Raw genomic sequence first — 55734 nt, 5'->3', positions numbered from 1 at the left:
CATGGTGGTTCAGATCGGCGACATCGGACCGAGCGGCGCGGATCTGAGCTGGGTCATGGGGCTCACGAACCTCATGTGGATCGAGGCGAGCTCCGACTCCATCACCGACCTCTCGCCGCTCGTGGGCGTACCGCGCGTCCACACGCTGGATCTGTCGGACAACCTGATCGAGGACGCGTCCCTGCTGAACGACATCGAGTTCGACCGCTGCGCGCGGGTCTCGATCGCGGGGAACCCCGGAGAAAGCTCCTTCGGCGACGTGCTGGACGCGCTCTGCGCTAATAACATCGTGGTCACGGGCTACTGCCTGCCCGCCGCGTGCGATCCCTGCGAGCACGGGGCTCATTGCGGCGAATGAGCGCGCCCGCCGAGGAGCGCAGCGCCAGCGCGCTGAGCTCCTGGTCCCCGGCGCCGTTCGGCCGAGTGAGGACGTCCCGGCGGTCGCTACAGATGAGCTCGCAAGGCTCCACGTTGCGGCAGCGGTGGATTGTGGTGCCTCAGCCTGACCACGGTGTGGCAGCCCAGTCCCCGCCGCCGCGCCTTCATGCCGCTAGAGCTTTTCAGTGCCAGCGCGCCGCCGGCCCGCTATCCTTTCCTGGGCATGGCGGTGCTGCTGCAGAACGACTTCCTGACGGTCACGCTCGATCAGGAGCGCTCGATCGTCCGGAGCACCCGTTCCGAGCACACGTACGCGTCCCCCGACGAGTTCATCCGCATCCACACCGAGGCGCTCCAGGTCTACGAATCGCTCGATCGCCCGAGCCTCGGCCACCTCATCGACCTCCGCCGTCCCCCCATGAACAACGATCCGTCGTTCGAGGCCGCGACGATGCGCACCCGCAGCATGCTCGTCCAGGAGTTCGCCGCCGTCGCCATCGTCGTCCGGACCGCCGTGGGCGCCTTGCAGGTGAACCGGCTCCTGCGTGAGGAGAACAACGACAGCGTCGTCGTGCTCCACGACGAGGACGTCGCCCTGGGATACCTCGTCGAGGAGCTCCGCAAGGTGGTGCGCCGCTCCAGCACGCCGCCCGGCGGCCGAGACCGGAGCTCCCGCCCCTCGGCGCGCCCCCTCCGGGTGCGCTGAGCCCGCGGCGCCGCTTCTCGCGGGCGCGCCCTTCGCCTAGCATCGGGGCGATGCGCACGTGTCCGCGCTGCGGCCTCCTCATCAACGCCGAGGGGCGCTGCTATCCCGGGTGCACAGGCCCCCTCCTCGCCACCGTGCGCTGCGGCGGCTGCTACCAGCTGAACCTGCCCGACGCGGAGCGCTGCGACGGCTGCGGGCACGAGCTCGGCCTGGAGCCGATCGCAGAGCCCGACGCGCTCCTCTGCTCCGATTGCGGCGTGCCCTTCTCGGCGTTCCGCGCCGCCACAGGCCTCTTGCGCGACTGCGGCCGATGCGGCGGCCAGCTCGTCGACCACGCGCTCCTGCGCGACCTCCTGGAGCGCCGGGAGAGCTACGGCGCGGCCGCGCCGAGGCCGCCGCGGCGGCCGGAGCACGTGGACGTCCGCGTGCGCTACGTCCGCTGCCCGGCGTGCGGCCAGCCGATGAACCGCAAGAACTTCGCCGGAAAGAGCGGCATCATCGTGGACATCTGCAGGGAACACGGCACCTGGTTCGACCGGGGCGAGCTCCCGCAGCTCCTCGCCTTCGCCGAGGCCGGCGGCACCGCGAGGGCGCGCCAGCAGCAGATCGAGGACGAGGAGCGCTCCCGCCGGCAGGCGGAGATCGCCAGGGAGACGGCGAGGCGGGCGAGCGTCGTCACGATGGCCTCGTCCTGGGACGCGCGGAAAGCCCGGCTGGACGCGGTGAAGGAGCTGCTCGAGCTCCTGTGGAAGATCTCCCGCTGAACGGGGCCTACGGCGCCCGACGACAGACCGCCGGCGACCGACGGGGGATAGGATCACCGACGAGAGGCCCGCACACGCCCGGAGCGCCGCCGGCGCGGCGGTTACAACTCTTCTCCTGGTCATCACACTACTTAACAATCCAGCGCGCGTGTCGCGTGAGGCGCAACGCGAACGCCGCCAGCGATACGCGCGGCAGCTCGCCGTGATCGCGATGTCCGACAAGGCATCCTATTGAACTCTCTCCGTGCAGCGTGGCTGCAGAAGGCGCGAAATTCAATCAAAGTCTTGCCCGTCGATCGATGTGTGCTTTCTCTATCATCCTATGATGACTTCTCGGACCCGCTTCTCCTTGCTCGATGAGCGACTCCTCCTCTGCGCCGCGCCCGCGCTCCTCGCCGCCTGCAGCTCGGGAGAGCTCGCCGGAACGGAGCTGTCGGGACAGCTCGCGTCGGCCGTGGCCCAGACGGCGAGCCTCGTGCCGACGAGCGACGTCGCGCTCGACAAGATCTGGGGTGGGGGCGGCACGGCGCCCATCTTCCGGCTCGTCGACGACGGCACCTCGTTCGCGGCGAGCGACGGCGGCGGCACGTTCGCGCGGAGCGCGCCAGGCGCCGCCACGGCGTCGCTCACGCTCGGCTACGCGGGCGCCCCGGCGGGCGGCGCGCGCCAGGTCGTCGTCAACCTCCAGGCCTGGGCGATCAACGGCGGCGCGGGCACCGTGCGCGTCCACCTCTACGACGGCGACACCCTGCTCGGCTCCGGCCCGGCGCGCGCGCTCAGCGCGAGCCAGCAGAACCTGAGCGAGACGTTCGGCGGCCTCGCCGTGGCGAACGGCGACCGGCTGCGGACCGAGCTCGTCTTCCAGAACACCGCCGGCACAGGCTCGCTCGTCTCGTCGATCGTCTGGATCGACGTCACGACGCCGGACGACGACGGCGGCGGCACGCCCCCGGACGAGGAGCCCGTCGTGTCGGACAAGCTCGTGCCGAGGAACGGCGCCTGGTGGGGCGCGTACAACTCGTCGAGGAATCATGGCTGGGACTGGGGCCTCGCGATCAAGGACTTCGAGGCGAAGGCCGGCCGCAAGCTCGACATCGTGTATCGCTACCACGACTGGGGGACCACCGATAACGGCGTCTTCCCGGACAGGTTCGAGACGGCGCAGATGAACGAAGGCACCATCGTCCACCTGTCGTGGGAGTCGCGCCGCTACTCGGCGGGCCAGAACGTCACGTGGACCGAGATCGCGAACGGCTCGCAGGACGCCGTCATCCGGGCGGCCGCGGAGCGCGCCAAGAACGCGCCCGGAAAATTCATGATCGCCTTCGACCACGAGATGGACAACACCGACGTCCACAGCGCCGACGGCCCGGACGCCGACTACGTCGCCGCGTACCGGCGCATCGTCGACATGTTCCGCGCGGCGGGCGCGACCAACGTGGTGTGGGTCTGGACCCCGATGGGCTGGAGCGGCACCCGCGCCCGGCTCCCCGCGCTCTACCCCGGAGACACCTACGTCGACTGGATCGGATACGATCCGTACAACTTCTACGAGTGCAACGGAACGGGGTGGAAAGACCCCGCGACCACGTTCGGGAGTCACTACGACTGGATGCACGCGCCCGCGCAGATGGCCTGGCACGGCGAAAAACCGTACATCCTGAGCGAGTTCTCCAGCCACGAGGACCCGGCCGACCCGAACCGCAAGGGCCAGTGGATGCGCGGCATCGTCGACGCCCTGAAGAGGTATCCCGACATCAAGGCGGTGCAGTTCTACAACTCCAACGTGACCCACCGGAGCCCTTGCAAGCTGGCCGTCGACTCGAGCAGCCAGTCCGTGGCCGGCTATGCAGCGGCGGGGAGCGACCCGTACGTGAACCAGCCGCATCACTGATGCTGCGTGCAGGACGGTCGAGGGCGTCGTATGACGTGCCGCCACGACATGACGTCCCTCGACCAGCGCCTGTCGGCCCTCGAGCTGTCCATCCTGCCGACCTGGGTCTATGACCACGAGCGGTACCGCTTCCCCTGGGCCAACGCCAAGGCCGTCCAGTTCTGGCGCGCGGCGGATCGCGCCGAGCTGTACGCGCGCGATCTCTCGGACCTGTCGCCGGCCGTCCGCGCGCGGCTCGACGGCTACGTCCGCGTCGTCGCCGAGGGCGGCACCGTCGTGGAGGACTGGACGCTCTACCCGCGCGGGACGCCCGCCACGGTGACGCTCCACGGCCAGGCGATCCGCCTCGACGACGGGCGGCTCGCCGTCCTGTTCCAGGCGCTGCCGCAGTCGTCCGACGTCGACGCCTCCATGGTGCGCGGCGTGGAGGCGGTGCGGCACTCGTCGGTGCTGGTCAGCCTCGTCGACCGCGCGGGGAAGGCGCTCTTCCACAACCCCGCGGCCCTGCGCGCCCTCGGCGACGCGCCGCAGATCGACGCGGTGTTCCCGGACGAGGACGCGGGCGCGGCGATCCGTGGGGCGATCGACGCCGAGGCGCCCTGGTCGGGGGAGCTCAAGGTCCTCACGACCGAGGGCGAGCGGTGGCACCGGGTGGAGGCGCGCCCCACGACCGATCCCGTGACCGGCGGCCGCGCGGTGCTCGTCCAGCAGCTCGACGTCACGGCGCAGCGGCGCGCCGAGGGGCGGATCGAGCAGCAGGGCCGGCTCATCGACGAGCTGAACCGCTCGCTCGCCCTCGTCGAGGAGCAGCGGCGGCAGATCCTCACGCTCTCGGCGCCGATCCTCGACGTCGGCCGGGGCACGCTCGCCGTGCCGCTCATCGGGCGCCTCGACGCCGAGCGCGCCGGCGAGCTCGGCGAGCGGCTCCTGCCCGCCATCGTGGCGCAGCGGGCGTCGTACGTGGTCCTCGACGTCACCGGCGCCGACGCGCTGGATCCGGACGGCGCCGCCGCCCTGGAGCAGCTGGCGCGCGCGATCCAGCTGCTCGGCTCCCGGCCGATCCTGACCGGCGTTCGCCCGGAGGTCGCCCGCGCGCTCGCGGACGTCGACCTCGGCGAGGACCTGCTCGTCCTGCGCAGCCTCGGCCGCGGCCTGGAGGTCAGCCGCAGGCGCGCCGCGGCGCGGCGGCGGGCCTAGGCGCGGCGCGGCGGCGGGCCTAGGAGACGCGCATGCCCGCAGCCACCCAGATCGGCATCCCCACGCTGGTGCGCATCAAGCCCGGGGCGCTCCCGCGCAGCGGGCTCTACCTCGCGCGGGCGGGGCGCCGCCACGTCCTGCTGCTGGCGAGCGAAGGGACGCCGGCCGCCATCGAGGCGGCGATGCGCGAGAGCCTGGACGCGCAGGCGATCGAGGTCGTGGCGCGGCGCGAGGTCGGCTCCGCCAGCGTCGAGGAGGCCTCGGCGCTCCTGCCCGCGCTCCCCCCGCGGTGCGACGCGATCGTCGGGCTCGGCGGCGGCCGCGCCCTCGACACGGCCAAATACCTCGCGTCCCTCGCCCGCCTGCCGTTCCTCGCCGTGCCCACCTCGCTCTCGAACGACGGCTTCTGCAGCCCCTCGGCCAGCCTCACCGTGGGCGGCAGGCGCCGCTCGCTCCCTTGCGCGGTCCCGTTCGGCGTGGTGGTCGACACCGACGTCTGCCTGCGCGCGCCGGAGGTGCTGTGGCTCTCCGGCGTGGGCGATCTCGTGGCCAAGGTGACCGCGGTCCACGACTGGAAGCTCGCGTTCCACGCGCGCGGCGAGCCGGTCGACGACTTCGCCGCCCTGCTCTCGGACGCGACCGTGTTCCAGTTCATGGCGCGCCCCCGGCGCGACCTCGAGGGCATGCGCCTGCTCGCGACGGCGCTCATGCTGAACGGCATCTCCATGGAGATCGCCGGGTCGTCCCGGCCGGCGAGCGGCAGCGAGCACCTCATCTCCCACGCGCTCGACCAGACCTCCGGCCGGCCGCGGCTCCACGGCCTCCAGGTCGGCACGGCCGCCTACGTGGTCAGCCAGCTCCAGGGGCGGGAGACGGATCACCTCGCCGCCGTCCTCGACGCGACCGGCTTCTGGGACGCGATCCGGGCAGACCCGTTCTCGCTCGACGAGTGGCTCGAGGCGGTCCGCGTCGCGCCGGAGATCAAGCCCGGCTACTACACGGTCCTCTCGTCCCGCGACTGCGTGTCCGAGGTCGAGGCGATCCTCCGGACCGATCCGCGCCTGAAGGGGTGCTTCGCCTGATCCGCGGCCGCGCTCACTCCGCGCCGGCGAGGAGGGGCGCCGCCACGGGCGGCGGGAAGTCCGCCCGCGAGGGGGGCGGCGTGGGCGGGCCCTCGCCGGACGCGAGGATCGTCCGGAGCAGCGCGCCGGTGAGGCGACCGACCTCCGGGAGCTCCCGGGCGCGGGGCCGCGGCAGGTCGACGGCGACGCTCTCGGTGATGCGGCCCTCGTCGAACACGAGCACGCGGTCGCCGAGCAGGACCGCCTCCTGGACGTCGTGCGTCACCAGGATGGCGGTGAAGCCGTGCTGGGCCCACAGCGACTCGACGAGGCGCTGGGCGCCGATCCGCGTCAGGGCGTCGAGCGCCCCGAACGGCTCGTCGAGGAGCAGGACCTTGGGGTCGTGCACGAGCGCGCGCGCGAGGGCGACCCGCTGCCGCTGGCCGCCCGAGAGCACGCCGGGGTAGTCGTCCTGGCGGTCGAGCAGGCCGACCCGGGCGAGGACGTCGCGGGCGCGCTCGCGGCGCTCCTTCGGCAGGCCGATGCAGACGTTCTGGAGGACCGTGCGCCACGGCATCAGCCGCGGCTCCTGGAAGACGACGCGCACGGCCGCGCCGCCCGTGACGCCCCCCCGCGAAAGGACGCGCGCCGCGCCGCCCGTGGGCTGCTCGAGGCCGCACAGGATGCGGAGCAGGGTGCTCTTGCCCGAGCCGCTCCGCCCGACGATGGTCAGGAGCTCGCCTGGCTGGACGTCGAGCTCGATGCCCGAGAGGACAGGCTTGTCGTCGAACCGCTTCTCGAGCCGTTCGAGGAGGACCCGTGCGCCGCTGCGGTGATCCTTCGGCACGCTCATGTTCACCCCGCGTCCATCCGCTGCAATCGAGGCTGCCAGGGCAAGAGCCGGCGCTCGGCCCAGCGCGCCAGGGAGTCGGCCAGCTTGCCGAGGAGCGCCCAGAGCACGATCGTGAGCACGAGCAGGTCCATCTGCATGAACTCCCGCGCGTTCATCGCGACGTAGCCGAGGCCCTGCGTCGCGCCGATCGTCTCGGCGACGATCAGCACGAGCCACGAGAGCCCGAGCGCGAAGCGGAGGCCCACCAGGATCGACGGGAGCGCGCCGGGGAGGATGACCTCGCGGTAGAGCGCGAGCCCGCGGACGTCGTAGACGCGCGCCATCTCGATGATGTGCGGGTCCACGCTGCGGACGCCGTGGAAGGTGTTGAGGTAGACGGGGAAGAGCACCGTCACCGCGACGATGAAGAGCTTGGCGGTCTCGCCCAGCCCGAACCACAGGATGACGAGCGGCACGAGCGCCAGCGCGGGGATGGCGCGCAGCATCTGGATGGGCCCGTCGACCACGAGCTGGAGCGCGCGGGAGAGCCCCGTGGCCAGGCCCAGCACGAGCCCGATGCCGGCGCCGATCGCGAGCCCGCCGAGCGCGCGAAGCGCGCTGACGCCGAGGTGCGCCGGGAGGCCGCCGCTCCGCGTGGCGTGCACCGCGGCGAGCACCACCTCCGAGGGCGAGGGCAGCAGGCTCTTCGGGATGACCTGCAGACGGGACAGGGCCTCCCAGACGAGCACCAGCGCGAGCGGGGCGATCCAGGGGGCCAGGCTCCGGCCGAGCGCGCCGGGCGCGCGGCCGGCCGTCATCGAGCGGCTCCGTACGCGGCCGCTGACAGGAAGGCGTCCTCCACGCGGATCTCGCGCGGGATGACCGCGAGCTTGTGGAGCGTGTCGGCGATGTCCTGCTGCTTCTTCAGGATCTCGGGCGTGATCGGCAGGAGGCCGAACGAGCGCCGGCGCTCGGAGGTGAGGAACGCCTCGTAGGCGACGCCCGACGACTTCGCGAGGATCTGCGCGGCCTCCTCCGTGTGCTCGCGCTCCCACGCGCTCAGGGCCTGGTACTCCTCGAGCACGATCCGCAGGAGCTCCGGGTGCTGCTCGGCGAACTCCCGCCGGGCGACGTAGAAGAGGTGGTTGTCGACGAGCCCCTCGCCGCTCTGGAGGATGCGCGCGCCGGCGAGCTCCGCCGCGGCGAGGAACGGGTCCCAGATCACCCAGGCGTCGACCTGGCCGCTCTCGAACGCGCTGCGCGCGTCCGCCGGCGCGAGGAACGAGACCTGGAGATCGTCGAGCGTCAGACCGGCGCCCTCGACGGCCCGGACCAGGAGATAGTGCACGTTGGAGCCGCGGTTGACCGCGACGCGCTTGCCCTTGAGGCCCGCGACGCTGGTGATCGGGGAGCCCTTCGGCACGACGATCGCCTCGGCCTTCGGCGCCGGCGGGTCGGTGGCGACGTACACGAAGGGCACGCCGCCCGCCTGCGCGAAGACCGGGGGCGTCTCGCCGACGTGGCCGACGTCCACGGCGCCGGCGCGCATCGCCTCGAGCAGCGGAGGCCCGGCCGGGAACTCGACCCACTCGGCGCGGGCGTTCTTCGCCTCGAGCGCCTGCTTCAGGCGGTCGGCGCGGTCCTTGAGGAGGTAGGGGGTGCCGATCTTCTGATAACCGAGGCGGACGACCCCCGCCTCGCGCCGGTCCTGCGCCGGCGCCGGCGCGGCGGCGTCGGCCGCGAGCGTGGCGTCCGGCTCACCGCCGCCGCGATCGCAGCCGAGCAGGGCGAACGCCAGCGCAGCGCAGCCGAGCAGCCCGGAGCGGATCCTCGTGAAGGGGAAGTGCCTGATCATGGGAGTTCTTCCGGACGCCTTCCGGCGCGCCTGGGACAGCGCTGGCCGATTCCAGGTGCCGAGGCGCCGGCGAGACGATCGCACCGGGATGCAACCGCAGGCCCCTGGCAGCCGCCGTGCCACGCAGGAAATCGTTGTCTTTCGCGCGGTTACAGGCCCATCGCCCCGGCGGAGGCCGGCGGGCGCTGCTGCTCCAGCAGCACGCGATCAGCAAAGAATGCTGCTGGAGCATCACCGGAGGAGCGCCCGGCCGCGCGGCCGCGGCGCGATGCCCGGCCGCCGCGCTTTTGAGGTGCCGGGCGAGCTCGGCTCTGCCATAAGCCGCCGCCATGACGGTAGAAATTCGTGGAAAGTGGGCGCTGATCACCGGCGCGAGCCGGGGGATCGGGAAGCAGATCGCGCGGGGCCTGGCCGGCCTCGGCTGCAACCTCGTCCTGCACAGCCGCGACGCGGCGCACACGCGGGAGCTCGAGGGCGAGCTCGCCGGCAAGGGGATCCGGGTGAGCGCCGTCTCCGGGGAGCTGTCGGACCAGGCGGCGGTCGACCGGATGCTCGACGGCGCCATCGCCGCGTCGGGCGGGATCGACATCCTGTTCAACAACGCCGCCGTCATGACGCCTTTCCGCGTCTCGCCCACGGAGACGCCGGCGGAGGACTACCGGCTCAGCTTCGAGGTGAACGTCATCAGCCCGATCCGGATCACCTACCGGCTGCTGCCGACGATGCTGGAGCGCCGCTGGGGCCGCATCATCCAGGTGACCTCCGGGATCCAGGATCAGCCGGAGCTCATGGCCTATGCCGCGTCGAAGGCCGCGCTCGACAAGTTCGTGCGCGACACGGTCCCTTCGCTGCGCGGCACAGGCGTGCTGATGAACCTCCTCGACCCGGGCTGGCTGCGCACCGATCTCGGCGGGCCCAAGGCGCCGAACGACGTGGAGTCCGTCCTGCCCGGCGCGCTCGTGCCGGCGCTGGTCGACGGCGAGGTCCACGGCGTGCTGTTCCGTGCGCAGGACTACGCGCGTCCCGCCGCGCGCTGAGGCGCCTTGAGCGCCCCGGCGGCGCGTCTCCTTTGAGCCGCGCAGGAGGCGCGGACTCGACGTCACCCTCACGCTCTCCGCCTTCGGGCGCGCCGGCGAGCGCCCGCGGGACCGCAGCTCGACCCGGCGCTTCGTCTCGGGTTCGCGCCGGCGCGAAAGATTGTGTCGCGCTCGCGGTACGTGTGTTGCTAAAGTCGTCGGAGGTGAAAGCGATCTCGGAGCCTCGGGCGGAGACGAGACGTCGTGCGGCCGGTGAAGCGGGGAGAGCTTCTCTGGCGCGCATGGAGGTCGTCGACGCGTGTCCATCGCGGTGGCGACGCTGGGTTGCGCTCTTGCCGGTGCTGGTCTGCGGCTGCTCGCTGGAGGGGCTGTCGGCGGCGTGGGACACATCGTCGTCCTCCACCGGGGGCGGCGAGGGCGGCTACCCCAGGATCAGGGTCGAGGCCGAGGACGACCCGCCGTGCGAGCTCTCCGGCGGTTTCGAGCGCGTGGAAGATCCGCTGGCGAGCGGCGGGCAGTACGTCGCCGTCCCCGAGGTCGCGGGTTGCGGCGTCTCCCGGGTCGATTGCGAGTTCCCGATCAGCGAGGCCGGCACCTACCGGATCAGGGCCAGGGTCGCCGAGGGACCCACCGGGGGCGAGGACAACTCGTTCTGGATCAGCGTGGACGACAAGCCGGATTCCCCATACAGGTACGACTTCACCGGCACAGAGTTCCACGAAGATTACGTGAGCGCGTCGAAAGACGACACAGGAGACGACACAGCGGCGCCGCTCAAGTTCGCGCTCGATCGCGGGACGCACATCGTCACGTTCGGGTGCCGCGAGGACGCGTCCAAGCTCGACTGGATCGAGCTCGTGCGAATCGGCCCCTGAGACCGGCGAGGAGCGCCGCAGCAGCGAGCCCGGGGGGCGCACGAGGCGCCCGGCGTCACGGCGCCTGTCAGCGCCAGGGCCGATGACGCGGTGCCTCACGTGTCCACCGTGTCAACCTGCGGTTGACAGGCTCGTTGCGGCGTTGCGGATGTCGCCGGAGAAGAGGAAGCGCGCTGCCGTCGTCTTGGCGGCAAAATGCCGTGAAGGGTCGCGAGCCGGGCGGCCTCGAGCCGTCGTGCGCTGGTGGCACATGCGTTGCTGAGAAGCTCCAGCGAACGGCCCGTGCGCTGTCCGGCTTCTCCACCGCGTCGCGCGCGCTGCTTGGCTCATCACGGAAAGGTAACTTGCGCATGAAGTTCGATTCTCGAGTCGCTTGGGCTGCGATGATCGCGCTCGGTATGACTGGCCTCTCGGCGGCAGGGTGCGGCTCCGATGCGTCGGATCCGGAAGAGAACGACGGTCAGCCGACGAGCAGCGGGAGCGTCAGCTCCACCACCAGCGCCAGCTCCGGCGGGATCGGCGCGGGCAGCGGCGAGGGTGGCTCCGGCGGCGGCACGGGCGGGTCCGGCAGCGGCGATGGCGGCGCCGGCAGCGGCGAAGGCGGCGCCGGCAGCGGTGAAGGCGGCGCTGGCAGCGGTGAAGGCGGCGCCGGCAGCGGCGATGGCGGCGCCGGCAGCGGCGAGGGTGGCTCCGGCAGCGGCACCGGCGGCAGCAGCCCCGGCGGCGCGGACTTCAGGCTCTACGGCTACGCCACGACCGACGGCGGCACCACCGGCGGCAAGGGCGGAGCGGTCGTCTCCGTGAGCTCGCTCGACGCGCTCCGGACCCAGGCCGCGAAGGACGGGGCCCTGATCATCCAGATCACCGGCAAGATCAGCGGCAGCGGCGATGACGTGGACGTCGCCTCCAACAAGACCATCGTGGGGGTCGGGTCGAGCGGAGAGATGCAGGGGATCGGGCTCAACCTGAGGAGGGCCTCCAACATCATCATCCGCAACATGAAGATCCACCACGTGCTGGCCAGCAGCGGCAACGGCGACGCCATCCACCTGGACGAGAGCCACAACGTGTGGATCGACCACTGCGAGCTCTGGGCGGACTCGCCCGCCGTGAACTCCGACAAGGACAAGTACGACGGCCTCATCGACGCGACCCACGAGTCCTCGAACATCACGATCTCGTGGACCTACCTGCACGATCACTGGAAGGGCATGCTGGTCGGCTCGTCGGACAGCGACGACAGCGATCGCCGCATCACGTTCCATCATAACCATATCAACAACGTGAACTCCCGCCTCCCGAGCTACCGCGGCGGCAACGGGCACGTGTTCAACAACTACTTCGAGAACGTCCCCACGTCCGGGGTCAACTCGCGCGTCGGCGCCTGCCTGCGGGTCGAGGGCAACCACTTCTACAAGGTGAAGAACCCCATCACCACGCTGGACAGCGCGGCCGGCGGCACGGATCGCAAGGACAACCTCTTCGAGGAGACCACGGGGACGCAGGCGTCCGGCGCGGACTGCTCCTGGGCGGCGCCGTACGACTATCCGCTCGACAGGTCGGCCGACGTGAAGGCGCTCGTCCTCACGCACGCGGGCGTCGGCAAGATCGATCCCCTCGAGGACCTGCCCTGACGCGGGCCGCCCGGCGGCGGGCCCGCCGCCGGAGCGCTCCCACCCGAAAGCTCGCGCGGGAGGCTCCGTGAGGCGGCGAGGCCGCCTGTCGGACGACGACGGCGGCAGGGATCAGGACTCGGGCTCGTTGCCCCACGGGTTGAAGTCGTGCACCTGCCCCGGCGCGGGCTTCTGGCCCCGGGTGAACGCGTCGAGCAGGACGTCCTGGAGCGGCTCTTCGTCCGCGCGTCGGTAGGTCCCCGCGCGCTCCGACCAGGCGATCTGGCGGCGGAAGGTCTCGACCAGCGGCACCGTGGTCCGGAAGCCGAGGTCGCGCGCCGCCTTGCCGTTGTCGAAGATCGACCCGTATTGGTAGATGAACTTGACGCCCACCATGCGGCGAGGGGCGACCTCGTAGAGCCAGTCGGTCGGGATCGAGACGACGGGAGACTTGCCGCCGGCGGCCTCCTGCAGCGCGGCGAAGACGCCGCCCCACGTGGTGTGCTCGTCGCTCGTGAGGTGGTACGCCTGCCCGTAGGCCTTGTCGTTGCCGAGCGCGTTCACGAACCCGCGGGCCACGTCGGAGACGTGGGCGATGGCCCACGGCGCCCTGCCGTCGTCGTGGACGATGAGCGGCAGGCCGCGCCGGGCGCGATCGGCCATCGAGTCGTCGAAATAGAGCGCGCCGAGCGCGGTGTGGCCCTCGCCGGTCGTGAACGACGGGCGCAAGATCGTGGTCTTGAGCCCGTTCTGGCCGTTCGCCGCGAGCAGCGTCGCCTCGATGCGCGACTTGTTCTGGCCATACTTCGTCACCGGGCGGTGCGGCTCGTCGTCGGTCGCCGGCGAGCGCGTGAGCGGCCCGCCGTAGACGCACACCGTCGAGCAGACGACCAGGTGGCCCGCGCGGCCCGAGAACGCCCGGAGCAGCGAGTCGGCGTTCTCCGGGGCGAAGGCGACCATGTCGATCACGGCGTCGAACGTGCGCTGCTGCATCTCGCGCTCGAACTCGGCGTATTTCCAGCGATCGCCGGCGATGACCTCGACGTCCCCCTCGAACCGCCGCGCCGTCACGCCGCGGTTGTAGAGCGTGACGCGATCGCCCCGGTCGAGGAGCTGCTGCACGATGGCGGTCGAGATGAGCCCGGTCCCGCCGATGATGAGGACCCTCATGACTGCTTCTGCCCCGCCCCCGCCGCGGGCTCGTCGAGCCAGAGGATGGCCGTCACGCCGCGCGGGTAGTAGCGGCTGCCGACGGGCACGCCGCGCTGCATCTGGTCGGAGTAGGCCCAGTAGCCGGAGCCCTCGATCTGCCAGCGGACGTGGGCCTCCTCGTGGCGCTCGGGGTCGGGGAGATCGGCCTTCAGGATCGCGCGCGCGATGTGCTGGCAGAGCGCGATCTTGCTCGCCCAGGAGTTGTCGCTGCTGCTCGAGAGCTTCCAGCCGCCCTCGGGGAACAGGCACAGCCCGGGCTTCAGGATGGTGTGGAGGTGGCGGCGGAGCACCCGGACGAGCTCGCCGTGCTCGGCCTCGTCGAGCAAGCCCATGACGTGCGGGTAGAGGAGCCCCTCGATCGCGGGGATGATCGCGCTCGTCGAGCTGCCGTCGAGCAGGGCGGGGATGTAGCCCGACGGCTCGTGGAAGGCCGACACGATCGCGCGCGCGGCCTTCTGGCCCGCCGCCTTGGCCTCGGCGGCGCGGGGGGCGTCCCCGCAGCGCTCGAGGAGGTGGGCGAGCACGACGTACGACGCCCACGTCTTGCCGGCCAGGTAGAGGTTGCCGCGCGCGCGGCCGAGCGAGTGATCGAGCGAGTCGTAGGTCGTGATCTCGGCGCCGGTGCCGCAGCGGCTGCTGTCGAGCGCCATGACGCCGGCCCGCGCGCCCGGCTCGGGCGCGTCGCGGTGGAGCAGGCTCGCGAGCAGCTCGGCGAAGAGGCCCCGGTGGCGCTCGAGGAAGCCCTTGTCGCCGGTGCGCGCGGCGTACACGCCGGCGCAGCAGATCCAGTTCGTGAGCTGCTCGTGCGTCATGAAGCTGAAGCAGATGGCGTCGAGGTTCGGGCGCTCGTAGCTGGAGTCGCCGGCGGGCGAGAAGTGGTTGCCGACGCCCATGTCGTGCGTGAACGACACCCCGCCGGGCAGGAGCTCGCCGCCCGCGCCGGGGCGCTTCACCTGGTCGCGGTAGCTGTAGCGATCGACGTAGAGGTCGAGGACGTTGCGCACGGCCCAGGGCGCGTAGCGCAGCTCGAAGAAGAGGTGATCGATCGCGAGATCGAAGGTGTTCATCATCTCGTACTCGCCCTCGTTCACGACCCACAGCGGCGCGGGCGGCGAGGCGTCGTCGAGCGCCGTGTCCAGCCACTCGGTCGACCCGAAATAGCCGTGCGTCGCCTGGGCGAGCAGCCACTTCTGGGCGGGGCTGAGCGCCGACCGCGCGAGCTCCGCGTCGCGCTGGGCCGCCTCGCGGACGAGCGCCTCGCGGCGGTCGAGCGCGGAGGAGAGGACGTCCTCGAGCCGGCGGAAGTAGCGGGTGTAGGCGTAGCGCGCCTCGACGCCGGTCGTGATGGCGCCGGCGTCGTGGAAGCCGAGCGCGATCCAGACCTCGCGCTTTTGCCCCGCCGGGACCTCGATGACGAGGCCGCCGGTCTTGCCGAGGCGGAACAGCCGGTCGGCGCTGCCGTCGAACGCGTGCTCGGGCGTGAAGGCCTGAAAGGCGCGGAGGCCGGGCTCCGGGCGGCAGGCGAAGCCCCAGCGCCGGCCGTGCGCGACGCCGACGAGGCGGCCGTCGCTCTCGGTCTCGAGGTCGCGCAGGCTCGGCGCGTCGAGCGCGAAGAGGCCCGTCAGGGGCTTGTCGCTGCCGGTGTTGTCGAGCTCGAGGCGGGCGATGAGCGCCGGGCACGAGCGCTCGGCGACCTCGGAGGGCGGCGCCGTGCGCGGGTCGGGGATCGGGCCGAACGGCGAGTAGATCGCGAGCGTCAGGCGCCCGGCGCGGATCGTGTCGCTCGCCCACCCGAGCTCGCGGCGGATGTCCTGATCGCCGAAGACGCGGCGCATCCGCGTGTCGTTGCTCAAGGTGACGCCGAAGGGGACGTCCGGGCCGCGCTGGCCCTCGAAGTAGGGGAGACAGAAGAAGTCCCCGTCGCCCTCGCGGTAGCCGATGAAGAGGTTCGACTCTCCCGGGCGGCCCACCTGGGAGGCGAACCCGCCCCGGCGGTTGAAGCTGCCGAGCGTGAAGGAGGCAAAAGCGCCGACCGGCGCGTGCTGGACATTGTAGGAGGAGGTCACGGCGGCACGATACCGTAATCGCCTCGCGAAGCGCTCCCGGGAAGCAAGCTCGCGGAAGGGAGCCCGCGGCGGCGGCGTGCGGCGCCATGGCAAAGGTGGCTCCGTACCACCCGGCGGGCGCGCCGAGGTGGGGCGGCCCTCCGGCGGCCGCCCGGGCCCGGACGGGGGCGGCGGGGAGGCCGCGCCGCCGGGCACGCGAGCCGAGGGCGAGGGGGCGAGGGGGCGAGGGGCGATCGGCGCGGTGTGCAACAGGCCTCGAGCCTGGGGCGCTGGCTCGGGACGCGGTGCCCGCTGGAGCGGAACGCGGTGCGGGCGCCGGCGTCCTCCTCCCCATCCGGCACAAGATGGTTGCGCCGGGGGTCGCCTCGACGCGGATATCGGCTGTCGACGAGAGGCGTCGTGTTGCAGAAACACCGATTCGTGGCCGGCGCCGCGTCGATCGCGAGCCGGGTGTGGTGAGCGCCGACGGTGTAGTCCGCGCGGCGCCGGAGGCTCCATCGCTCCAACCGAGGCGCGGCGTGGCGCCCGGTGATCCCGTCGTGGACTGATGTATAAAGGCCTATCGGGACCCGACGGGCGGGCGGTACGTCGCTCGGCCGGGCGCCGCCTGCTCGAACAGCACGGAACCCGGGGAAGATCTTGTCATGTTGACCTTCGCGACGATTTGTGCCCAGAGCCGGGCGCTCTCACGGATGGCCTTCGACCGGAGGTACCCGCACGCGTGGCTGCTCCGGGAGCTCGGCCCCGAGGATCAGCCCCCTCCGTCGTTCAAGACCGTCTTTGCCGGCACCTCGCCCGGCTCGCACAGCCAACCGGCCCTGGTCCGTCACCGCATCTCGTCCGCGATGAGCGTCGCGTCCCACGGCTGCGAGCTCCTGCCGGTGACGAAGCGCCCGGAGAGCCCCTGGCAGGATCGCATCACCATCGGGCGCGCCCCGAACAGCGATATCGTCCTGCGCGACCCCTCCGTCTCGAAGGCCCACGCGCACATCTCGGTCGTGATCGCGGACACCCCGTTGCTCCACGCGAGGAAGAGCACCAACGGCACGTTCCTGAACGACCGGCTCCTCACGCCGGCCGGGGAGGGCGCCCCGCTCCGCAGCGGCGACATCCTCCAGTTCGGCAACGTGGTCTGCGAGTTCATCCTGAACGCCGATCTCTACCGGCTCGTCGTCCGCTGAGGCCGGGCCCTCCGGCCCCCGCTCGGGCGCGCGGCCGCGCGGCTCAGCTCCGCTCCGGGTGGGGCGCGCGGAACAGCACCTCCACGGGGCCGGCGTGCGTCTCCACCACGTAGCTCGCCTCCACCGGGGCGCCGCCGCGGAAGGCCTTCGTGATCTCCTTGCGCCGGTTCATCAGCTCGACCAGGCCGAGCGCGAGCGCCTCCGAGGCCGTGAGCTCCTTCGGCGTCGGCTTGCGGCCGATCAGGTCCTCGTCGACCATCGCGAGCGTGGGGTAGGCGTCCGGCCCGGCCAGCTCCCAGCGCTGCTCGGCGACCTCGGCGCGCAGCGCGGGGTGCAGGTCGCTCGCGCGGTCGAAGCTCAGCGAGAAGAAGCCCGCCGGCAGCGACGCGGGCGGCGCGTCCGGGAGCTTCGCGGTCTCGGCCAGGTAGAGCTCGAACCCGCGCGCGCTCTCGAACAGGAGCACGCCGTGGCTCTGGCCGGCCTGGCCGACGACGCACAGCGCGAGGTCGCGCGCGCCGAGCGACGGGATCGACAGCGCCATGATGTCCGCGTCGGTGGGCACGGCCTTCCAGGGGGTGGCGCGGTAGAGCGCGGCCGCCGCGCGGAAGAACGACGCCATCGCGGGCGCCTCGATGCCGCCGCCGAGGAAGCTCGGCGTCAGGCGGCCGTCCCGCGCGCCGAGGTGCGCCTCGAGGTCCTCGGCCACGACGTCGATCTCCGGCGTCGGCGCGACGCGGACCTCGATGGCCGGGCCGAGCCGCGCCCGCAGCGCGTCCGCGAGCGCGGGCGAGGCCACGCGCACGCGCTCGGGCAGGCGCGGCTTGCCCTCCAGCGGGCCGCTGGCGGCGGCCTCGAAGCTGTCGACCGCCCCCGCCACGACGTCGCCGGGGCGCAGGGCGGCGCAGCTCAGCACGAAGCCGCGCTCGGTCATCCAGACGACCGCCTCGGGGCGGTACGCCTCGTCGCCCTCGTGCACGAACGCGCGCAGGGAGAAGAAGCCGCCGATCCACTCCTCGTCCCGGCGGGGCAGGGAGGGCGCGCGCTTCTTGGACCGCTTCTTCTTGGGGGCGGGCACGGAGGACATCGGGGCACCTGTTCGCGGGAGCGCTCCAGCCGGTACGCTCGATGACGCAGGAGCCAGGGGCGAGACCGGGATCGAAGGCGGAAAGCTAGCGCAAAGGCCGCGGGGATCGAAGCGGAACGCGGGCGTGCGCTGCGCCGCCGGCCCGCGCTCGGTGCCGGCGCGGCGGCGCGCGAGCGCGGGCCTTTCGGCCTGGCGCTCCTCGCGGTGCCCTGTTATCGGTCGTCGAGGTCCAGCGCGCGGACCTGACGCAGGTGCTGCTCGCCGGCCGCCCAGGGGACTCGATGGCTGAAGAGATCTGCAGAGGACCCCGCCGCCGCGCGGGCGGCGCGGGGCGCGCGGCGCGGCGGGTCCTCGGCCGCGCCCCGCTCGGGCTCCTCGCGGCGCTGGCCGCGTCGGCGACGGCGGCCCCGGCCTGGGCCGAGCCGACCATCGCGGAGCGCGCGCGGGCCGACGCGCTTCGCCGGGAGGCGCAGGAGCTGCTGGCGAGCGACCGGCCGGACGCGGCCTGCCCGAAGCTCGAGGAGAGCGAGCGGCTGCGCCCGTCGACCGAGACGAAGCTCGAGCTGGCGCGGTGCCACGAGCGCACCGGCCGCCTCGCCAGCGCGTGGGCGCTCTACGCCGAGGTCGAGGCGGCGGGCGGCGACGCGAAGCAGGGCGCCGAGGCGCGCGAGCGCGCGGCGGCGATCGCGCAGAGGCTCCCGAGGCTCGCGATCCTGGTGTCCGACGAGGTGAAGGCGCTGCCGGGGCTCGAGGTGGCGCTCGACGGCGCGGCGGCGCGGGGGGTCGGGTTGGCCCGCCCGGTCGAGCCGGGGAAGCACAGGGTCACCGCGACCGCGTCCGGCCGGCAGGCGTTCTCGCGCGACGTCGAGGCGAGGCAGCCCGGCGAGATCGTCGAGGTCCGCATCACGGCGCTCGATCCGCAGGCGGCCGCGCCGTCGCCCGCTGCCGCCGACCTGGAGCGGCGCAGGCCGACGCCGTACGGCCCGAGGCCGGATCCGATCCACCGGAACCTGATGTGGGTGACCGGCGGGCTCGCGCTCGCGGGCATCGCGCTCGGGAGCACCTTCGGGGGCCTGGCGATCTCCACGTGGGACAAGGTCGAGAACAGCGCCGGGACGGCGTGCAGGAACGCGGAGCGTTACCTGGACTGCGCGCAGCCGGTGCCCGATCTGGCCAGGAGGGCGATGTCGTACGCGACCGTCTCGGATTTCTCCTTCATCGCCGCGGGCGCGGCGCTCGCCGGCACGGCCGTCCTCTGGATGACGCTGCCCCCGGACGGCCCGCGCGCGAGCGCGCGCGTGCAGATCGCGCCGGGCGTCCTCGGCGGCGCCGTCCTCGGGGTGTTCTGATGGCGTTCGAACGGCGTGCGCGGCGCTGGCTGGCGAGCGCCCTCCTCGCGGCGGGCGGCGCGGGCTGCGCGGAGATCGCAGGCATCCAGGCGATCACCGAGCAGGGCGTCGGGGGCGGGACGTTCAGCGAGCCCGGCTACACGTGCCAGTGGGCGACGTCGTTCGGCGACGCCGACACCACGCTCGGCGGGCTCGCGGCCGACAGCGACGGCACCTTGTGGCTGGCGGGCGGCTTCAAGGGCGACCTCACGGTCGCCGGCGGCGCGCTCACGGCGGGAGGCGCCGGCAAGGACGTCTTCGTGGTGCACCTGGCGCACGACGGCAATCACATGTGGAGCGAGCGCTTCGGGAACGCGGAGAACGACACCGCGACGCACACCCACCAGGCGACGTCGATCGCCCTCGGCGAGGGCAGCGTCTATGTCGCGGGCGACTTCACGGGCAGCCTGTCGTTCGGCGCGGACTGCGTGGCGCCCGCGGACGGCGGGGCCGGCGACGCGTTCGTGGCGCGGCTCGACAGGCACGATCCCGGCGGCGTCGCGGCGTGCGTGGTGCACGGATCGCGCGGCTCCGACGAGGCGAGGGCGGTGGCCGCGGAGGGCGATCGCGTCTTCGTCCTGACGTCGCTCCAGGGCGGGGCGGACATGGGGTTCTCCAGCTACGATGGACAGACCCTCGCGAACGCGTGCAGCGGTGTCTTCTCGGGCCTCCAGGGGGCGCGCTATCGGCCCCGGGCGCTGCGCGTGTCCTCCGGCGAGGCCTTCGTGGTCGCCGATTTCGAGGGCCGCGTGAACGTCGGATTCCCCGGCTCCGAGCGCGGGCTGCCGCCCGGCGACGCGGTCGCGGAGGGGACCGACTCCGTCCTCGCCTCGTTCCCGGCGTCCTGGATCTGCGATGGATCGAGCGCCGAGGGCGTCGGCCTCTGGTACCGGCACTACTCGTCCCTCCCCGGCGATCAGCGCGCCGGCGCCATCGCGGTGAACGGCGCTGGCGTCATCCTGGCCGGCTCGTTCGACGGGCAGATCGATCTCGCCGGTGAGCTCGTCGCCACGGAGGAGGACGGCTTCGCCGCGCACCTCGACCGGCGCGGCGTCGCCACGTGGGCCAAGCACCTCGGGGGCAGCGGGGATCAGTCGGCGCAGGTCGTCGGGCTCGACGCGCTCGGGCGGGTCGTCGTGGCCGGGCACTTCCGGCAGCAGTTGATGACCGACGACGCCGAGGTCGCCGGGGAGGCCGGCGAAGGGGACATCTTCCTCGCGCGGCTCGGGGCCGCCGGCGGCGCGACCGAGTGGCTCGGCGCGCTCGGCGGCCCCGGGCTCCAGCAGGTCCAGGCGCTCGCGATCTCCGGGACGGACGTCTACCTGGCGGGCACCTCCAGCGACGATTTCGCGCTCCTGAACTGCAAGGTCGAGGCCGAGGGCGGTCAGCTGTTCGTCGCCAAGCTCTCGGTCTCGTCACGCTGAGGGCCGGCCGCGGGGCGCGGGCCGCTGCGCTCGCCGCCGCGCGCGAGCAGCGCCCGCGCGCACGGCGCGACGACCTGCGCGAGCGCGCGCTCCCGGAGCGTCCGCCGGTGCGCTGGCGACAGCACGCCGAAGCCGAGCAGGCCGCTGCGCGCGGCGTCGTCCGGGGTTGCGGGGGCCGGCTCCGAGGCGGCAGCGGCGAGCTCGTCGACGACCGCGCTCGCCAGGGAGGGGTCGCGCTCGATGGCCCAGGCGGCGAACCGGAAGGCGAGCTCGGCGTGCCGCGCCTCGTCCTCGGCGATCGTCTCGAGGGCGCGCCGGACCGCGGGATCTGTCGCGTGGAGGGCGGCTTCTGCCGCCTCGATCGCGGCGATGGTCTCGCCGATGCACCCCTCGCGGAGGGTGGTCACGAGGATCTCGCGGGCGCCTTCGCCGCCGAGGGCGCCGTCGATGGCGAGGGGCCCGGGGCCGACGCCGCGTCCGGCGAACGCGCTGGCCAGCGCGAAGCACAGGCGCGCGTGCTCGGCCTCGTCGCCCATGGCCGCCTGGGCCGCGCCGACGAGCTCCGGCGGGGCGCCGAGCGAGAGGAGCTGGAGCGTGAAGCGGGCGAACGCGGCGATCGACGCGTGCTCGAGGAGGGCGACGCGGGTCCAGTGCTCGGCGAGCGCTGCGTGCTGCTCGGCCGAGAGCCCGTCGCGGCGAGGCGGCGCTCCCGGCGAGGCGCCCCGCCAGTCGTCGCGCGCGGCGGGCTCGGCGGTGCGCTCGACGCCGGCCACCAGGAATGGCCGGCCGATCACGCAGTTCGGCTCCGCGCAGGTGTGGCGCAGCGCCTGGAGCGTGCACTGCTGGTCCCCTGGGCAGTCGCCGTCCCCGGCGCACTCGTCGGTGGCCGTCTGGCAGGCGAAGCCGGTCCCGCCGCAACCCGGGTTGAGGACGTAGCTCGAGCAGAGCAGCCTGCCGCAGTCCTGATCGCTGGTGCACAGCGCCTGCACGCACTGCCCGACGGGGTCGCCGCACAGGCAGATCTGCCCCTCGTTGCATTCGGCATCGGTCGTGCATCCGTAGTGGCAGAAGCACCCTGGTGGCGCTTCGCCTCCGAGGCCGGGGCTGCAGAAGCCGTGCGGCTGCTCGGTGCAGTCGGCGTCCGAGGAGCAGCTGCTGGCGCCGGCGCCCGGGTCCTTGCACGCCTCGGGGCGCGGGAGCGGGCTCGCGCAGGTGATGACCTCGGCGCGGTGCATCCAGCCACCGGCACAGCGCACGTACCCGGTGTTCTGGCCTGCGACGAGGATGGGCTCGGGATCGTCGCACGCGAACGGGAACCCTCCCGGCGGCGCGCTTCCCGTGCTCCCCGCGGGGCCCGCGCCAGAGCTCGCGGCCGGGCCGTCCCCCGTGCTTGCGCTCGCCGCGCTCGCGTTCGAGCCTGTTCCACCGCTGCCGCCCGAGCCCTCGTCGGCCGTGACGTCGCCGCCGCAGCTCAGGGCGGGCGCGATCGCCAGCACCGAGAGCAACCTCGCACCCCAAGCGTCTATCGAGACAAGCAATCTCATGGCATCAACCTCGTTCGAGGATCTTACCCGCGTTCGACCCTGCCGTCGCTGCCCCGGCGAGCGCGCTTGCCGCGTCGTTCGCGGCGTGCGACCGTGGCGCCATGCGTGTCTTGATTGCCGGCGGCGGGATCGGCGGTCTGACGGCGGCATTGAGCCTGCAATCGGCCGGCGTGGAGGCGTGCGTCGTCGAGGCAGCGCGCGAGATCAAGCCGCTGGGCGTCGGCATCAACCTGCTCCCGCATGCCGTGCGAGAGCTGACGGAGCTGGGGCTCGGGGACGCGCTGGCGGCGACGGGGATCCCCACGGCCGAGCTGGTGCATTACGATCGGTTCGGGGGCCGGATCTGGGCCCAGCCGCGGGGCATCGCTGCCGGGTATCGCTGGCCTCAGATCTCGATCCACCGCGGCGAACTCCAGGCGATCCTGCTCGCGGTGGCGCGGCAGCGGCTCGGGGACGCCGGCGTGCGCACAGGGCTCGCGGTCGAGCGGTTCGAGCAGACGGGGGCCGAGGTGCGCGTCTCGCTGCGGGATCGGCGGAGCGGCGAGCTCGAGGTGGTCTCCGCGGACGTGCTCGTCGGGGCGGACGGCATTCACTCGGCGGTTCGCGCGCAGCTCCACCCGGCGGAGGGGCCGCCGCGGTGGAACGGCATTCACATGTGGCGAGGCGTGACCGAGGCCGAGCCGTTCCTCACGGGGCGCAGCATGATCATGGCGGGCAGCAACCGGGCCGCCAAGTTCGTCGCATATCCGATCTCGCGCGGCGCGGAGCTCCGCGGCCGGGCCGCGATCAACTGGGTGGCGGAGATGCGCTTGCACGAGGGGGCGGCGGTCGCGCCCGCGAGCTGGGACCGGCGAGGTTGCCTGGAGGACGTGCTGCCCCATTTCGCCGCGTGGCGCTTCTCCTGGCTCGACGTCCCGGCGCTCCTCGCCGCGGCGCCGGTCCTGTTCGAGTATCCCATGGTCGACCGCGACCCGCTGCCGTGGTGGGGCGCTGGCCGGGTCACCCTGCTCGGCGACGCCGCTCATCCGATGTTTCCGGTCGGCTCCAACGGGGCTTCCCAGGCGATCCTCGACGCGCGCGTGCTGGCCTGGCACCTCGCCCGGGCGAGCGATCCGGAAGCGGCGCTGTCCGCGTATGAGGCCGCGCGTCGGCCACCCACGAGCGCGCTCGTCCTCGCGAACCGGGCGATGGGCGCCGAGCGGGTCATCGCGCTGGTGGAGCAGCGAGCGCCCGCGGGGTTTGCGCGGATCGAGGACGTGCTGAGCGGCGAGGAGCTGGAGGAGATGAGCCGCGGCTACGCGAGGATGATCGGAACCGACGTCGAGGAGCTCAACGCCCGGCCGTCGTGGTGACGACCCTCGACCCGACCCGGGTTGAGCGCCCCTCCGACCCGGGTTGCGTGGGTGACGACCCCCCCCTCGACCCACTCGACCCGACCCGGGTTGAGCGACCTCGACCCGACCCGGGTTGAGCGACCCGACCCGCGTCGAGGTTGGAGACGCGACCCAGGTTGGGGGCACCGGCGCCCAGGAAGGCAGCAGCCAGCCAGGCGAGCGCTCTGGAGACCTGGCGGCCGCCACCCGCGGAACGCGGCCGCCACCCCCGAGAGGATGGCAACTCATCGAAATCACTCGTCACAAACCTGGCACGACGTTTGTTTTGTGCGATGGCCATGAGCCAGCCTCGCGAGATCGCTCCTGGCGCTACGTATATGATCACCCGTCGCATCTTGCGTCGGCATCTGCTCCTCCGACCTGATGCGGTCATCAATCAGCTTCTGATTTATGCTTTAGCGGTCTCCGCCCGTCGTTACGGCGTCCAAGTCCATGCGCTCTGCGCGATGTCGACGCACCTACACTTGATCGTGACCGACGTGACGGGCGTATTGCCGCGCTTCCTGCAGTTCTATCATCGCATCGTCGCGCTCGGGACGAAGGTAATCCGCGCCTGGGAAGGACCAGTGTGGGACCACGAGGCCCCGAGCGTGGTGCGGCTGCTGACGCCCGCGGCGGTGGTGGAGAAGATCGCCTACGTCCTTGCTAATCCCGTGGCCGCTGGCCTCGTACGGCATGCGCGTGAGTGGCCGGGCGCCAAGGTGGATGCGAACGAGCTCGGCCGAGGCGTGCTGGGCGCGACGCGCCCCTCCGCGTATCTCGATCCAGAAAACCCGCATTGGCCCGAGGAGGTGGCGCTTCCCCTCTCGTTGCCGCCGGCATTCGAGCTCAACGCGGAGGGCTTTCGTCAACAGGTCGCCGCCGAGCTCGAGCGGCAGGAAGCGCAGGCGCATGCGCAGATGCAGCAGCATGGACGCAGATTCCTGGGGGCCGATCGAGCCAGTACGATCTCCCCTTACGAGCGTGCTACGAGCTTCGAAGCGCTACGCGAACGCAATCCTACTTTTTCGGTCGGTCGTGAGCAGGGTGATGCGTGGCGAAGCGCAGGCGCGGCGGTGCGGGCATTTCGCGCGTCATACCGCGCGGCGCTCGCGCGATGGCGCGCCGGCGTACGCAGCGTGCTATTCCCTGCAGGAACGTGGTGGATGCATGCGTTTCACGGCGCCAGCGTGACGGACGTCGTTCTCGCGATATGACCATGGATCCAACCAGCTACTGACCCGACCCAGGTTGGAAACCAATAACCCAACCAGCCCGACTCGGATTGGGGCGTGGTGGCCGGCGCAGGTCGGGTAGTGGTCGTCCCTCACTTGCGCGGACAGTCTCACTATGCCGTGAGCGCGATCACGTAAGTCTTCGATTCGAGCTCGATCGGGCTCATGTAGGCAGGTCGTGAGTGCCGTTTGGGGCGATCGGGCCGTTGTCCCGCGAGTCGGTCGTGCGACGGAAACGCCGCCTGCTGCGTGCTGCGAGCCTCAGTGCTCCGGGAGGCTTCGGAAGCGGGGAGGACCATTACGGGGGCAACCCGGGTCGGGTCTCGTGACCCGGGTCGGGTCTCGTGGTCTCCTGGTCTCCTCGTGCTGGGCTTACGGGGGCAACCCGGGTCGGGTCTCCTCCTGGCCTTTTCCGGCTACGAGGCCCGCGAAGGCGGCCGCGAAGCGGCGCCTCAAATCCTCGTCCGTGACCAGCTTGTCGCGCAACGCTCGCGACAGCTCGAGGTGGTAGAATGGCGCGCCCATCTGGCGCGACCACCGCGCCTGCACGTTGGTGACGCCACCGAGCTTGTTGATGTCGGCCGAGTAGGCGAGGACCTTTCCGTCACTGACGACCGCCCGCAGCGGGGCGAGCAGCCTCTCGAGGTTAGCGCCGTGCCCCACGGCGCTGGCGATGGCGGAGGCCGGCGCCGAGCTGTCCTGAAAGCCGTGCAGTTGCACCGCCGGCATGCCGGGAAAGCTCTGGAGCAGCGCCCGGTGGGCCGACAGGAAAAACGAGCGCTCGGCATGCGCCACGTCGGCGAAGGCAAGCGCCGCAGCCAGCCGCTCGCGGGCGGCAAGGATGTCCCCCCGCGCGCCGCCTCCTGCCCCCAGGACGCCGTCGCTGCCGCCCACGCCCGCGGCGCCCCCGGACCCCGCCCGCCCGCTGCCTGCCGCCCGAGCGCCGTCCCCGGTTGCCTGCGTCTCGGCGGCCGTGTCATCCGCGCTCGCGCCGCCCGTTCCTTCGCCTTCGTCATCCCCGACGGCGTTGCGTGGCTTCGGGCCGCCGCCGTACCGGTGCGATGTGTTGACGATCAGCGCCCGCGCTCGCTGCGCCTCGAAGATGGCCAGCGCGATGGGCAGCGTCCCCTGGTCGAAGAAGGTGTGCGGCGCCTCCACGATGAGCGGCGCTGCTGCGCCTATGCGCAGCACCACCGCGGCTGCGCCCCGACGGCGCGAGTCGTCCTCGGATAGCACCCAGAGCTCGCGCCCGGGGATCGCCCGCAGCGCGAACCCCGGTGGGGCCGCCGGAGGTGGCTGCCGGTTCTGGGCGGCGACCCCCGCCGCTGTGATCCACGTTACGTAAGCGGCCTCTTCCGCGTCGTTGGGTGGCTCTGCGATGAGGTGGCGCCCGCCCTTGCGCAACGGGGCAATCTGCTCGTCAAGCGCTTCCCTCTCGCGCCCGTCGGCCACCTGGACCTCAACCACGGTCGGTACCTCCACGGTCGGCACCTCCACCGTCCCCACCGCAGAGGCCGACGGGCTCGGCGCCGGGCTCAGAGCGCTCCCGACGCTCCGACATACCCCCTGCGAGCACCCGGCGATCGTGAACAGCACCACATAGCCTGCGCTCTTCATGGTCGTCCTCGCCGCCGAAACCTCGACGACGTTTGTACTTTTCTCACGGCACCGCCCGCGAATCCACAATGACGCGTTGCGCAACGGCGCTTCGCCTGCTCTTCCGCGGCGGGGGCGGTTTGCGCTAGTAGCACTGCATGCCTCGCCCCTTCGATCCTGTGGAGGCGCCGCCGCTTCCGGAGCAGGTCGGTCGCACGTTCCCTCGCCTGGTCGAGCTGATGCAGCGGCTCCTTGCGCCCGACGGATGCCCGTGGGACCGCGAGCAGAGCTTCGCGACGCTGCGGCGCTACGTGCTCGAGGAGGCCTGCGAGGTCATCGATGCCATCGACGGCGGCGACCGCAAGGAGCTGTGCGCCGAGCTCGGGGATCTCCTGCTCCAAGTCGTCTTCCAGGCCGAGCTCGCTCGGGCCGAGGGGGCGTTCGGCCCCGACGACGTGGTCGCCGCGATCTGCGAGAAGCTCGTGCGGCGCCACCCCCACGTGTTCGCGGACGAGAGTGCCGAGAACGCCGACGAGGTGCTCCAGAACTGGGAGCGCATCAAGGCGGCGGAGCGGGCCCGGCAGGGCAAGGACCGCGGGGTGCTCGGCGGCGTTCCCCGCAGCCTGCCGGCGCTGACCCGGGCGCAGCGGGTCGGCGAGAAGGTCGCGCGCGTGGGCTTCGACTGGCCGGACGCGCGGGGCTCGCGCGCGAAGGTCGAGGAGGAGCTCGGAGAGCTGGATCGGGCCTTCGAGAGCGGCGACCCCGCCGCCATCGAGGAGGAGCTCGGCGACGTGCTCTTCGCGCTCGGGAACCTGGCGCGCCACGCCGGCGTCGACGCGGAGGGGGCGCTGCGCCGCACGATCGACAAGTTCACCCGGCGCTTCGAGCACGTCGAGCGGCGGGTCGTCGAGCGGCACGGCGGGTGGCCCGCCAAGGCGTCGGACGACACCCTCACGCTGGAAGAGCTCGACGGCTACTGGGACGAGGCCAAGCGCGGCGAGCAGCGGACCTGACCGGCCGCGAGCTCAACCCCGTTCGCGCGGAATCGGGGCGAGCTCAGCCCCGTTCGCGCGGGGCGAGCTCAACCCCGTTCGCGCGGGGCGCAACCCCGTTCGCGCGGAGCCTGCGCGGGCGGGCTCCCAGGCGCGCCCGGGCTCAGTCTTAGTCGCGCACCGCGGTCAGCACGAAGCGCTCTCGCACGCGCGCCTCGTTCGACTCGTGACGGACGTGGATCTCGTAACGGCCCGGCTGGGCGACGGCCACGCTGAGCGGCGCGTCGCCGCGGTAGCGCGTGAGCCGATGCGAGCAGCGCTCCTGCCGGCAGTGCTCCTCCAGCGCCCCGCCCTGGCCGTCGGGCAGCCGCACGCGCACGTGCTCGGGGACCTCGAGGTGAACCACCGCCGGCTCCTCGGCGTGGCGGTGCGTCCACAGATCGAGGTGCATCCACGCCTGACCGTCGTCCGGCAACGCGACGGCGAGCTCCTCGGAGCGCTCGATCGCGGGAGCGCTCGCGCCCCCGCCGCCCGCCAGCGAGACGACGGCCGCCAGCGCGGCGAGCGCCGGCGCCGCGATGATCGCTCCCCATCGCCAAGGGGTCTGCGCCCGCTGCGATCTCTTGCCGCCCTCCGCCGCAGGGCGCTCCGGCCGCTCGGGGAGCTTGCTCAACGCGCGCTCGACGAGCGCCTCGGAAGGGCTCATCGCGCGCAGCGCCCGCACGCTCGCCGCGAGATCCTGCGGAATCGGAGGCAGATCGTGGTCCTGTCCGCTCACGTCGATCCCTCTCGCGCCGCGAGGACGAGTTGCGCCGCCACGCGCTCGTATGCATCGCGCAGCCGCGCGCGCCCCCGGGCGTGGCGGCTCTTCACCGTCCCCTTGGGGATTCCGAGGAGCTCGGCCACGCTCTCGTAACCGAGCTCCTCGATGTCGCATAGCACCACCACGGTGCGAAATTCCTCGGGCAGCTCCTGGAGGCAAGCGAGGAGCACCTCCGTGTCCTGGCTCAGGATCGCGGCCGCCTCCGGGCTCGGAGCTTCGGCGCGAGGCAGGATGCCGAGCGCCTCGGTGCACACGTCGACGAGCCGATCGAGCAGGCCGCGGCGCCGCGCGTCGGTCCGGTAGGCCTCCAGGTACTCGTGCCGAGCGATCCCGCAGAGCCAGACCCCGAGGTCCGAGCGCCCCTCGAACGACGCCGCGTGCAGGTACGCCTTGAGCAACGCGTCCTGGAACAGATCGTCCGCCTGATCCCGGGCGCCGCAGAGGGAGATGCAGAAACGGTACAGGCGGGGGAGCACCGGGCGCACCGCCGACTCGAACTGCGCGCGCGATTCGCCGAGGAGGGGTCGCGATTCGGTCATGAGGGCCGTTCGAGCGCCTGGAGCGTCGAGGCCCGGAACTCTAGCGTGGAATGGACGGCGAGGTAGCACCCGTCGCTCGGGCCACGGCGGGGCGAGCGGCGGCACCTCGAGCAGGGGAGCGCTGTACATTGACGCCCCCTAGGACGGAACGTACCCCCGCGCAGGTTCCTGCACATCGCATGAAATCGTCGCCCCGATCGGGAACCTCGGGGCGAGTGGTCCCGTCCTGGGGCGTGTTCTGACGAACAGCGGGCCCACAGGATGCCCGCGTATCCGAGGGCCGACCACCCCATGTCCAAGCCGATAATTTCTACAGGCGCGCCGGCGCAGGCGCCCGCGTCCGCCTCGTGGAAGAACGACCTCGTCTCAGGCTTCCTCGTCTTCCTGATCGCCCTGCCGCTCTGCCTCGGCATCGCCATGGCGAGCGGGTTCCCGCCCATCGCCGGCGTGCTCACCGCCGTCGTCGGCGGGATCATCGCCACCTGGCTCGGCAGCGCGCCGCTGACCATCAAGGGACCGGCGGCGGGCCTCATCGTCATCGCCCTGGGCGCCGTGCAGGAGCTCGGCGGCGGCGATAACTCGGTCGGATATCGCCGCGCGCTCGCGTGCATCGCCGTCGCCGCGCTGACACAGATCGCCTTCGCGCTGGCGCGCGCCGGCAAGCTCGGCGACTTCTTCCCCGTCTCGGTGGTGCACGGCATGCTGGCGGCCATCGGGATCATCATCTGCTCGAAACAGATCCACACGCTCCTCGGCGTTACGCCCGCGGCGAAAGAGCCGCTCCACCTGATCCTGGAGATCCCGCGCAGCCTGTCTCGGCTGAACCCCGAGATCGCCTCGATCGGCGTCCTCTCGCTGATCATCCTCTTCGGCTATCCGGCGGTCGCCAAGACATCGCGTTTCCTGCAGAAGATCCCTGCGCCGATGCTGGTGCTGGCGCTGTCCGTGCCGCTCGCGTACGTCTTCGATCTCGAGCACGAGCACACCTACACGCTCGCGACGACCCACGCGACGTACGCGATCGGGCCGAGCTTCCTGGTCAACCTGCCGGGGAACCTCCTCCAGGCGATCGTCTTCCCCGACTTCAGCCACGTCGGCACGTCCGCGTCGATCAAATACATCGTGATGTTCTCGCTGGTGGGCAGCATCGAGTCGCTGCTGTCGGCGAAGGCGGTCGACTCGCTCGATCCCGCGAAGCGCCGCTCCGATCTCGACCGGGATCTGCTCGCCACGGGCATCGGCAACCTCATCGCGGGCCTGCTCGGCGGGCTGCCGATGATCTCCGAGATCGTCCGCAGCTCCGCGAACATCGGCTACGGCGCGAGGAGCCGCCTGTCGAACTTCTTCCACGGCACCTTCCTCCTGCTCTTCGTCGCCTTCGCGCCGGGGCTGATCCACCGGATCCCCCTCGCCGCGCTCGCCGCCATGCTCACGTTCACGGGCACCCGCCTCGCGTCCCCCAAGGAGTTCGTGAGGACGCTCCGCATCGGCAGGGAGCAGCTCATCATCTTCGGCACCACCGCCGCGTTCTGCATCGCCTCCGATCTGCTCGTCGGGGTGGCGGCCGGCATCGCCGTGAAGATGCTCATCCACGTGATCAACGGCGCGCCGCTGCGCGTCCTCTTCCGGCCGGACGTGGAGGAGCGCGCCGAGGGCGGGCGCGTCGTGCTGCGCGTCAAGCACGCCGCGGTCTTCAGCAACTATCTCAGCATCCAGCGGAGGCTGGCGAGCCACGCGAACGCCTCCAGCATCGAGATCAACTTCGCGGAGGCCCGCCTCGTCGATCACACGGTCATGTCCAACCTGCACGAGCTGGAGGGCGTGATGAAGCGCGAGGGGCGGACATTGACCCTCGCGGGCCTCGGCGATCACTTCCAGATGTCGTCCCACCCGCTCTCGGCGAGGAAGAGGACCATCATCAGCCCCGTCGCCGAGCGCTGAGCCGAGGCGAGGCACCACCGCCGCGGCGGCGCCGCGTGGGTGAGGCCTCGGGAACCACCTTATCTCCGGGATCGCCATGGACAGCGAGCTCTCTCAGGATCTCCGCGCGAGCGCCGCCCGACAGGCGCGCCTCGGCGACGTGGTCGACCACGCCGGGCACCTCCTGCCAGCGCAGGGGCCCATCGGCGTGTTCGTCCACCACAACACGCTGCACGCATTCCAGCACCTGCCGTTCCACGACGCGCTCGCCGCGGCGAGCGCCGTCTTCGAGGCCGAGCCGTACCTCTCGGAGGCGGATTACCGCGCGCACATCGCCTCGGGGCGGATCGGCGACGAGGACCTCGAGGCGGCCCTCGCCGCGCGCTTCGCCGCGCTCCCGGACGAGCGGCGAGGTCCGCTGTCCCGGCACGAGATCGAGCGGCTCGCGCTGCGCCATCCGATCGAGGCGGAGACCGCGGCGGGCCTCGCGTGGCGCATCTCCGAGGCGGGGGAGACGCGGAGGCTCCGGGCCGACGTCCCCGTCGAGCGGCGCCGGCGCATCCTGGAGAGCACGGAGCGCTGGCTCGAGGCGCGCCCCGAGGCCGCGGCGCGCCTCCGCGACCAGGGCGGCCTCGATCCGGAGCCGCGCGCCGCGCTCGCGCTCTGGGACGCGTGCCGCGCCGTGCAGCTGCCGCCCGCCCCGCCCGCGGAGCCGCCGCTCGTCGACCGCGTGGGCGAAGGCCGGTCGCACCGCGATCTGCTGCTCGCGCTGGCCGGCGAGGATCCGGCCGAGCTCGTCGATCCGCTCCTGATCCGGCTCCTCGCCGCCTTCTTCGACGAGGGCGTCGCGCACTGGGCGATGCCCGATCGAGCGCAGGGGCTGTGGCGCTGCTTCCGCGACATGGCGCTCGAGGGCGCGCGGCTCGCTGCCCCGGCCTTCCAGGGGCTCGACGAGGAGCTCCGTCAGCTCGACGCGGCAGGGCTCCCGCCGCCCGCGATCGCGGTCCGCGCCCTCGACGAGCTCGGGGTGCCCGAGGCTCGCTGGGAGGGATACGTGACCCGCGTGCTGCTCGAGCTCCCGGGCTGGGCCGGCATGATCCACCGCCTCGAGCACACGCCGAGCGATCGGCCCCCGGGATCGCCGCCCGCGTCGCTGGTCGAGTACCTCGCCGTCCGCCTGACCCTCGCCCGGTACGCGCTGCGCGACGTCGCGCGCCGGCGGCTCGGCTACGCGGGGCCCCTCGCCGGGCTCGTCGAGCACGCCCGGCGCGCCGCGCGGCCGCCGGCGCCGCCGCCCTGCTCGCCCGACCACGATCGGCCGTTCCGCCTGTTTCAGCTCGCGCAGCTCGCCGGCCTGTCGGCCGCCGAGATCGAGCCGCTGCCTGTGGCGGATCGCGTCTGGGCGCTGTCGGCGCTCGAGGCGTTCGACGCGTTCGCGCGGCGCCGCGTCCTGCACGAGGCCTACGAGCATCACCACCGGGTCGAGGCGCTGCACGGGATCGCCGTGAGCCTGCGCCGCCCGGAGGAGGAGCGCGCGGTGAAGGAGCCCCGCTTCCAGGTCGCGTTCTGCATCGACGATCGCTGCGAGGGGCTCCGGCGGCATTTCGAGGAGCTCTCGCCGCGGCACGAGACCTTCGGCGTGGCCGGGTTCTTCGGCGTGCCGATCCGCTACCGCGGGCTCGACGACGCCGGCCACGCGAGCCTGTGCCCGGTCGGGGTGGAGCCGGCGCACGAGATCGTCGAGCGGCCGCACGAGGAGGAGGCGGGCCGCCGAAGACAGGCCCGCCGCAGGCGCTGGGCGCGGCTCCTGCACACGCTCGGGCGCGGCTCGCACACCCTGGCGCGCGGCGTGCTCCTCACGCCGACCCTCGGCCTGCTCTCCACGATCCCGCTCCTGGGACGCGTCCTGTTTCCTCGGGCGACGGCGCGGCTGCGCCGCGCGCTCGAGCGGCGCCTGCTCCCGGCCGTGCCGACGCGGCTCCTCAGCCCGCACGACGAGGGATCCGCCGCGGCCGGCGCGGGGCGGCCGTTCACCGCCGCGGAGAAGGCGGCCCGGGTGGCCGTCACGCTGGAGAACATGGGGCTCACCCGCGGCTTCGCGCCGATCGCGGCGGTGCTCGGCCACGGATCGACCAGCGTGAACAACCCGCACCAGTCGGCGTACGACTGCGGCGCCTGCGGCGGCCGCCACGGCGGCCCGAACGCGCGGCTGTTCGCGGCCATGGCGAACGACCCCGAGGTCCGCGCCCTGCTCCGCGGCCGGGGGATCGACATCCCGGACGGGACCTTCTTCGTCGGCGGCATGAACAACACGACGACGGACGAGATCGTCCTCTACGACCAGCACCTCGCGCCGGCGTCGCACCGCGCCGAGCTCGCGGCGCTCTCCAGCGCCCTGGACGCGGCGCGCGCGCTGCACGCGCACGAGCGCTGCCGTCGCTTCGCGTCGGCGCCGGCCGAGGCCGGCCCCGCGCGGGCGCTCGCGCACGTCGAGGCGCGCGCCGCCGACCTCAGCGAGGCCCGGCCCGAGCTCGGGCACGTGACCAACGCCGTCTGCGTGGTCGGCCGCCGCGCGCTCACCCGCGGGCTGTTCCTGGACCGCAGGGCGTTCCTCGTCTCGTACGACCCGACCCAGGACCCGAGCGGCGCGATCCTCGAGCGCGTCCTGCTCGCGGTCGGCCCGGTCGGGGCGGGGATCAACCTCGAGTACTACTTCTCCTGCGTCGACAACCGCCGTTACGGCGCCGGCACCAAGCTGCCGCACAACCTGGTCTCGCTGCTCGGGGTCATGGAGGGATCGCTGAGCGACCTGCGCACCGGGCTGCCGAAGCAGATGATCGAGATCCACGAGCCGGTGCGCCTGCTCGTCATCGTGGAGGCGAGCGCGGAGACGGCCGCCGCGCTCTGCGCGCGGCAGCCGGCCCTGCGCGAGCTCATCTGCAACGGCTGGATCCAGCTCGCCTGCGTCGATCCGGACACGCGCCGGATCGCGCATTTCACAGGGGACGGCTTCGCGCCGTTCTCGCCCCCGGACGATCCTTTGCCCGAGGTCCAGCGCTCCGCCGACTGGTACGCCGGGCGGTCCGGCTTCGTCCCGCCTGCGCTCATCCGCGCCGCGTCCACGCGGCCACGCGAGGTCGCCCACCATGCTGTCTGACGTGCTGCTCGGCGAGCTCGCCGCGCTCGCTGTGCTCTCCCCGGCGGCGGCCTTCGCGGCGCTCGGGGCCTACCTGCTGCTCCTCCGCACGCCGAGCGAGCGCGTCGTGTCGCGCGCCGTGCTGTCCGCGCTCTCGGTCTCGCTCGCGGCGTCGCTGGCGATCTGGGGCTCGGCCGTCGCGGCGCCCTACGCGTTCCTCCCGGTGAAGCTCGGCCACTGGTTCGAGACCAGGAGCTACGCGTTCGAGCTCGTCCTGCTCGTCGATCGGCTGTCGGCGACGATGATGGTGCTCGTCTCGCTGATCGCGCTCACGGTCGGCCGGTTCTCGGTGGCGTACCTGCACCGCGAGCCGGGGTTCGCGCGGTTCTTCCTGCTCCTCGCGCTGTTCTCGACGGGCATGCTGGCGCTCGTGTCGGCGGGCACCGTCGACCTGCTCTTCGCCGGCTGGGAGCTCGTCGGCGTGACGAGCGTGCTGCTCGTGGCCTTCTTCCACGAGCGCGAGGCGCCGCCGCGGGCCGCGGTGCGCGTCTTCATCACCTACCGGCTCTGCGACGTCGGGCTGCTCGGGGGCGCGGTGCTCATGCACGATCTCGCCCACTCCTCGCAGTGGGGCGAGGTGTTCGGCGGCGCCCCCTGGCCCGGGGCCGCGGCGTCGCTCGGCCCCGGCGCGGCCACGGCGCTCGCGCTGTGCCTGTTCCTCGCCGCCATGGGCAAGAGCGCGCAGTTCCCGCTGGGGAGCTGGCTCCCGCGGGCCATGGAGGGGCCGACGCCGTCGAGCGCGCTCTTCTACGGCGCGATCTCGGTGCACGCGGGGGTGTACCTGATGCTGCGCGTGGCCCCGCTGCTCCAGCGCTCGCCGGCCGCGAGCGCGGTGATCGCCTGCGTCGGGGCGGCGACGGCCGTCTACGGCACGATGGTGGGGCGCGTGCAGGCGGACGTGAAGAGCGCCCTGGCGCACGCGACGATGACGCAGGTGGGGCTCATGTTCGTGGAGATCGGGCTCGGGCTCTACTGGCTCGCGCTCGTCCACCTGTTCGCGCACGCGTGCCTGCGCTGCCTCCAGATGCTGCGCGCCCCGTCGGCGCTCCGCGACGCGCAGGAGATCCGGGCCGCGCACGCCGGCGAGCCGCTGCCGCCCCTCGGGCTCGCCGCCCGCGTGCTGCCGGCGGCGCTCGTGCGGCGCGCGTACTGGCTCTCCCTCGATCGCTTCCACCTCGAGGCGCTGCAGGAGCGGCTCGTCGCCGCGCCGCTGATGCGCGTCGGGCGCGTGCTCGACCGGATCGAGCGCCGGTGGGTGGCGGCGCTGAGCGGCTGGCCCGAGCGCGCCGCCGCCGAGCCGGGGGAGCCGGACGAGCACGCGCCCGGCGCGCCCGAGCGCGCGATGGCCTTCGAGCCCGCCGCGAGCGACCGGAAGGGGGCGCGGACATGAGCGCCTTTCCGCTCCTCGGGGCGCTCGTCCTCACGCCGGCGGTCGCGGCGCTCTTCGCCTCCCGGTCGCGCAGCGACGAGGGCGCGCGCCGCGCGGCCGTCGTCGGCGCGGCGCTCACCCTGCTCCTCTCGCTCGCGCCGCTCGCGCTCTCGCGCGCCGGCGTCGCGCTCGCCGCCGGGGGGCCCGCCCTGCCGCTCCTCGGCGCGCGCCTCCGGCTCGGCGTCGACGGCTACACCATCGCCCTGCTCCCGCTGCTCGGCTTCGTCCTGCTCGCCCTGGTCGCCGCGGGTCCGCGCGCCGCGGTCGACCGGCCGGCCGCCACGGCGCTGCTCGCCACCGGGAGCGCCATCCTCGGCGTCTTCTGCGCGCTCGATCTCGCGGTGCTCGCGACGGCGTGGATCGCCGCGCTGGTGCCGATCGAGCGCCTGATCGCCAGGAAGGGCGGCGCCCCGGACCCGCTCCTCCGGCGCACCTGCCGCATCTTCCTGCTGGGCGGCACGGCGCCGCTCGCCCTCGCGATCGGCGCCATGGCGGTGCTCGCCGCGCGCCGCGGGGCGGCCCTGCCGTTCGACATCGACGAGATCTCCCGCGCCGGCGTCCCCGAGGCGTGGCAGTCGCCGCTCTTCGCGCTCGTCGGGATCGCCGTGCTGATGCGCATGGCCGCGGTGCCGTTCCACGGCTGGCTGCCCGTGCTGCTCGAGCGCGGGCCGCTCGGCGTCACCGTCCTGCTCGCCGAGATGCAGGTCGGCGTCTGCGTGCTCCTGCGCGTCGGCGCGGCGCTCTTGCCCGCGGGCTGCGCCGAGGGCATGCCCATCCTCGCCGTCCTCGGCCTGGTCAGCGCCCTGCACGGCGCCGTGCTCGCGCTCGTCCAGACCGATCTGCGCCGGATGCTCGGCTACCTCGTGGCGAGCCAGAAGGGGCTCGTGCTCCTCGGGCTCGCCTCGCTGAGCCGGGAGAGCGTGAGCGGCGCGCTCCTCCAGAGCGTCGCATCATCGATCGCGCTCACCGGGCTCGCGATGGTCGTCGGAGCGCTGGAGGCGCGCGCTGGCACGGCAGACACGCGGGCGCTCGGCGGCCTCGTGGCCCGGACGCCGCGCATGGCCGCCTTCTTCTTCCTGCTCGCGTGCGCGGCGATCGGGATGCCGGGGGCGCTCTCGTTCGTGAGCGAGGACCTGCTCCTGCACGGAATTTTGCACATCCATCCCGTGCTCTCGGTGCTGGCGCTGACGGCGGCGGCGCTCAACGGGATCACGCTGTTCCGCGCGTTCCAGCGCGTTTTCCTGGGCCCGCTGCGGCGCGACCTGCAGGGCGCCTCGCTGGAGGCGCTCCTGTTCCGCGAGCGGGCGTTCCTGCTGGCGACGGTGGCGCTCACCGTGGTGCTCGGCGTCGCGCCGGGGCGGCTGCTCGCGCTGCACGAGCCGATGGTCGACCAGGTCCTCCACGGCGTCGCCCGCGCCGCGGCGGCGCGCGCCTCGGCGGCGGCGAGCCGCCGCGCCGTCGCCGATGCTGGCCAGGGCTCCTCGTCCGCGAGGGCGGGCGTCACGGCGGGCCTCGCGGGCGCGCAGCGCGCGCCGGGGCCGGGCGCGGCTCAGAGCAGGTAGCGCTCCCCCGAGTCGGGCAGGACGGTCACGATCGTGCCGTGCACCTTGCGCGCGATCTCCACGGCGGCGTGGACGTTGGCGCCCGAGCTCGGCCCGACGAGGAGGCCCTCCTCGCGGGCGAGCCGCCGCACCATGCGGGACGCGCCCGCCTCGGTCACGGTGAGGATCTCGTCGATCAGCGAGCGCTCGAGGATCGCCGGCACGAAGCCGGGGCCGAGGCCCTGGATGCCGTGGGCGCCGGGGCCTCGGCCCGAGAGCACGGCGCTCTTCGCCGGCTCGACGGCGCAGATGCGGACCGCGGCGCCGAGCCGATCCCGGAGCACGCGCCCGCAGCCGGTCAGGGTGCCGCCGGTGCCCACGCCGGCGACGAACGCCGCGATGTCGCCGCCGGTCTGCTCGAGGATCTCGAGGCCCGTGGCGCGCGCGTGCGCGCCGGGGTTCGCCGGGTTCTGGAACTGCTGGCTCATCCAGGCGCCGGGGGTCGCCTGGCAGATCTCGATCGCGCGGGCGACCGCGCCGGCCATGCCCTGGCCCTCGGGCGTGAGGACGATCTCGGCGCCGTAGGCGCGGAGGATGTGCCGGCGCTCCACGCTCATGTCCTCGGGCATGACCACCACGCAGCGGTAGCCGCGCACGGCGGCGATCATCGCGAGGCTGATCCCGGTGTTGCCGCTCGTCGCCTCGACGATGGTCGACCCTTTCCCGAGGGCCCCTTCGCGCTCGGCGCAGAGCACCATGCCGAGCGCGGCCCTGTCCTTGACGCTGCCGCCCGGGTTCATCGACTCGAGCTTGCCGTAGATGACGCCGCCCCCCTCGGGCGAGATCCGGGCGAGGCGGACGAGCGGCGTGCCGCCGATGAGCGACAGCGCGTCCGGCACGACCGGACCGACGCGCACGGGGGCAGCGGGCGAGGGAGCCGAGCGCTCGCCGGGAGCGTCGGGCGGGCTCGGCGGGCCGCCGCCCGGGGCTCGAGGGGACGACATGACGCCAGTGTACACGTGAACAGGGCATCCTCGAGGAGGCCCCGGCCCTGACGCGCTCCGTGCCCCAGAAATCCCGCCAGGGATCGCTGGCGCGCGGCGTTAGATCGAGATCTCCGACAGCACCCCGTAGTGATCCGAGGCGGCGACGCCGTCCTCGATCTCCTCGAAGACGACCCGCGACGAGAGCGGCTTGCCGCGGCCTTGCTCGTCCGCGCCCCGGACGAAGATGTAGTCGATGCGGCGCGGGTACTCCTTCGTGATGGCCGCGAACGGGTTCCGCACAGGATCGAAGGTGAACCCGCGCCCCTTGCCCGCCTGTTCGAAGGTGTCGGCGAAGTACACGCTCTTCTGGTTCAGGCTCTGCAGCCCCTTCATGAACCGGATCTCCGCGGCCTCGGGCTGCGCGTTGAAGTCGCCGACCACGATGGGCGGCAGGCCCGCCATGGGCGCCTCGCGCATGACGATCTCGGCCACGGCCGCGACCTGCGCCTCGCGCACGACGCCGTGGTCGAACTGCCAGTCCAGGTGGGTGACGAAGAACGGGATCACGCCGCGCGGCGACGCGAGCTCGGCGAGCAGGATCGAGCGCTTCTGGTCGGTCTCGCCCGTGGGCAAGGGGAACGCCTGGCTCCGCCCGATCGGCCAGCGCGACAGCACCGCGTTGCCGAAGAGCACGCCGCCGCCGAGGTCGTGCGCCGCGCCGAACGCGATCTCGTAGCCGAGCCCCTCGGCGATGTCGTCGGCCAGCGACCGGCCCTCGTACGACATCACCTCCTGGAGCCCGACCACGTCGGGAGCGAGCTCGCGAAGCCCCTTCCGGATGAGGGCGAGGCGCGCCTCCCACGGGTCGTGGCGGTTCCAGATGTTCAGGGTGAGCACCCGCAGGGAGCTCCGGGCAGCCGCGCCGGAGCCGTCGTGCGCGGCGCCGCCGGCCCCGGAGACTTCTAGAGGACGATCCATACCGACGGGCTACGCCAGCTGCGCGTCCGAATCCAGCCGTGATACGAAGGGGCCCGGCGCAAGCCGCTCCCCTTCCGGCGCGGAAGGGCGATCTTGACCGGGAGAACCCTGAATGATCGCGTGTGCTCCTCGAAGGGGGCGGCCTGGAACGGCCTCCTCCCGATCTCGAACCCCGCTCCGCCTGGCCGGGGGCCTGCTCCTGCTCGCGCTGCTCGCCGGCTGCGAGAGCAAGATGGACCCGAAGGAGTGCGACAAGCTCCGCGGCGACGCCTTCGAGATGGTGAACAAGGCGCAGCACTGCAACACGGACGCCGACTGCCGCCAGAGCGAGTGGCCGGGCTGCGCGAAGCCCATCAGCAATGCGACCTTCGACAAGATCAAGCCCCTCGCGGACAGCTACAAGACGGGCAAGTGCGAGGAGCCCAAGGTCGACTGCAAGAGCCCGCCGGAGTCCTACTGCAAGCAGGGGCTGTGCGTGCACCGCGAGCTCGGCACGACCGAGGGGGCGGGCAACACGCCCACCGACCAGATCCAGATCCAGTGATCGCGGCCGCACCGCCGGGCCGCGAGCGCCGCGGCGGCGCTGCCCGGCGGCGCCGCGCAGGCCGCCGTGCCGCGCCGCCGGGCGCGAACCGGCGCGCCGCCTCGGTACGCGCTTGACGCGCGCACCCGCAGGGGCCACGGACGCGCCGTGAGCGAAGGCTTCTATCGCGGCAAGCGCGTCGTCGTGACCGGCGCCGGCGGGTTCATCGGCAGCCACCTCGTCGAGGCGCTGGTCCGGGAGGGCGCGCGCGTGCGGGCGCTCGTCCGGTACACGTCGGGCTCGCGGCGCGGGCACCTCGACCGGCTCCCCGAGGACGCCCTCGCGCAGGTGGAGGTCGTCCCCGGCAACGTCGAGGACGCGGGCGCGGTCCGGTCGCTCGTGCGCGGCGCCGACGTCGTGTTCCACCTCGCGGCCCTGATCGGGATCCCGTACTCGTACGTGGCCCCGCAGCAATACGTGGCGACGAACGTGCAGGGCACGCTGAACGTCCTCGAGGCGGCGCGTGAGCACGGCGCGCGCGTGGTCCACACCTCGACGAGCGAGACCTACGGCACCGCGCGCTACACGCCCATCGACGAGGCCCACCCCCTGACCGGCCAGTCTCCGTACTCGGCCACCAAGATCGGCGCCGACAAGCTCGCCGAGAGCTATCACCTCTCCTTCGGCCTCGAGGTCGCGACCATCCGGCCGTTCAACACCTACGGCCCGCGGCAGTCGTCGCGCGCGATCATCCCGAGCGTGATGCAGCAGCTCGCCGCAGGGAGCGCCGCGATCCGCATCGGGAGCACCGCGCCCGTGCGGGACCTCAACTTCGTGACCGACACCGTCGCCGGCTTCCTCCTCGTCGGCTCGAGCGCGCGGGCCGTGGGGCAGACGCTCAACGTGGGGAGCGGGCGCGCCATCTCCGTCGGCGATCTCGTCCGGCTCATCTTCGAGGTGACCGGCAAGCGGGCGGAGCTCGTGACGGACGGGGCCCGGGTGCGCCCCGACGCGAGCGAGGTCATGGTGCTGCTCGCCGACTTCCGCCGCGCCGCGGAGCTCGTCGGCTACGCGCCCCGCGTGCCGCTCGAGGAGGGGCTCGCGCGCACGTACGCGTATATCGAGCGCCACCTCGCCGATTACCGGCCCCGCGAGTACGCGATCTGACGCACGACGCCGCGCCGGCAGGGCGGGCGCCCCGCGCGCCGGCCGCGCGCCGCCGGCGGGATGGATGGAACGCCATGTGGAAGATACCTCTCAGCGATCTCTCGTTCGGGCCTGAAGAAGCGGAGGCCGCGCGCGAGGTCGTCGCGTCGGGCTGGCTGACGATGGGGGAGCGGACGGCGCAGTTCGAGCAGAAGCTCGGCGAGGCGCTCGGCACCCCGCGGGTGCTCGCCGTGACGAACTGCACCGCCGCGCTGCACCTCGCGTACACGGCGCTCTCCGTGGGCCCCGGCGACGAGGTGATCTGCCCGAGCCTCACGTTCGTGGCGACCGCCAACGCCGCGCTCCTGTGCGGCGCGAACGTCGTGCTCGCCGACATCGTCGGCGATGGCGACCTCGGGGTCGACCCCGCGGACATCGCCCGCAAGATCACCCCGAGGACGCGGGCGATCGCGGTCGTCCACTACGCCGGCTATCCCTGCGACATGGACGCGATCTCCGCGATCGCGGCCGAGCGGGGGATCGCCGTGGTCGAGGACGCGGCGCACGCGCCGCTGGCGAGCTACCGCGGCAGGGCGCTCGGGACGCTGGGCGACGTCGGCTGCCTGAGCTTCTTCTCGAACAAGAACCTCGCGGTCGGCGAGGGGGGCGCCGTGATCGCGAAGGACGACGCGCTCCTCGCGCGCATGCGGCTCCTCCGCGCGCACGGGATGACGACGCTGACCCTCGACCGGCACAAGGGGCACGCCTTCACGTACGACGTGATGGCCGCGGGCATGAACTACCGCATCGACGAGATCCGCAGCGCCATCGGCGTCGTGCAGCTCGGCCGGCTCGCGGCGGGCAACGCGCGGCGGCGGGCGCTCGCGGCGCGCTACCACGAGCGCCTCGCCGGCGTGCCGGGCGTCGGGCTCCCGTACCGCGACTTCTACGCCCGCGGGGTCGGGGAGAGCGCGCACCACCTCATGCCGGTGCTCCTGCCCGAGGGCGCCTCGCGCGAGGCCGTGATGGAGGCCATGAAGGCGCGCGGCGTCCAGACGAGCGTGCACTACACGCCGATCCACCGCTTCTCGCACCACGGCGCCTCGGACCGGGTGCGCAAGGAGGGGCTCGCGCGCACGGACGCGATCGCCGGCCGCGAGCTCACGCTCCCGCTGCACCCGCGCATGCCGGACGCCGACGTCGACGCCGTGTGCGAGGCGCTCGCCGCGTCACTCCGGTAGGTACCGCTGCCGGTGCTCCTCGAACTCCTCCTGCGCCTCGGCGAAGTCGTCGCTCCTGCCGATGTCGAGCCAGTGGCCCCGGAAGGGGAAGGTGGCCACCTGCTCGCCGGCGTCGAGCAGCGCGTGCATGAGGTTGTCGAACCCGAACGGCCGGCCCTCCGGGATGAAGCGGAGCACGGCCCGGCTCATCGCGTAGATACCCATGCTGACCCAGAACGTGTACGTGGGCTTCTCGCGGAAGCCGACGACGCGCCCCTCCGGGCCGAGGTCGAGCACGCCCAGGTCGATCTTCGAGGCGCGCTCGCAGACCGCGACGGTGAGCGGCGATCCGGCCGACTCGCCCGTGCGGTGGAGCGCCGCGAAGTCGAGATCGCAGAGGATGTCGCCGTTCATCACGAGGAAGCGCTCCGGCAGGTCCCGCTCGATGACCCGGAGCGGGCCCACGGTCCCGAGCGGCGCCTCCTCGCGCTGGTAGGAGATGCGCAGCCCGTACCGGCTCCCCTCGCCGACGACCGCCTCGATGAGGGCGGCCTGGTGGCCGACGCACATCACCACGTCGGTCACCCCGGCGCGCGCGAGCTGCCGGAGGAGGATCTCGACGATGGTGTGATCGCCGATCGGCATCAGCGGCTTCGGGATCAGGGCGGTGTAGGGGCGGAGCCGGGAGCCTTTGCCGCCGGCGAGCACGACTGCCTTCATGCGGTGACGTATACCCACGCGCTGCTCGGACGGGGGACCATTCCGCAGAATTTCGCGCTCGTCCGGCCCGCCGCTTCCTCTCCGATTGACTCTCTTCCAGCTGCTCTTTAGTGATGGAGAGCGTCCCGCGGCAGGTCAGCCCCTGCGCGGCGCGGTTCAACCTTCACAGGCGGCTTGGGCAGCAATCATGACGATGGTACCCCCGTCCCGTACCCCCGGAAGGAAGCGCCGGAAGCTCGGATATCGCGGCAGCGGCACCTTCGCCATGTGCAGCGCCGGCCCGCACCCGGGCGGCCCGCTGTTCCGGCAGCTCTGCACGCTCGCCGATCGCTTCTCCGCGTGCGAGGACGACCCGGCCGCGGCGCAGATCGGGAGCGTGCTCTCGCTGCTCGCCTTCTACGCGACAAAGCCGAACGACCGGGATTTCCGGCTGTCATTCGGCTCCTTCGTCATGGATCTCGCCGTCGCCGACGAGGAGCGCGCGCGGGCTCGGGCTCAGGGGGGCGGGCCCATCCCCTACCGGCGCCCGCTCCTGGCTCGTTGACCTGGGCTGCTGATGAGCGCTCGAGAGTTACCCACGCGCCCGGCGGGGCGCAGCAAGCGGACGACATCGGCCTCGGTCGTGCTGATCGTGAGCGCGAGCGAGCAGCTCGCGGAGCGCTGCCGCCGGCTGGTCTTCGTCGAGGGCGCCGACCTGCTCGCGTGCGATCTCGTGTCGCTGCGCGGGAGCGCGGCGTGGCTGCACCCGCTGGCCATCGTGATGACCCAGGACGTGCGGGCGTTCGATCCCGAGGGGTTCATGGAGCTGTCGCGGCGCATCGGCGCCGAGCTCGTGGTGCTCCCGTCCGAGACCGTCTCGGACACGCAGCTCACCGCGATGATCACCGCGGCGCTGGACATCGCTCAGCGGCGCCGGACGGACTGACGCCAGGCGAGGCCGCCGGACCGACGGACGGCCGGCGGGCGCGTCACTCGCGCGGCGGGAGGACGTCGCCGGACTTGCTCGCCAGCAAGCACCCCTCGTCGAGGCCGAGCTTGCACGCCTTCGTGAACAGCTCGACCGCCTTCTGGGAGTCGCGCTCTACGCCCTCGCCCTGCGCGTGGAGGTGCCCGAGCTCGACGCAGGCGAGGGCGTTGCCGCGCTCGCAGACGCGCTGGAACAGCGCGGCCGCGCGCCCGGGATCGGCGCTGGCGCCCTGGCCGCGGAGGTAGGCCCTGCCGGCCGCGAGGCACCCGAGGTTCGCGCCCGCGTGGCACGCGCGCGCGTGCCAGTAGAGCGCCGCCTCGTCCGCATCGCTCGCCCCATCGCCCCCGTCCGCGCGCGCGAGCCGGTCGTGGTACGCGTCGCCGAGCCGCAGGCAGCCGCGCGCGCTCCCCTCCGTGCACGCCTCCTGGAACAGCCCCACGGCCCGCTCCACGTCGATCGAGACGATCTCTCCGCCCAGGTACATCGACCCGAGCGTCACGCAGTCCTCGATCTGGTGGTCGGCGCAGCCGTTCGTGCAGCCGATGAGATCGTCCCGCTCGCAGGGCAGCCGGAGCGGCGGTGGGGGGGGCTCGGCCGGCGCCGCGGCGGGCGGCGCCGCCGCGGGGGCAGGCCGGGTGGGTTCCGCGGCGTGGCGCGGCGTGGTCGCGGCCGCGCCGCCGCAGCCGCAGAGGAGGAGCGCGCCGACGAGCATCTGGGCGAGTTCGCGCACGTGCATGCTCGAACTCATGACACACCGCTCGACCTCCCCCAACGCTGCCCGCCGCTACGTTCGTCCCGGACGCGCTGACGGGAGCGGACGCTCCGGGCTGGTCCCCGGCCGGGCCTCGGTGTAGACGGAGCCGATGCCGCTCATGAGCCCTCCTCCGCTGCAAACGCTCGACGAGCCCAACCTCGAGGCGCTCGTGGAGCTGATGTTCCTCGCGGCCTTCGCCGACGGCGAGTTCAGCCAGGAGGAGAAGGTGCATTTCTCCCGGAGCGTCGAGTCGCTCACGGACCGCCGCATCCCCCAGAGCACGATGGATGAGCTCATCCGCACCGTGGTGGAGCAGCTCCAGAAGGAGGGGCGGGCCGCACGGCTCGCGTCGCTCAAGGAGCGGCTCGCCACCCCGCAGGCGCGGAAGGTCGCCTTCTCCCTGGCCGCCCAGGTCGTGGTCGCCGACGGGATCGTCAGGAACAGCGAGCGCGAGCTCCTCCTCGACGTCGCCGCGGCGCTCGAGCTCGATCAGACCGAGGCGGCGGACGTCGTGCGGAGGCTCGCCGCCTCCTGAGCGCCCGGCCGCCCGCGGCGCGCTGCGCCCGGGGCGCCCTGGGGTCGACCCTGCCGCGGGGGCCGCTGCAGGGCGAGGCGAGCGCCGCGGGGTGAACGGGCGCCGTCGTTTTCGGTTACGATGGCGTCCGCCGTGACCTGGTCCTCCACTGGCAGTTTCCTGCTCCCGTTTCCCGTGCCGGGCTCAGCGCTGACCTCCACCCGGGGCACCTACGTGATCGGAGCGCTCATCGGCGACGGTCAGTATGGCTCGGTCTACGAGTGCAGCGGGCCGTTCGACCAGGTGTACGCCCTGAAGATGCTGCGGCCGGCGAACAAGCCCTACCAGGTCGTCAAGGAGGAGTGGTCGCGCGAGATGCTCCGCCTGGAGAGCTTCCGCCACCCGAACATCGTCTACATCCACGATGCGTTCGAGGTGAACTACCTCTTTTACCTGGCGCTCGAGCGGTGCGACACGAGCCTCCGGGCGCTGCTCGGCACCCCGTTCCAGCCGCCGCTGCTCCTGGAGCTCGCGCGTCAGCTCCTCATGACGCTGCAGTACCTGCACGACAACGGCGTCGTGCACGCCGACCTGCACGCGGGCAACGTGCTCATCTCCCAGCTCGACCACAAGCCGCTCGTCAAGCTCACCGACTTCGGCGTTGCCCACCAGCTCGACGGCGTCACCCGCTGGTTCCGCCCGCAGGTCGCAAACCCGAAGATCCTCGTGCCCGAGCTCGTGACGGCGGGCTACACGACGACGCAGAGCGACCTCTACCAGCTCGGGCTGCTCATGTACCAGATGCACACCGGCCAGCCGGCCATCGACGTGAACGCCCCCTACGAGGAGATCACGCGGCAGATCGCCGAGGGCGCCCCGCGGCAGAAGGCCGAGGCGCTCGGCACGCCGCTGAGCCAGGTGATCGCCAAGCTGCTGCGCCGCCGCGACGCTTACCGCTACTACTCCGCGCGCGACGTCTGGGACGACCTGCGGCAGCTCCGCTGGGCGTAGCGCAATCTCCGCTGCGCCCGTCGCGCGTTCCGGGCTACACCTCGCCGCATGGTCGCCTCCGCCACGCCACGCGTCGTCTCGCTCACGCCCGCGGTGTTCCACCTGCCGGACGCGGTGAACCAGGTCTCGCGCACCTACGGGGAGAGCCCGATCGTCCCGCGCGGACCCCGGCTCCGGCCGCTGCTCGACCGCGCCCGGCGCGGCATCGTCGAGGCCCTCGGCGCGCCCGGCTACGAGGCGATCCTCCTCACGGGCTCGGGCTCGACGGCGATGGCCGCCGTGCTCGGCTCGTGCCTGCGGCGCGACGAGCGGCTCCTCGTCGTCCGGAACGGCGCCTACGGCGACAGGATCTTCGAGTTCGCCGGGGCGCTCGGCCAGCCGGTCCTGGACATGTGCCTGCCCTACGGCGAGCGCCCAAATCTGGCGAAGATCGAGGCCGTCCTCGCGGCGAACGAGGTCGACGCGGTGGCCATGGTCTACGGCGGCACGTCGACGTGCACGCTGAACCCCGTGCCCGAGGTCGGTGAGCTCGCCCGGAAATACGGCAAGAAGCTGCTCGTCGACGGCATCAGCGCGCTCTTCGTCGAGCCCTTGGCCCTCGAGGGCTCGGGCATCGCCGCGGTGATGGGCTCCTGCAACAAGGGCCTCCACAGCCACCCGAACCTGACCATGGCGCTGGTCCGCAAGGACCTGCTCGCCGAGATGGAGCGGATCCCCCCGCGCGTCCCGAGCCTCGAGCTCCACAAGACCTGGCGCGCCCAGCAGGGCGGCGCGCACCCGTACACGATCGATCCGATGAGCCTGAGCCAGGTGATCGCGGCGCTCGATCACCTCGCCGCTACCGGCGGCGTCGCCGGGCGGCACGCCGTCTACCAGGCGCGCTGCGCGATTTTGCGGCCGGGCTACGAGCGGCTCGGGCTGAAGATCGCGCGCTGGGAGAACATGCCGCTCCAGTCGATCGGGACGGCGCTGCACCTGCCGGCGCGGAGGACGTACGATGAAATGGCGGGCCGGCTCGCCAGCGAGCCGGTCGACGGCCACGTGTTCGAGATCTACGCGGCCCAGGGGAAGCTCTCGAACCAGCTGTTCAGGATCTTCCACATGGGCGAGTACCCGCTCGAGGTCTACGAGATCTTTCTCAAGGCCCTCGCGCGCGTCATCTGAGCCAGGCGCCCGCGGCTCACGTCGCGCGGCGACCGCGGCTCACTTCGCCTCGGTCTTCTCGGCTGGCGCGGCGGCGGGCTTGTCGCTCTTGGCCGCGTCCGGCTTCGCCGCCTTGTCGGCCGCCGGCTTGGCCGCCTTGTCGGCGGCGGCCTTCGTCTTTGCGGCCTTGTCGTCCGCGGGGGCGGCCGCGTCGTTGGCGGCGTCGCCGACGCCGAGCAGCTCGATGTCGAAGACGAGCGTCGACTTGCCCGGGATCTTCGGCGGGCTGCCCGACTCGCCGTAAGCGAGGCGCGAGGGGATCGTGAGCTTGCGCTTGCCGCCCACCTTCATCCCGACCACGCCCAGGTCCCAGCCCTTGATGACCTCGGTGTTGCCGATCGTGAACTCGAACGGCTCCCGGCCGACGGACGAGTCGAACTCGGCGTTGGTCTTCAGCAGGCGCCCCGTGTAGTGGACGCGGACCCTGTCGCCGTCCTTCGCCTCCTGGCCGGTGCCCACGACGATGTCCTCCTTGATGAGGTCGGCCGGCTCCGGCACGGCGGGCTGCACCTTCGGCACGGCGCTGCCGGGGGGCAGCTCCGGCTCGGGGACCTTGTCCTCGCAGCCCGCGACCGGGCCGAGGAGGACAGCGCAGGAGAGGGCGAGGACGATTTGGAAAGGCTTCATGGCGCCACGTCTTACGCACCCGGCGCGGCCCGATCAACGGTCTCCCGCGGCGTCCGTGGCACCGGCGGGCCGGGTTTCTCGTTGCAGCGCTCGTGCCCGCGCGGTTAGGGTGCGGCCACCTTGGCTCGCGCGTTCTCCGTCGCTGCCCTGGCGATCGCCGAGGGAGGCGCCAACGCCGTCGGCGCCGTGCGCTTCACCTGCGCCGAGGCGGAGCTCGAGGTCGAGCTGGTCCGCGTCGCCGGCTACGCCGAGGGGTTCGCCCTGGGCGCCGTGGCGGCGCCGGTCCGCTTCGGGGTCCCGTACACCGCGATCCGCGGCCTGTTCCGGCGCGGCAAGGCGCTCTGCGTGGCGCTCGATCCGTCCGCGTGCTCGCCGCACAACTGCTTCGTCCTCGCGCGCTTCGAGGGCGATCTCCCCGGCGTGCCCGGCGTGATCTCGCCGACGGCGATGGAGGCCATGGAGAGCGCCTACCGCGCGCGCGTCCACGCCCGCGTCGCGAGCTGGGTCGCGCCGGCGCCGCTCGGCGTGCTCGCGGCCGCCCTGTCGCCCGACTACCTCGCGAGCGGCCCGCTCGGCACCGCGTCGCTCGCGCTCCTCGTAGCGCTCGCGACGTGGCTCGCGCTGCGCTTCGCCGCGCGGCTCGCGACCTGGGGGGGGCCGCCCTCGGACCGCCTGCGCGACGCGCTCGTGGAGGAGCTGTCGCGCCGCATGGGCTTCGCGTCGGAGCGGCTCGCGGCCTCGACCCCCGGCGCGCCGGCGCCGCCCGTGTTCGCGCCCCGGCCGACGCCGCTCGCCGCGCGGCCGGGGCGCGAGCGCGGCGGCGAGGACGGGCTCGACGCCCTCCCGCTCCGGGCGCGCGTGCTCGTGCCCGCGGCGCTCGCCGTGGTCGGCATCGTGGCGACGATGGCGTTCGTGCAGCGGTTCGCGGCGCCCCGCGACCTGCCGCCGGCCGAGCGGCAGGCGGCGCTCGGCGTCGGGCCGGCGGCCCGCGGCGCCGCCGCCGCGCTCCTCGCGGGCGAGGCCCGGGAGCGCGCCGAGCCGTCGTTCCCGCACTGCCTCTGCGAGCGCGCCGACTCGCCGCTCTGGCAGCAGGGGGTGCCCATCCTCAGCGTCCTCGGTTCGACCGGGCCCGACGACGGCGCCGGGGTGATCGCGCCGATCCTGAAGCGCGACCGCGCGGAGGACGACGAGGCCGCGGCGGAGCCCGGCGAGAGCGGCGCGGAGCCGGGCGCGGCCGCGTCGGGCGACGCCGGCGCGGCGCCCGGCGACGCCGGCGTCGACGGGGGCGGGCGCGCGCGGCGGCCGGCGCGCGGCCGCTACGACTTCGAGCTGGCGGTCGTCAACAACAGCGGCGCTCCCGTGCGCGACTTCCGCGTGCTGCTCACGTTTGCGCGGCGCAACCGCCGCGGCGAGCGCGCCGGGATCACCGAGCGCGGGCTGTTCTGGGAGGGCGCGCTCGCGCCGGGGCGCGCGGTGAAGTGGCATGTCGAGGCGCCCGGGACGGAGGTCAAGATCGAGCCCGGGGTGACGGGCATGCTCGACGGCGAGACCGGGGTTGCGTCGCCGGACGCGTTCTTTCAGCTGACGCGCGCGCGCTACCGGGTGGTGCGCATCCACGCGGCGATGATGCTCGCCTGGCTCCGCGACCCGCGCGCCCGCGACGCGCTCCTGTCGCTCCTGCCCGCCGCGTCCGGGGAGGAGGAGAAGCTCGAGCGGATCCGGCGTGCGACGGCCGACGTGGTCCCGTGCTCGGTCGCGGTGGCGGAGGGCCGGCTGCGCGCGTGCCTCTTCAACGGCGGCGTGGCTCCGCTGCGCGGCGTCACGCTGCGCGAGGTCGCGGCGGGCGAGGGCGGGGCGCCGCGCGCGTGGCCCATCGCGGCGACCCTGCCGGTCCACGAGGGGGTGGAGGTGACGTTGCCGCTCGAGGGGAGCGCGGCGCCCGAGGAGCTCGAGGTGGTGCCGCAGGGGCGATGAGACGATGATGGGGGGATGAAGAGGGGCTCCCGGGCCGCGCTCGCGCCGGTCGCGGCGCTCGCCGCCGCGCTGGCGCTGCTCGCCGGGGCCGGCGAGGCGGCGGCGTGGTCGCCGCTCGATCTCGAGGTCGTCCCCCGCTGGAGCGAGCTGCCGGTCCGCTACCACATCAACCACAAGACGATCCCGGCGCCGCTCTCCGGCTTCGCCGCCGCCGCCATCGAGGCCGGGTTCGCGGCCTGGTCGAGCCCTGCGTGCACGGCGTGGGCGACCGAGCTGCTCGGCGACACGGACGCCGGCTACGACTTCGACGACGGCAGGAACGTGTTCCTCTGGATCAGCGACAGCTGGCCTGCCGAGCTCGGCCAGGTCGACTCGGTCATCGCCGTCACGATGCCGGTCTGGGATCCCGACAGCGCCATCGACGACGCCGACATGGTGTTCAACAACGTGGGCTTCTGCTGGGACGACAGCGGCGAGGGCGACTGCATCGATCTGCAGTCGATCGCCACCCATGAAGAAGGGCACTTCCTCGGCCTCGGCCACTCGAACGTGCGCGGCGCGACGATGCTGGGGACGTACCGGGGCGGCACGTCGGCGCGCACCCTCGAGGGCGACGACATCGAGGGGCTCTGCGCGCTCTACCCGATCGGCGGGACGACCGTCGCGAGCTCGGGCGGCGGCGCGGGGTGGGGCGGCGGCGCGGGGGGGGGCGGCAGCGCAGGCTGGGGCGGGGGCGCAGGCGGGGGCGGCGCGGCGCCGGATGCCGGGGATGGGCCGAAGAGCGGCGGCGTGAACGACGCCGAGGGACGCGACGCCGGCTGCTCGTGCTCGGGTGGCGGCCGGCTGCCGGGCGCTCCGGGAGCGCTGTCGCTCGCCGCGCTCGCCGCGCTGCTGTCGCGCCGGCGCCGGTGCGCTGGGTCGACGCCGCGCAAATGACCGCCGATGCCGCGCGGATTGGGCCCGGCACCGCGCGAACGGTGGCCGGCGCGGCGCGATCGGCGGCCCGCACCGCGCGAACGGCGGCCGGCGCCGCATGATCCGTGGCAGGGGCCCGGGGCAAGAGAGCGAGCGCCCGGCGCGGTCGCGCCCGCTTTACAACCCAGCGCAGCCGGGGCAAACGTCCCGCCATGCCCGAGCCGAGCACCGCAGCATTCGACGCGGAGGTCGCGCGTGCCCTCCGCTCCCTCGAGGCCGACAGCGCCGTTCCTGCCCTCGATCCGCTCGGCGATCCGGCCGGCGCGGCGCGCGCGCTCTCGGCAGAGGGCGACGGCGCGCCGCTGCTCCTGCGCGCGGCGCCCGAGCTCGGCGCGCCGCAGCGCGACAAGGACGCGCGCTTCGGCCCGGCCCCGCGCGACCCCGTCTGGCTCCGGATCGAGCGCGGCGCCAGCGCCCTCCGGCTCGCGCCGATGCGGCTCGCGGGCGCCGGGCGGCCACGGTCCGGGACCGCCGGCGCGGCCGGGGCAGGGGAGGCGGCTGGGGCAGGGGACGGCGCGGCCGAGCCGCGCGACGCGGTGCGGGTCGAGTTGACGTCGGCGCAAGGGCCGTGCTGCTCCGCCCCCTCGTGCACCCGCGAGCGGACCCACGTCGCCGCCTGGCTCGTGCTCGCCCCGCCCCCGCGCTCGCCGGCGCCCGCGCGCGCCGTGGCGGCGCAGCGCCTGCTCGTCGCCGAGGCGCAGGACCTCGATCCCGGCCCGGCGGAGGCGCTCGTCGAGTCGGTGGCGGCGCCGCTCGCGGCCGCGCTGCGCGTCCCGCTGGTCACGGCGCGCGGGACCGAGCCGCCCGGCGCGATCGCGCCGCGACCCCTCCCGGAGCCAGCGCCGGCGCCCGCGCTGACGGCCGCCGCGCTGGCGCGGTTCGCGATCCGGACCGAGGGGGAGCTCCTCGTCCTGCGCGACCACGCGAGCCAGGGGCCGCGCGGGTCCGCGACCCGCAACGCGCTCATCGGCGCCGTGCTGCTCGTCGCCGCGCTCGCCCTGTGGGTCCAGGTCATGCGGAGCGCCTCCGCCGGCGACAGCGGCATCGCGATCGGCGTCGGCAGCGCCGCCGCCCTGCTCTCGCTGGCGGGCTACGCCTTCCTCGGCGTCGCCCGGTTCTCGTCCCGGTATGCGGCGCGCTCCGCCCCGGTGGCGTCGTTCGGGCCGGGCCGCTTCGTCGTCGCCCCCTGGGTGAGCCGCACCGGCGCGATCGATCTGCGCCCCGAGGGCAGGCTCGGGGCCGCCATCTCCGCGGGGGAGGTCCACGCCGTCCGTGTGCAGTCCCGCGGCGACCGCTTCGCGGTCGAGATCGACACCGACCACGGCCCCATCGACGCGCTCCTCACCGACCGCGAGGACGTCGCACGCTACTGGCGCGACGCCATGGATCGCGCCGTCGCCTCGGTCCGCCACCCCGGCGGCCCTTCCGCCAAGCAGCGCCTCCGCGCGCGCTCCCAGGCGCAGCAGCCCGCCGCGGCGAGCTGAGCCCTCACCCCCAAAAAAGTTGTCCGCCGCGGCGCCCCTCGAACGTCGCAGGGGTCGAAGTACCCGGGAAGGAGCACGACCATGAACGAATTTATGTACTTGTTCCGCGGCAGCGACGTTTCCGGCTCTCCGGCCGAGATGCAGCAGCACATGGGGCGGTGGACCGCGTGGGTGAAGGAGCTCACCGAGAAGGGGCACCTCAAGCGTCCCGGCAGCCCCCTCGAGCCCACCGGCAAGGTCGTCCAGGGCAAGCAGAAGGCGGTCGTCGACGGGCCCTTCGCCGAGGCGAAGGATGTCGTCGGCGGCTATCTGGTCCTCGAGGCCGAGGATCTCGCGCACGCGGTCGAGCTCTCGAAGGGCTGCCCGATCCTCGAGCGCGGAGGGAGCGTCGAGGTGCGACCGATCTTGAAGCTGAGCCGGTAGTGGATCCGGTCGACCCCGTCTTCCGGCGCGAGGCTGGGCGCATGCTCGCCACGCTGACGCGCCTCTTCGGGGTCCACAACCTCGCGCTGGCGGAGGACGTGGTGCAGGACGCCCTCTGCCGCGCGCTGGAGGTGTGGAAGTTCCAGGGGGTGCCCGAGAACCCGGCCGCCTGGCTCATGGCGGCGGCGAAGCACCGCGCGCTGGACGTCCTCCGGCGCGAGCGGACCGCGCGCACCTTCGCGCCCGAGCTCGGGCGGCTGATCGAGGGGGAGCGGGCGCTCGACCCCGCGGTCGACGAGCTCTTCGGGGCGGCTGCGATCCGGGACGATCAGCTGCGCATGATGTTCTCGTGCTGCCACCCCCGGCTGCCGGAGGAGGCGCAGATCGCGCTCGTGCTCCACGTCCTCTGCGGCTTCAGCGTGAGCGAGGTGGCGGGCGCGTTCCTCGCCACCGAGGCGGCCCTCGAGAAGCGCATCTCCCGGGCGAAGAAGGTGCTCGCCGGCTCGACGCGGCTGTTCGAGCTCACGGACGACGCGTTCTCTGCCCGGCTCTCGGCGCTCCGCCGCGCGCTCTACCTCCTCTTCAACGAGGGCTATCACGGCGCCTGCGCGAAGGAGGCCGTCCGGGTCGAGCTCTGCCGGGAGGCGATGCGCCTCACCGCGCTCCTCCTCGAGCACCCCCCCTCGTCGACGCCCGCCACGCACGCGCTCGCTGCGCTGATGTGCCTCCACGCGGCGCGCCTGCCGGCGCGCGTCGACGCCTCCGGCGACCTCACCTCGCTTCTCCACCAGGATCGATCGCGGTGGGATCGGCGGCTCCTGGCCGAGGGGCAACGGCTCCTCGACCTTTCGGCCGAGGGGCCGGAGCTGACCGAGTACCACGTCGAGGCCGCGATTGCGGCGGTCCACGCGCGCGCGGCCCGGCCGGAGGACACGGACTGGGGGGCGATCGTGGCGCTCTACGATACGCTGATGGCGATCCGCCCTTCACCGGTCGTCGCCCTCAACCGCGCCATCGCCGTCGCGCAGCACGAGGGGCCGGAGCGCGGGCTCGAGGAGATCGGCGGCATCGAGGGCCGCGAGTGCCTCGCCGCGTATCCGTTCTATTTCGCGGCGCTCGGCGAGCTGGAGCTCCGCCGCGGCCGGCGCGAGATCGCGACCCAGCACCTCCGGGAAGCGCTCGCGCTCGCCCGCAACGCCATGGAGCGCCGGTTCTTCGAGCGACGCCTGGGGGCGTGCGGCGACGGGCCTCCTTGACGCATCCATCCAGCGCGGCGTTCAGCGGCGCCGGCCTCCGGCACATGCTGGCATGTGACCGGCGCATGCCAACATGTGTCAGGCGGGCCCGATCGGGCGGAGGCTGAATTGGCGTTTCTTATCGTGAATTCGCGCGGATTCGTCGAGATGGAGGGGACGGCGCGCGGATTGCTCGGGGAGGAGCAAGGCGTCGGCTTCGACATGAAAGGACTTGCCCGTGGACGTAGCGGGCGGCCGGCGGCCTCGGCGGCCTCAACCCGGGTCGGCGCGGGGCGGCCTCAACCCGGGTCGGCGGCGCCGCTGGGCGGCCTCAACCCGGATCGGTGGGCGGCCTCAACCCGGGTCGGCGCTGGACGGCCTCAACCCGGGTCGGCGCCGGACGGACGGGTCAGCGCCGGACGGCCTCAACCCGGGTCGGCGCCGGACGGCCTCAACCCGGGTCGGCTCCGGACGGCCTCAACCCGGGTCGGCTCCGGACTCATCCATTCCTTGCCAACGGCCCACGTTCATGCAATGAACGCGTTCAGTGAACGCGTTCACCCAACGACCCGGCCGCCGCGAAGCCCAGAAAGACGCCACGCGCGCCCGGATCCTCGAGACCGCGCGCGACCACTTCGAGCGCCATGGCTTCGAGGCGGCGAACGTCCGCGCCATCGCCGCGGACGCGGGTGTTGCCGCGGGCACGGTCCTCCTCCACTTCGCCGACAAGCGCGACCTGCTCCACGCCGCCCTCTTCGACGACCTCGCCGCCACCGCGGCCGAGGCCGTCCGCGACGAGGAGCCCGGCACCCTCGAGCAGCGGCTCCACCGCCTCGGGGCCGCGTTCTTCGCGTACTACGCCCGCCGCCCGGCCCTGTCGAAGACCCTGCTCCGCGAGGCGCTGTTCGCCGACCCGCCGTGGCAAGCGCGCTTCACCGAGCAGATCGCCGCCGTTCACGGCCGCGTCGTCGCGCTCTTCAACGCCGCCCGCGCGCAGGGCGAGGTCGCCGACGACGCCGACCCCGCGCTCTTCGGCGTCGCGTTCTTCTCCTTCTACTACTTCGCGCTGATCGCGTGGGTCCAGGGCGCGCACCCGTCGCCCGTCGCCCTCCTCGATAGGCTCGTCGCTCAGCACCTCTGCGGCCTCCGCCCCGCAGCCAACGTCAGGAGGGCTCGATGACGTCATCCATCATCTTTCGCAGTCCAGAGGCGCGCGCGCGCATCGCCACCTGGTTCGAACGCTTCCGCGAAAAGGCCCCGGTCCCGACCCGCGCGCGCGAGGTCCCGACCCGCTTCGGCGCGACGCACGTCCTCGTCGCCGGCCCCGAGCACGCCCCGCCGCTCGTCTGCGTGCACGGCGCGATGGCCAGCTCCGCGCACCTCTTGCCCGAGCTCGGCCCGCTCCTCACGCGCTTCCGCGTCTACGCCGTCGACGTGATCGGCCAGTCCGTCAAGAGCGCCGACGTCCGCGTGCCGGTCGACGGCCCCGCCTACGCCGAGTGGCTCACCGACGTCTTCGACGCGCTCGGGCTCGCGCGCGCCCACCTCCTCGGCGTGAGCTGGGGAGGCTTCGTCGCCCTGCGCATGGCCGCGGCCGCGCCCGCTCGCATCGATCGGCTCGTCCTGATCGTGCCCGGCGGCGTCGTGTCCGGCCCGGCGTGGCAGGGCCTCACGCGCGTGGCCATCCCCATGGCCCTCTACCGCGCGTTCCCCTCCGAGGCGCGGCTCGCGCGCCTCGTCTCCGGGCTGTTCACCACGCACGACGCCATGTGGGGCCCCTACTTCGGCGACGCGGTGCGGAGCTACCGGCTCGACATGCGGATCCCGCCGCTCGCCGCGCCGGAGGCCCTCGCCGGCTTCGCGCGGCCCGCGCTCGTGTTCGGCGCCGACGACGACGTGAGCTTCCCCGGCGCGAAGCTGCTCGCGCGCGCGAAGGTGCTCCTGCCGCGCGCCGAGACCGAGCTGCTCGAGGGGTGCCGCCACTCGCCGCCCACCGACGACGCCTTCCGCGCGCGGCTAGGCGGCCGCATCGCCCGCTTCCTCGAGCCCGACGCCGCGGCGCCCCTCGCGTCGCCTGGGCTCGCCTCTCCGGCCGCGTGACCTTCCGCCGCGCGCCTGCCGGCGCCCCGGCGCGCATACCGCGCGCCCCTGCCGCCGCGCGCCCCGCGGCGCTCCTCTGCGTCGCCTCAGTGCCCCGACACGTCGTCGACCTGCGCGAAGGCCTCGACGAGGCGCGCGC

General features: G+C 73.2%; 50 protein-coding genes (2 of these 50 running past the window's edge). 34 read left to right on the top strand and 16 right to left on the bottom strand.

Features of this window, described 5'->3' with window-relative positions; all coding sequences use genetic code 11:
* The 6 genes from NQZ70_RS30210 to NQZ70_RS30185 all read left to right on the top strand — a co-directional run.
* Positions 1-358: the 3' end of a leucine-rich repeat domain-containing protein gene (locus tag NQZ70_RS30210; RefSeq protein WP_129577318.1), read on the top strand. 1130 nt of this gene lie to the left of the window's left edge; 358 of the gene's 1488 nt are visible here — the last part of the coding sequence; its start codon lies off the left edge, out of view; the stop codon is at positions 356-358.
* Between the two features lie 186 nt (positions 359-544).
* Entirely contained in the window at positions 545-1084 is a 540-nt protein-coding gene (locus NQZ70_RS30205; protein WP_237244176.1) for a hypothetical protein, read from the top strand.
* A gap of 50 nt (positions 1085-1134) precedes the next feature.
* Positions 1135-1848: a zf-TFIIB domain-containing protein gene (locus NQZ70_RS30200; protein ID WP_129577317.1), complete on the top strand. Its 714-nt coding sequence runs from the start codon at positions 1135-1137 to the stop codon at positions 1846-1848.
* Between the two features lie 325 nt (positions 1849-2173).
* Positions 2174-3742, top strand: coding sequence for a glycoside hydrolase family 26 protein (locus tag NQZ70_RS30195; protein ID WP_129577316.1), 1569 nt, complete (start codon positions 2174-2176; stop codon positions 3740-3742).
* Positions 3743-3790: 48 nt separating this feature from the next.
* Complete coding sequence (locus NQZ70_RS30190) at positions 3791-4939, top strand: STAS domain-containing protein (protein WP_237244175.1); 1149 nt, start codon at positions 3791-3793, stop codon at positions 4937-4939.
* 32 nt (positions 4940-4971) lie between these two features.
* On the top strand, positions 4972-6021 hold the full coding sequence (locus tag NQZ70_RS30185) for an iron-containing alcohol dehydrogenase family protein (protein WP_129577314.1): 1050 nt from the start codon (positions 4972-4974) through the stop codon (positions 6019-6021).
* 13 nt (positions 6022-6034) lie between these two features.
* Here NQZ70_RS30185 and NQZ70_RS30180 read toward each other — a convergent pair whose 3' ends face one another.
* Genes NQZ70_RS30180 through NQZ70_RS30170 form a run of 3 tightly spaced genes read right to left on the bottom strand, consistent with a single transcriptional unit; the run spans position 6035 to position 8687 of the window.
* Positions 6035-6853 carry an ABC transporter ATP-binding protein gene (locus NQZ70_RS30180; RefSeq protein ID WP_129577313.1) on the bottom strand — a complete coding sequence of 273 codons (819 nt, stop codon included), beginning with the start codon at positions 6851-6853 and terminating at the stop codon, positions 6035-6037.
* Positions 6854-6855: 2 nt separating this feature from the next.
* Complete coding sequence (locus NQZ70_RS30175) at positions 6856-7650, bottom strand: ABC transporter permease subunit (protein WP_129577312.1); 795 nt, start codon at positions 7648-7650, stop codon at positions 6856-6858.
* Positions 7647-8687 carry a sulfonate ABC transporter substrate-binding protein gene (locus tag NQZ70_RS30170; RefSeq protein ID WP_129577311.1) on the bottom strand — a complete coding sequence of 347 codons (1041 nt, stop codon included), beginning with the start codon at positions 8685-8687 and terminating at the stop codon, positions 7647-7649. Before NQZ70_RS30170 ends, NQZ70_RS30175 begins: the two co-directional genes overlap by 4 nt.
* Positions 8688-9016: 329 nt before the next feature.
* On the opposite strand from NQZ70_RS30170, the gene NQZ70_RS30165 reads away from it, so the two are divergent.
* The 3 genes from NQZ70_RS30165 (at position 9017) to NQZ70_RS30155 (ending at position 12233) form a co-directional block, all read left to right on the top strand.
* Positions 9017-9724, top strand: a complete 708-nt coding sequence (locus NQZ70_RS30165; protein ID WP_129577310.1) for an SDR family oxidoreductase — start codon at positions 9017-9019, stop codon at positions 9722-9724.
* A gap of 338 nt (positions 9725-10062) precedes the next feature.
* Complete coding sequence (locus NQZ70_RS30160) at positions 10063-10599, top strand: hypothetical protein (RefSeq protein WP_272829145.1); 537 nt, start codon at positions 10063-10065, stop codon at positions 10597-10599.
* 398 nt (positions 10600-10997) lie between these two features.
* The gene (locus tag NQZ70_RS30155) at positions 10998-12233 is read left to right on the top strand and encodes a polysaccharide lyase family 1 protein (protein ID WP_129577308.1); all 1236 of its coding nucleotides are present in this window, start codon (positions 10998-11000) and stop codon (positions 12231-12233) included.
* Positions 12234-12344: 111 nt separating this feature from the next.
* On the opposite strand, the gene NQZ70_RS30150 is transcribed toward NQZ70_RS30155, so the two are convergent.
* The gene (locus tag NQZ70_RS30150) at positions 12345-13382 is read right to left on the bottom strand and encodes an NAD-dependent epimerase/dehydratase family protein (RefSeq protein WP_129577307.1); all 1038 of its coding nucleotides are present in this window, start codon (positions 13380-13382) and stop codon (positions 12345-12347) included.
* Positions 13379-15490: a glycoside hydrolase family 52 protein gene (locus tag NQZ70_RS30145; RefSeq protein ID WP_165374244.1), complete on the bottom strand. Its 2112-nt coding sequence runs from the start codon at positions 15488-15490 to the stop codon at positions 13379-13381. The genes NQZ70_RS30150 and NQZ70_RS30145 overlap by 4 nt, the downstream gene beginning before the upstream one ends.
* A 644-nt stretch (positions 15491-16134) precedes the next feature.
* On the opposite strand from NQZ70_RS30145, the gene NQZ70_RS30140 reads away from it, so the two are divergent.
* Entirely contained in the window at positions 16135-16671 is a 537-nt protein-coding gene (locus tag NQZ70_RS30140) for an FHA domain-containing protein (RefSeq protein ID WP_237244173.1), read from the top strand.
* Between the two features lie 43 nt (positions 16672-16714).
* Here NQZ70_RS30140 and NQZ70_RS30135 read toward each other — a convergent pair whose 3' ends face one another.
* On the bottom strand, positions 16715-17755 hold the full coding sequence (locus NQZ70_RS30135) for a hypothetical protein (RefSeq protein WP_129577304.1): 1041 nt from the start codon (positions 17753-17755) through the stop codon (positions 16715-16717).
* A 281-nt stretch (positions 17756-18036) separates the two neighbouring features.
* On the opposite strand from NQZ70_RS30135, the gene NQZ70_RS30130 reads away from it, so the two are divergent.
* Together NQZ70_RS30130 and NQZ70_RS30125 are read left to right on the top strand one after the other, a co-directional pair.
* The gene (locus NQZ70_RS30130; RefSeq protein ID WP_129577303.1) at positions 18037-19104 is read left to right on the top strand and encodes a hypothetical protein; all 1068 of its coding nucleotides are present in this window, start codon (positions 18037-18039) and stop codon (positions 19102-19104) included.
* Positions 19104-20567, top strand: coding sequence for a hypothetical protein (locus NQZ70_RS30125; RefSeq protein WP_129577302.1), 1464 nt, complete (start codon positions 19104-19106; stop codon positions 20565-20567). Before NQZ70_RS30130 ends, NQZ70_RS30125 begins: the two co-directional genes overlap by 1 nt.
* On the opposite strand, the gene NQZ70_RS30120 is transcribed toward NQZ70_RS30125, so the two are convergent.
* Positions 20528-22111 carry a ferritin-like domain-containing protein gene (locus NQZ70_RS30120; protein ID WP_165374243.1) on the bottom strand — a complete coding sequence of 528 codons (1584 nt, stop codon included), beginning with the start codon at positions 22109-22111 and terminating at the stop codon, positions 20528-20530. The two genes, NQZ70_RS30125 and NQZ70_RS30120, sit on opposite strands and share 40 nt — an antisense overlap.
* Positions 22112-22212: 101 nt before the next feature.
* Between NQZ70_RS30120 and NQZ70_RS30115 the strand changes: the two genes are divergently transcribed.
* Positions 22213-23463 carry a flavin-dependent oxidoreductase gene (locus NQZ70_RS30115; protein WP_129577301.1) on the top strand — a complete coding sequence of 417 codons (1251 nt, stop codon included), beginning with the start codon at positions 22213-22215 and terminating at the stop codon, positions 23461-23463.
* 320 nt (positions 23464-23783) lie between these two features.
* Positions 23784-24701, top strand: coding sequence for a transposase (locus tag NQZ70_RS30110; protein ID WP_129577300.1), 918 nt, complete (start codon positions 23784-23786; stop codon positions 24699-24701).
* 390 nt (positions 24702-25091) lie between these two features.
* On the opposite strand, the gene NQZ70_RS30105 is transcribed toward NQZ70_RS30110, so the two are convergent.
* On the bottom strand, positions 25092-26201 hold the full coding sequence (locus NQZ70_RS30105) for a hypothetical protein (RefSeq protein WP_207217513.1): 1110 nt from the start codon (positions 26199-26201) through the stop codon (positions 25092-25094).
* Positions 26202-26473: 272 nt separating this feature from the next.
* On the opposite strand from NQZ70_RS30105, the gene mazG reads away from it, so the two are divergent.
* Complete coding sequence (gene mazG, locus NQZ70_RS30100; RefSeq protein ID WP_129577299.1) at positions 26474-27328, top strand: nucleoside triphosphate pyrophosphohydrolase; 855 nt, start codon at positions 26474-26476, stop codon at positions 27326-27328.
* A gap of 148 nt (positions 27329-27476) precedes the next feature.
* On the opposite strand, the gene NQZ70_RS30095 is transcribed toward mazG, so the two are convergent.
* On the bottom strand, positions 27477-28085 hold the full coding sequence (locus NQZ70_RS30095; RefSeq protein ID WP_129577298.1) for a hypothetical protein: 609 nt from the start codon (positions 28083-28085) through the stop codon (positions 27477-27479).
* The gene (locus NQZ70_RS30090) at positions 28082-28669 is read right to left on the bottom strand and encodes an RNA polymerase sigma factor (RefSeq protein ID WP_129577297.1); all 588 of its coding nucleotides are present in this window, start codon (positions 28667-28669) and stop codon (positions 28082-28084) included. Before NQZ70_RS30090 ends, NQZ70_RS30095 begins: the two co-directional genes overlap by 4 nt.
* Positions 28670-28960: 291 nt before the next feature.
* Here NQZ70_RS30090 and NQZ70_RS30085 point away from each other — a divergent pair, with 291 nt between their 5' ends.
* The 4 genes from NQZ70_RS30085 to NQZ70_RS30070 all read left to right on the top strand — a co-directional run bounded on the left by NQZ70_RS30085 (position 28961) and on the right by NQZ70_RS30070 (position 36776).
* Positions 28961-30610, top strand: coding sequence for a SulP family inorganic anion transporter (locus tag NQZ70_RS30085; protein ID WP_129577296.1), 1650 nt, complete (start codon positions 28961-28963; stop codon positions 30608-30610).
* A 76-nt stretch (positions 30611-30686) separates the two neighbouring features.
* Positions 30687-33746, top strand: coding sequence for a YbcC family protein (locus NQZ70_RS30080; RefSeq protein WP_129577295.1), 3060 nt, complete (start codon positions 30687-30689; stop codon positions 33744-33746).
* Complete coding sequence (locus NQZ70_RS30075; RefSeq protein WP_129577294.1) at positions 33736-35175, top strand: proton-conducting transporter membrane subunit; 1440 nt, start codon at positions 33736-33738, stop codon at positions 35173-35175. The genes NQZ70_RS30080 and NQZ70_RS30075 overlap by 11 nt, the downstream gene beginning before the upstream one ends.
* Entirely contained in the window at positions 35172-36776 is a 1605-nt protein-coding gene (locus NQZ70_RS30070) for a NuoM family protein (RefSeq protein WP_272826021.1), read from the top strand. The genes NQZ70_RS30075 and NQZ70_RS30070 overlap by 4 nt, the downstream gene beginning before the upstream one ends.
* Here the strand turns inward: NQZ70_RS30070 and cysK are convergent.
* Both cysK and NQZ70_RS30060 read right to left on the bottom strand, forming a co-directional pair.
* Positions 36764-37654, bottom strand: coding sequence for a cysteine synthase A (gene cysK, locus NQZ70_RS30065; protein ID WP_129581653.1), 891 nt, complete (start codon positions 37652-37654; stop codon positions 36764-36766). The two genes, NQZ70_RS30070 and cysK, sit on opposite strands and share 13 nt — an antisense overlap.
* Before the next feature lie 204 nt (positions 37655-37858).
* The gene (locus NQZ70_RS30060) at positions 37859-38719 is read right to left on the bottom strand and encodes an endonuclease/exonuclease/phosphatase family protein (RefSeq protein WP_237244171.1); all 861 of its coding nucleotides are present in this window, start codon (positions 38717-38719) and stop codon (positions 37859-37861) included.
* Positions 38720-38831: 112 nt separating this feature from the next.
* Between NQZ70_RS30060 and NQZ70_RS30055 the strand changes: the two genes are divergently transcribed.
* From NQZ70_RS30055 to NQZ70_RS30045, 3 genes are all read left to right on the top strand, one after another.
* Entirely contained in the window at positions 38832-39263 is a 432-nt protein-coding gene (locus NQZ70_RS30055; RefSeq protein WP_129577293.1) for a hypothetical protein, read from the top strand.
* Positions 39264-39410: 147 nt separating this feature from the next.
* Positions 39411-40409: an SDR family NAD(P)-dependent oxidoreductase gene (locus tag NQZ70_RS30050; RefSeq protein WP_129577292.1), complete on the top strand. Its 999-nt coding sequence runs from the start codon at positions 39411-39413 to the stop codon at positions 40407-40409.
* A 74-nt stretch (positions 40410-40483) separates the two neighbouring features.
* Positions 40484-41629, top strand: coding sequence for a DegT/DnrJ/EryC1/StrS aminotransferase family protein (locus NQZ70_RS30045; protein ID WP_129577291.1), 1146 nt, complete (start codon positions 40484-40486; stop codon positions 41627-41629).
* On the opposite strand, the gene NQZ70_RS30040 is transcribed toward NQZ70_RS30045, so the two are convergent.
* Positions 41618-42328, bottom strand: coding sequence for a nucleotidyltransferase family protein (locus NQZ70_RS30040; RefSeq protein ID WP_129577290.1), 711 nt, complete (start codon positions 42326-42328; stop codon positions 41618-41620). The genes NQZ70_RS30045 and NQZ70_RS30040 overlap by 12 nt on opposite strands.
* Before the next feature lie 187 nt (positions 42329-42515).
* Between NQZ70_RS30040 and NQZ70_RS30035 the strand changes: the two genes are divergently transcribed.
* Both NQZ70_RS30035 and NQZ70_RS30030 read left to right on the top strand, forming a co-directional pair.
* On the top strand, positions 42516-42872 hold the full coding sequence (locus NQZ70_RS30035; RefSeq protein ID WP_237244170.1) for a hypothetical protein: 357 nt from the start codon (positions 42516-42518) through the stop codon (positions 42870-42872).
* A 12-nt stretch (positions 42873-42884) separates the two neighbouring features.
* Positions 42885-43253: a hypothetical protein gene (locus NQZ70_RS30030; RefSeq protein WP_237244169.1), complete on the top strand. Its 369-nt coding sequence runs from the start codon at positions 42885-42887 to the stop codon at positions 43251-43253.
* A 43-nt stretch (positions 43254-43296) separates the two neighbouring features.
* Here the strand turns inward: NQZ70_RS30030 and NQZ70_RS30025 are convergent, their stop codons facing one another.
* Positions 43297-44031: a tetratricopeptide repeat protein gene (locus NQZ70_RS30025; RefSeq protein ID WP_129581650.1), complete on the bottom strand. Its 735-nt coding sequence runs from the start codon at positions 44029-44031 to the stop codon at positions 43297-43299.
* Between the two features lie 136 nt (positions 44032-44167).
* Here NQZ70_RS30025 and NQZ70_RS30020 point away from each other — a divergent pair, with 136 nt between their 5' ends.
* The 3 genes from NQZ70_RS30020 (at position 44168) to NQZ70_RS30010 (ending at position 46738) form a co-directional block, all read left to right on the top strand.
* A complete protein-coding gene (locus tag NQZ70_RS30020) occupies positions 44168-44584 on the top strand; it encodes a tellurite resistance TerB family protein (RefSeq protein ID WP_129577289.1) in 417 nt (138 codons plus the stop codon).
* Positions 44585-44716: 132 nt separating this feature from the next.
* Entirely contained in the window at positions 44717-45574 is an 858-nt protein-coding gene (locus NQZ70_RS30015; protein WP_237244168.1) for a protein kinase domain-containing protein, read from the top strand.
* A gap of 48 nt (positions 45575-45622) precedes the next feature.
* Positions 45623-46738, top strand: coding sequence for an alanine--glyoxylate aminotransferase family protein (locus tag NQZ70_RS30010; RefSeq protein WP_129577288.1), 1116 nt, complete (start codon positions 45623-45625; stop codon positions 46736-46738).
* Between the two features lie 39 nt (positions 46739-46777).
* Here NQZ70_RS30010 and NQZ70_RS30005 read toward each other — a convergent pair whose 3' ends face one another.
* Positions 46778-47404 (bottom strand): FKBP-type peptidyl-prolyl cis-trans isomerase, encoded by a 627-nt coding sequence (locus tag NQZ70_RS30005; protein ID WP_129577287.1) that lies wholly within the window; start codon positions 47402-47404, stop codon positions 46778-46780.
* A 120-nt stretch (positions 47405-47524) separates the two neighbouring features.
* Here NQZ70_RS30005 and NQZ70_RS30000 point away from each other — a divergent pair, with 120 nt between their 5' ends.
* From NQZ70_RS30000 to NQZ70_RS29970, 7 genes are all read left to right on the top strand, one after another.
* Positions 47525-49378, top strand: coding sequence for a hypothetical protein (locus NQZ70_RS30000; protein ID WP_129577286.1), 1854 nt, complete (start codon positions 47525-47527; stop codon positions 49376-49378).
* Positions 49379-49393: 15 nt separating this feature from the next.
* Positions 49394-50314 carry a matrixin family metalloprotease gene (locus NQZ70_RS29995; protein WP_272826015.1) on the top strand — a complete coding sequence of 307 codons (921 nt, stop codon included), beginning with the start codon at positions 49394-49396 and terminating at the stop codon, positions 50312-50314.
* Between the two features lie 191 nt (positions 50315-50505).
* A complete protein-coding gene (locus NQZ70_RS29990) occupies positions 50506-51837 on the top strand; it encodes a hypothetical protein (protein ID WP_129577285.1) in 1332 nt (443 codons plus the stop codon).
* An 81-nt stretch (positions 51838-51918) separates the two neighbouring features.
* The gene (locus NQZ70_RS29985) at positions 51919-52260 is read left to right on the top strand and encodes a YciI family protein (RefSeq protein WP_129577284.1); all 342 of its coding nucleotides are present in this window, start codon (positions 51919-51921) and stop codon (positions 52258-52260) included.
* Positions 52260-53516: a DUF6596 domain-containing protein gene (locus tag NQZ70_RS29980; protein ID WP_324293028.1), complete on the top strand. Its 1257-nt coding sequence runs from the start codon at positions 52260-52262 to the stop codon at positions 53514-53516. Before NQZ70_RS29985 ends, NQZ70_RS29980 begins: the two co-directional genes overlap by 1 nt.
* A gap of 526 nt (positions 53517-54042) precedes the next feature.
* A complete protein-coding gene (locus NQZ70_RS29975; protein WP_129577282.1) occupies positions 54043-54675 on the top strand; it encodes a TetR/AcrR family transcriptional regulator in 633 nt (210 codons plus the stop codon).
* A complete protein-coding gene (locus NQZ70_RS29970) occupies positions 54672-55595 on the top strand; it encodes an alpha/beta fold hydrolase (protein ID WP_129577281.1) in 924 nt (307 codons plus the stop codon). The genes NQZ70_RS29975 and NQZ70_RS29970 overlap by 4 nt, the downstream gene beginning before the upstream one ends.
* Positions 55596-55681: 86 nt before the next feature.
* Here NQZ70_RS29970 and NQZ70_RS29965 read toward each other — a convergent pair whose 3' ends face one another.
* Positions 55682-55734: the 3' end of an aldo/keto reductase gene (locus tag NQZ70_RS29965; RefSeq protein WP_129577280.1), read on the bottom strand. It continues 877 nt past the right edge of the window; 53 of the gene's 930 nt are visible here — the last part of the coding sequence; the start codon falls outside the window, past its right edge — the gene reads right to left on this strand; the stop codon is at positions 55682-55684.

Origin of the sequence: Sorangium sp. So ce836, from assembly GCF_028553905.1 — a bacterium.
Classification (GTDB): Bacteria; Myxococcota_A; Polyangia; order Polyangiales; family Polyangiaceae; genus Sorangium; species Sorangium cellulosum_D.
The sequence above is the reverse complement of the archived record's forward strand: the minus strand, read 5'-3'. Positions and strand labels throughout refer to the sequence as shown.

What these genes read in the sequence shown, in the direction of transcription:
- NQZ70_RS30120 (WP_165374243.1), bottom strand. Translation starts at nt 22,111, where the DNA reads ATGAGATTGCTTGTCTCGATAGACGCTTGGGGTGCGAGGTTGCTCTCG.
- NQZ70_RS30030 (WP_237244169.1), top strand. Translation starts at nt 42,885, where the DNA reads ATGAGCGCTCGAGAGTTACCCACGCGCCCGGCGGGGCGCAGCAAGCGG.
- NQZ70_RS29995 (WP_272826015.1), top strand. Translation starts at nt 49,394, where the DNA reads ATGAAGAGGGGCTCCCGGGCCGCGCTCGCGCCGGTCGCGGCGCTCGCC.
- NQZ70_RS30080 (WP_129577295.1), top strand. Translation starts at nt 30,687, where the DNA reads ATGGACAGCGAGCTCTCTCAGGATCTCCGCGCGAGCGCCGCCCGACAG.
- NQZ70_RS30190 (WP_237244175.1), top strand. Translation starts at nt 3,791, where the DNA reads ATGACGTCCCTCGACCAGCGCCTGTCGGCCCTCGAGCTGTCCATCCTG.
- mazG (WP_129577299.1), top strand. Translation starts at nt 26,474, where the DNA reads ATGCCTCGCCCCTTCGATCCTGTGGAGGCGCCGCCGCTTCCGGAGCAG.
- NQZ70_RS30205 (WP_237244176.1), top strand. Translation starts at nt 545, where the DNA reads ATGCCGCTAGAGCTTTTCAGTGCCAGCGCGCCGCCGGCCCGCTATCCT.
- NQZ70_RS30005 (WP_129577287.1), bottom strand. Translation starts at nt 47,404, where the DNA reads ATGAAGCCTTTCCAAATCGTCCTCGCCCTCTCCTGCGCTGTCCTCCTC.
- NQZ70_RS30090 (WP_129577297.1), bottom strand. Translation starts at nt 28,669, where the DNA reads ATGACCGAATCGCGACCCCTCCTCGGCGAATCGCGCGCGCAGTTCGAG.
- NQZ70_RS30085 (WP_129577296.1), top strand. Translation starts at nt 28,961, where the DNA reads ATGTCCAAGCCGATAATTTCTACAGGCGCGCCGGCGCAGGCGCCCGCG.
- NQZ70_RS30185 (WP_129577314.1), top strand. Translation starts at nt 4,972, where the DNA reads ATGCCCGCAGCCACCCAGATCGGCATCCCCACGCTGGTGCGCATCAAG.
- NQZ70_RS30165 (WP_129577310.1), top strand. Translation starts at nt 9,017, where the DNA reads ATGACGGTAGAAATTCGTGGAAAGTGGGCGCTGATCACCGGCGCGAGC.
- NQZ70_RS30130 (WP_129577303.1), top strand. Translation starts at nt 18,037, where the DNA reads ATGGCTGAAGAGATCTGCAGAGGACCCCGCCGCCGCGCGGGCGGCGCG.
- NQZ70_RS30060 (WP_237244171.1), bottom strand. Translation starts at nt 38,719, where the DNA reads ATGGATCGTCCTCTAGAAGTCTCCGGGGCCGGCGGCGCCGCGCACGAC.
- NQZ70_RS30020 (WP_129577289.1), top strand. Translation starts at nt 44,168, where the DNA reads ATGAGCCCTCCTCCGCTGCAAACGCTCGACGAGCCCAACCTCGAGGCG.
- NQZ70_RS30125 (WP_129577302.1), top strand. Translation starts at nt 19,104, where the DNA reads ATGGCGTTCGAACGGCGTGCGCGGCGCTGGCTGGCGAGCGCCCTCCTC.
- NQZ70_RS30200 (WP_129577317.1), top strand. Translation starts at nt 1,135, where the DNA reads ATGCGCACGTGTCCGCGCTGCGGCCTCCTCATCAACGCCGAGGGGCGC.
- NQZ70_RS30140 (WP_237244173.1), top strand. Translation starts at nt 16,135, where the DNA reads ATGTTGACCTTCGCGACGATTTGTGCCCAGAGCCGGGCGCTCTCACGG.
- NQZ70_RS30075 (WP_129577294.1), top strand. Translation starts at nt 33,736, where the DNA reads ATGCTGTCTGACGTGCTGCTCGGCGAGCTCGCCGCGCTCGCTGTGCTC.
- NQZ70_RS30195 (WP_129577316.1), top strand. Translation starts at nt 2,174, where the DNA reads ATGACTTCTCGGACCCGCTTCTCCTTGCTCGATGAGCGACTCCTCCTC.
- NQZ70_RS29990 (WP_129577285.1), top strand. Translation starts at nt 50,506, where the DNA reads ATGCCCGAGCCGAGCACCGCAGCATTCGACGCGGAGGTCGCGCGTGCC.
- NQZ70_RS30110 (WP_129577300.1), top strand. Translation starts at nt 23,784, where the DNA reads ATGAGCCAGCCTCGCGAGATCGCTCCTGGCGCTACGTATATGATCACC.
- NQZ70_RS29985 (WP_129577284.1), top strand. Translation starts at nt 51,919, where the DNA reads ATGAACGAATTTATGTACTTGTTCCGCGGCAGCGACGTTTCCGGCTCT.
- NQZ70_RS29970 (WP_129577281.1), top strand. Translation starts at nt 54,672, where the DNA reads ATGACGTCATCCATCATCTTTCGCAGTCCAGAGGCGCGCGCGCGCATC.
- NQZ70_RS30025 (WP_129581650.1), bottom strand. Translation starts at nt 44,031, where the DNA reads ATGCACGTGCGCGAACTCGCCCAGATGCTCGTCGGCGCGCTCCTCCTC.
- NQZ70_RS30175 (WP_129577312.1), bottom strand. Translation starts at nt 7,650, where the DNA reads ATGACGGCCGGCCGCGCGCCCGGCGCGCTCGGCCGGAGCCTGGCCCCC.
- NQZ70_RS30155 (WP_129577308.1), top strand. Translation starts at nt 10,998, where the DNA reads ATGACTGGCCTCTCGGCGGCAGGGTGCGGCTCCGATGCGTCGGATCCG.
- NQZ70_RS30170 (WP_129577311.1), bottom strand. Translation starts at nt 8,687, where the DNA reads ATGATCAGGCACTTCCCCTTCACGAGGATCCGCTCCGGGCTGCTCGGC.
- NQZ70_RS30135 (WP_129577304.1), bottom strand. Translation starts at nt 17,755, where the DNA reads ATGTCCTCCGTGCCCGCCCCCAAGAAGAAGCGGTCCAAGAAGCGCGCG.
- NQZ70_RS30070 (WP_272826021.1), top strand. Translation starts at nt 35,172, where the DNA reads ATGAGCGCCTTTCCGCTCCTCGGGGCGCTCGTCCTCACGCCGGCGGTC.
- NQZ70_RS30115 (WP_129577301.1), top strand. Translation starts at nt 22,213, where the DNA reads ATGCGTGTCTTGATTGCCGGCGGCGGGATCGGCGGTCTGACGGCGGCA.
- NQZ70_RS30010 (WP_129577288.1), top strand. Translation starts at nt 45,623, where the DNA reads ATGGTCGCCTCCGCCACGCCACGCGTCGTCTCGCTCACGCCCGCGGTG.
- NQZ70_RS30150 (WP_129577307.1), bottom strand. Translation starts at nt 13,382, where the DNA reads ATGAGGGTCCTCATCATCGGCGGGACCGGGCTCATCTCGACCGCCATC.
- NQZ70_RS30045 (WP_129577291.1), top strand. Translation starts at nt 40,484, where the DNA reads ATGTGGAAGATACCTCTCAGCGATCTCTCGTTCGGGCCTGAAGAAGCG.
- NQZ70_RS30055 (WP_129577293.1), top strand. Translation starts at nt 38,832, where the DNA reads ATGATCGCGTGTGCTCCTCGAAGGGGGCGGCCTGGAACGGCCTCCTCC.
- NQZ70_RS30040 (WP_129577290.1), bottom strand. Translation starts at nt 42,328, where the DNA reads ATGAAGGCAGTCGTGCTCGCCGGCGGCAAAGGCTCCCGGCTCCGCCCC.
- NQZ70_RS30035 (WP_237244170.1), top strand. Translation starts at nt 42,516, where the DNA reads ATGACGATGGTACCCCCGTCCCGTACCCCCGGAAGGAAGCGCCGGAAG.
- NQZ70_RS30180 (WP_129577313.1), bottom strand. Translation starts at nt 6,853, where the DNA reads ATGAGCGTGCCGAAGGATCACCGCAGCGGCGCACGGGTCCTCCTCGAA.